The organism is Streptomyces sp. NPDC006711, assembly GCF_042869775.1.
Classification (GTDB): Bacteria; Actinomycetota; Actinomycetes; order Streptomycetales; family Streptomycetaceae; genus Streptomyces.
The window spans coordinates 150992-206090 of the sequence record NZ_JBIAGO010000013.1 but is presented as its reverse complement, the minus strand read 5'-3'; the positions used below and the strand labels follow the sequence as shown (position 1 = coordinate 206090).

The window sequence follows — 55099 nt, the reverse complement described above, 5'->3', positions numbered from 1 at the left end:
CCACGCTGACGACGCGGATCCGGATCAACATCCCCGGCTCGCGCCCCATCCCGCCGGTCGTGATGCGTACGCCGATGAGTGACGCGACCAGAGCGCCCGAGGCGGACGGCGCCTCCCGGCGCACCGGTTCGGTGGCGAAGCCCGAGGCGCCCGCGGCGGACGCGGCCGACGTGAGTGACGCGGCCGCCGGTGAGCCCGCCGGCGACGAGTCGCCCACCAGCGACTGGTTCGCGCCACGCAAGTCCCCGGCGTCGCCCGCCTCTTCGTCCACCCCGCCCTCCGGCACTCCGACGCCCGGACTGCCGTACTTCTCGGACGGCGCGGACGGCGCGGACCGCGCGGGCTCACCGGGTGGTGGCGCTCCCGCCGCGCCGTCCGGCCCGACCGCGGCCGTCACCGGCCAGGCCGCGCTGCCGGTCCGGCCCGTCGGCAACCGCACGGGCATGAACCAGGGCGCCGCACTCGGGCGCGACGGCCAGGGCTCGGGGGGTTCCCCGAACGCGCAGGGCCCCTGGCGCGCCGAAACGTCGGACTTCGGCGGGGCGCCGGGCCAACTCCCGGGCCGGGGGCCGGACTTGGGGCAGGGGCTGGACTTGGGCCAAGGCGCCGGACAAGCCCCGGGTCACGGGCCCGGCTTGGGTCAGGGGCAGGGCCTCGACCCGGGTCAGGGCCTCGACCCGGGTCAGGGCCTCGACCCGGGTCAGGGCCTCGGGCAAGCGCCCGGGCAGGGCGGCGGCCCCGGGCGTGACGGCTCGCGTCCCGGTGACGGTGTGCGCCCCGGTGACGGTGTGCGCCCCGGGCCGGACGCCGGTCCCGGCGGCGGTCACCCCTTCGCTCCCGGTGGGCAGGGCCCCGCGCCCGCGCTCTCCGACGACACCGCGATCCTCACCCCGCAGACGCCGGCGCCGAGCCCCTTCGGGCCGGAGTCGGTGGGCAATCCGCTCGCCAGCCCCTCGGTCAACCCCGCGGCGGCGCCCGGCGGCCACGTCTCCGGTGACACGCTGACCAGCGGGATCCCCGTCGTACCGCCGGAACACCGGGGCGCGTCATTCCCTTCGGCCCCGTCCGGCTCCACCGGCGGCCCGCGTCTGACCCCGCCGCCCGGCCCGGACGCCGATGAGGCCGGGGCTCCCGCGCCGCAGGCCCGCACCGCCGCGCCCGCCGCGCCGTCGAAGAAGAAGGGCCGCTCCAAGCTCGGGCTGCTCGGCGGTGGCCTGGTGGCCCTGGTCGCGGTGGCGTACGGCGCCGGACTCGTCCTGAACCACTCCGAGGTCCCCAAGGGCACCACGGTCCTCGGCGTCGACATCGGCGGCGGCACCAAGGAGGCGGCGGTCTCCAAGCTGGACCAGACGCTCGGCAAGCGCGCCAACCAGCCGCTCGACCTCACGGTCGACGGCAAGCAGGAGCAGCTGAAGCCGGAGATCGCCGGGCTCTCGCTCGACAGTCAGGCGACCGTGCGGGCGGCGGCCGGCACCGACTACAACCCGATGTCCGTCATCGGCTCGCTCTTCGGCGGCAAGCGCGTCGCCCAGCCGGTGATCCCGGTCGACGAGGAGAAGCTGGGCGTCGCCCTGACCGACCTCGCCGGCGCGTCGGGTTCGGCGACCGAGGGCACGATCAAGTTCCTGCCGGGCAACGCGGTGGCCGTGCCGGGCAAGGCGGGCAAGTCGCTCGACGTGAACCGTTCGATGATCGCGGTCAAGGACGCGTACCGGACGCTGGTGCAGACGGGTGCGGCGAAGGCCGTGCCGCTGCCGGTGTCGGTGCGGCAGCCGACCATCGGCCAGGCCGAGATCGACCGGGCGATGAACGACTTCGCCAAGCCGGCCATGTCCGGGAACGTCACGATCAAGGCGGGCGGGAAGTCGCTGCCCTTCGGGCCGAAGAAGTCGCTGCCCAAGATCTTGTCGATGAAGGCGGTCGACGGGAAGTTGGTCGAGGTCTACGACAAGGCGGCGATCACGGAGCTGATCGGCAACACGTTCAAGGGCGTGATGGTTGGTCAGGGCGGGCAGAAGCACGAGGTGTCCGCGGACGATGTGGCTGTCGCCATGAAGTCGGCGTTGCGGGGTAAGTCGGCGGCGGACCGGACGGTGACGATTCAGTAGCCTGCGCGGGCCTTGGCACCCGGTGGCGGCCCGCGTGGATGGCCTTCACCTCTGCCTGCGCAGTTCCCCGCGCCCCTGGGGCACCTGGTGCTGGCCGGATTGGCGTGCTGCGGGCCGGTTCGCGCAGTTCCCCGCGCCCCTGGGGGCACCCGGTGCCGGCCCGCATGGATGGCCTTCGCCCCTGCCTGCGCAGTTCCCCGCGCCCCTGGGGGCACCCGGTGGCGGCCCGTGTGGACGTGCTGTCCCCTGCCTGCGCAGTTCCCCGCGCCCCTGGGGGGGGGCACCCGGTGTTGGGTGGCATGACATTCGTCATGGGGGACTTACGACGGGGGGCACTGCCGGGGTGGGGCCGGGTTGGGTGAGGGTGGGGGCATGACGCAGACAGCATCCGCCGAGCGCACCACCCACCCCGTGGTGCGCTTCGAGAACGTGAACAAGAGCTACGCGGACGTGCGCGCCGTGGCCGACCTCTCGCTGACGCTCCACCCCGGCGAGACCGTCGCCCTGCTCGGCCCCAACGGCGCGGGCAAGTCCTCCACGCTCGATCTGCTGCTCGGGCTGCGCAACGCCGACTCCGGCACGGTCAGCCTCTTCGGGATGACGCCGGCGCAGGCCATCAACGCCGGCAAGGTCGGCGCGATGCTCCAGAGCGGTGGCCTCATGGAGGACGTCACCGTGCGCGAGCTCGTCAAGCTGGGGTGCGACCTGCACCCCGACCCGCACCCCGTGGCCGAGGTCATGGACCGCGCGGGCATCACCAGCATCGCGGACCGCAAGGTCAACAAGCTTTCCGGCGGCCAGGAGCAGCGCGTCCGCTTCGCCCTCGCGACCGCAGGCGCCAACGACCTGATCGTCCTGGACGAGCCGACCACCGGCATGGACGTCACCGCCCGCCAGGCGTTCTGGGCGACCATGCGCGAGCAGGCGGCCCAGGGCCGTACGGTCCTGTTCGCCACGCACTACCTCGAAGAGGCCGACGCGATCGCCGACCGGGTGCTCGTCCTGCACAAGGGCAAGCTCCTCGCCGACGGCACCGCCGCCGAGATCAAGGCCAAGGCGGGCGCCCGCCGGGTCAGCTTCGACCTGGAGGGGGCCATCGACCAGGAGGCCCTGCGCGCGCTGCCCTTCCTGTCCACGATCGACATCTCGGGCCGCACCGTCCGCATCCAGTCGCACGACGCCGACGCCACCATGCACGCCGTCTACGGGCTCGGCCTCTACCCGCGCAACCTCGAAGTCGCGGGTCTCGGCCTTGAGCAGGCCTTCGTCGCCATCACCTCGGCCGAGGAGGCCAACGCCGCATGAACACCTTGATCAAGCTCGAAATCACCCGCACCCTGCGGAACAAGAAGTTCATGTTCTTCTCGGTGATCTACCCCTCGGCCCTGTACCTGCTCTTCGCGGCCTCGCAGAGCAGCACCGACAAGGTCCCGGGCACCGACCTCACCTTCCCCGCCCTCTACATGGTCTCGATGGCCTCCTTCGGCGCGATCACCGCCGTTCTCATGGGCAACAGCGAGAAGATCGCCAAGGAGCGCGAGAAGGGCTGGGTGCGTCAGCTGCGCCTGACCACCCTGCCGGGCCGTGGCTACGTGCTCGCGAAGATCGCCAGCGCCGCCGTGGTGACCCTGCCGTGCATCGTGGTCGTCTTCCTGGTGGCCGCCGCCACCAAGGGCGTCCGGTTCGATGCCTGGCAGTGGGGCGCGCTGACCGTCGCCATCTGGGCCGGCTCGCTCTGCTTCGCCGCGCTCGGCGTGGCCATCGGCTACGTCGCCAGCGGTGACGCGGTCCGCCCGATCACGATGATCATCTACTTCGGCCTGTCGATCCTGGGCGGACTGTGGATGCCCAGCACCGTCTTCCCGCAGTGGCTCCAGAACATCGCGGAGTGGCTGCCCACCCACGCGTACGCTGCCCTGGGACAGGCCATCGAGCTGGGCGACGCCCCGCACGGCAAGGACCTCGCCATCCTCGTCGCCTATTTCCTGCTCTTCGCGGGCGGCGCGGCGTGGCTGTACCGGAAGGACACCCTGAAGGCGTGAGTGCCGTGAACCAGGGCCCCGAGGAGGCACCCGCGGTACGGATCGGGCTGCACCCCGAGACGTACCGCCAGATGTGGCAGAAGCTGATGTGGGTCGGCATCTGGCTCGCGTTCATGACCGCGCCGGTCAAAGACCTGCTCGACGGCCACCACACCACCGGGCCCACCGTGCTCGGCTGGTTCGGCCTCGGCGGCTTCGTCACCGTCTATCTGACCCTGGTGCTGCGGCACACCGCCCGTCCCCTGGCCACCACCGCCGGCCACATTCTCCTCGGCTTCCTGGCGGCCCTGGCCCTCACGCTCTCGCTGACCCTCGGCGGTCCGTGGCTCGTGCTCTTCGTGTACGTGTCCGTCTCGTGCGGGGCGACACTGCCGCTGGCCCTCGCGACCTGGGTCATCCTCGCGGCGACGGCCTCGCTGACCGTGATCGGGGTCCGGGTCGACCACGTCAGCGGTGTCGTGCCGAGCCTGGTCGTCCCGACGCTGCTCGGCGGCTTCGCGATGACGGGCGTACGCCATCTCATCCGTACCTCGGTCGAGCTGCGCGAGGCCCGCGCCACCGTCGCCCAACTCGCCGCGAACGAGGAGCGGTTGAGGATGGCGCGCGATCTGCACGACCTGCTCGGCCACTCCCTTTCGCTCATCACGCTCAAGAGCGAGCTTGCCGGGCGGATGCTGCCGGGGGATCCCGGGCAGGCCGCGCGGCAGGTGGCCGACATCGAGCAGGTGAGCCGCCAGGCCCTCACGGACGTACGGGCCGCCGTGGCCGGATACCGCAGGGTCACGCTCCCCGCCGAGCTGGCCGGCGCCCGCACCGTCCTGAACGCGGCGGGCATCCGGGCGGACGTGCCGACCGACGCTCCCCAGGGGCTGCCGGCCGCCGAGGAGGAGGTGCTTGCCTGGGTCCTGCGCGAGGCGGCCACCAACGTCGTACGCCACAGCGGCGCCCGGCACTGCGCGGTCACGCTCACCGAAGTGCAGAACCTGGACGGCCGGTTCCTGGAGCTGCGGGTCCGGGACGACGGCCCCGGCGGGTCCCCTTCCGGGCCGCCGGTCGCGGGCAACGGCCTGACCGGCCTCAAGGAGCGTCTGGAGAAGGTGTCCGGGGCCCTGGAGACCGAGGCGGGCCGCAAGGGCTTCACGCTCACCGCGCGGATCCCGCTGATTCCGGAGCCGTCCGCGCTCCCTCTAGGATCCGGTTCATGATCCGACTTCTCCTGGCGGAAGACCAGTCCATGGTCCGCGAGGCCCTTGCCGCGCTCCTCGGCCTTGAGCCCGACATGGAGGTGGTGGCGCAGGCCGCGCGGGGGGACGAGGTCCTGGCGGCGGCCCGCGCCCACGCGGTGGACGTCGCGCTGCTCGACATCGAGATGCCCGGCCTGACCGGCATCGAGGCGGCAGCCGTGCTGCGCCGCGAACTGCCCGCCGTGAAGATCGTGATCCTGACCACCTTCGGGCGCCCCGGGTATCTGCGCAGCGCCATGGAGTCGGGCGCGGACGCGTTCCTGGTCAAGGACGCGCCCGCGGCCCAACTGGCCGCCGCCGTCCGCACGGTGCTCGCGGGGGAGCGGGTCATCGACCCCACGCTCGCGGCGGCCGCGCTGGCCGAGGGCGCCAACCCGCTGACCGACCGCGAGCGCGATGTGCTGCGCGCCGCCCAGGACGGCGCGACCAACGCCGAACTGGCCGCGTCCCTGTGCCTCTCGCAGGGCACGGTCCGCAACTACCTCTCCATGGCCATCCAGAAGCTCGCGGCCCGCAACCGGGCGGAGGCCGTGCGCATCGCCCGCGAGAAGGGCTGGCTCTAGCGGGGAGGCGTCAGAGGCGTCGGATGCGGGTCGCCGGTGGACGCCAGGTGTCCGCAGTGGGACTCAGCAGCTCACCAGGAGCAGGGTGAAGGCCGAACAGACGTGGACCGCCGCGTTGTTGCCCGGGTCGGGGTCGGCGGGGGCGATGTCGACCAGGGCGGCCGTGACCGGCAGATTGCCGCTCATGGTCAGCAGACCGGCGCGCAGCGTCAGCTTCTTGCTGACGGTGGCGCCCGAGGGGATCGCGCCGAGCGCGCAGACCGCCGTGCGATTGGTCCGGTCGACCGCGCAGCCCGGCGCGGACGGCGCCGTGAACCCGGCCGGATAGCTGAACCACACATGCGCCGTCGTGACGTCGGCCGGACCGGCGTTGGTGACGTGCGCGGTGAACGTGACCGCGTTGATGGCGAGCCCCTGCGGCGAGACCGCGAGGGTCACGGCGAGGTCGGACCGCGCGGGGTCGGCGGCGGCGGGTGCGGCGAGGCCGACGGCGGCGAGGAGCGGCAGGAGCAGGGCGGGGGCCAGCCGGGCGGCTATGGGTCTGAGGCGTGACATGGGAACTCCCGAGGTCGCGGCGGAGTGAGCGGGACACAGCGGCGCCCGCCCCAACAGGCCGTGCGGCACGGGGGGTTGAGGCAGCGTCAACAGATTGTGACCGCTGCCCGCCGATCCGGCAGGGTTTTCCGGGCGCGGGCGGGGAATGGCCGGATGTGGTCGGGCGGGGCGGGGCGGCGCGCGCCGCTCAGCGCTCGGGACGCCCGGCCCCCGGGCCGAGGACGACACCCCGCCCGGCGTAGAACCGCTCCAGGTCGCTCCATCCGACGGAGACGAACTCCTGGGAGCGGCCCTTGAACCCGGAGGGGTTGTGGAAGACCAGGGCGTCCTCGTCCGCCCCCACCGCGAGGACCAGATGGCCGCCCCGGCGTTCGGGAGCGGGGGCGAGCTCGCGGATCGAGGGGTGGACGGAGAGCAGCGCCAGCTGACCGGCCTCGATCAGCCGGCGCAGCTCGGTGAGCGGCAGATGCGGGCGGGCCACCGCCTTCAGGCCCCAGCGCTCCTCGGCGTACGACGCGAACGGGGCGTAGATCAGGCCGTCGAGACCGTCCTCGCGGCGCACGTACGCCCCCGCCGCCAGGCACTCCCGGGCGAGCTCCATCGCGGTGGGCGCCGAGCCCCGCCAGTACTCCAGGGCCATCCGCAGACACGCCACCCCGCACAGCCGCCAGGACCACCACGCGTACTCCTCGGGGCTCTCGGCGCCGTAGGCCCGCCACAGCGGGTCCCCGGCCGCGTCCAGCGTGCCCTCGACGATCGCCTCCACCAGCTCGGGCGAGGCCCATTGGGCGTGGTAGGGGACGGGGTGGACGGTCGCGGGCGTGCCGTGGTGCGGGCTGCGGGCGGTCATGATCACGAGCCTAGGCGGCCCGGTGGCCGCTCTCCAGGGCGGATTCAGTTCAACATCGCCCGCGCCGCCCGCGCCCGGCGCCGTACCGTCTCCGCGGTGGCCGGTTCGACCGGTTCGAGCACGTCCGCGTAGTCGTCCAGCTCGGCGGCCCCGGACAGGAAGTCGCCGCGCTGGACCAGGATCTCGGCGCGCTCGTAGCGCAGGCGGGCCGGGTGCGCGGGCAGCAGCAGCGCGAGCTCCACGGCCCACAGGGCCACGTCGCTGCGTTCGGGGCGGGCCGAGGCCCAGGCGCGGATGTTGTTCAGGACGCGCGCGACGATGTCCAGCGGCTCGGCGGGACTCAGCATCGTCTCCTTCAGCGGCGCTCCCGTGGCGCCGGCCACCAGGAGCTCCGCGTCCGAGGGGGCGAGCAGCCGGCCCCCGTCGAACGGATCGGCCAGGACGCGGTGTTCCGGCACCCCGAAACCCACGACGAAGTGGCCGGGCAGCGCCACGCCGTACACCGGCGCGCCGGCCCTTCGCGCCACCTCGATCCACACCACCGACAGCAGGATCGGCAGGCCCCGGCGGCGCCGCAGCACCTCGTGCAGCAGGGACGACTCCAGGCGCTCGTAGTCGTGCGCGCGGCCCCGGAACCCGTGGTCGCCGCCCAGGAGCTGGGCCAGCGCCAGGGCCCAGGGGCGGGCGCCGGTGAGGCCGAAGGGGAGCAGGCCCGCGAGGCGGTCGAGCTCGATGTGGGCGGCGTCGATGCCGCGCTGCCCGAGCGTGGGATCGGCGACCGCGCCCAGCAGCAGGCACAGCGACGCCACGTCGGGGCGCTCCGCGCGGGCCTGGTCGGCGAACTCCCGCCGCCAGTCGGTGACTTCCGGTTCCATGTCGGCCTCGTACCCGCTCAGCGCGAACGGAAGTGGTGGTAGTGGTGGTGGGTGGCGAAACCCTGGCCCTCGTAGAGCGCGCGGGCACCCGCGTTGTCGTGCTCCACCTGGAGCCAGGCCGCCGACGCGCCCTCATCGAGGGCCCGGCGGGCCAGGGCGCTCATCACGGCGCTCGCCAGGCCCTGGCGGCGCCGCGCCGGGTCCACCTCGATCGCCATGAACCCCGCCCAGCGCCCGTCCACCACGCACCGCCCGATCGCGGCGGGCGTTCGGCCCTCGCCGGGGACCGAGGCGAACCACACCGAGGGCCCGGCGCCCAGGACCCTCAGGACGTGCTCGCCCGGCTCCGGCGACCGCTGGTAGCCGCTCAGCCACGCCTGGTCGGCGGTGCGGGCCAGGCGTACCCGGGAGACGTCCACGTCCAGGTCGCCGATGGGCGCGAGCGCCGCGATCCTCACCTCGGCGCTCACCTCGCGCTCCCAGCCCGCCCGTTCGAGCTCGGCGCCCAGCTCCTCCTGGGTGCCGGCGGCGCCCGTCGCGGTCTGGACGTAGGCGGGCAGCCCCCGGGCGGCGTACCAGGCGGTGACGCGCGCCAGGGCGTCCGGCAGGGGCAGGCCGGGATCGCCCAGGGGGAGCGCCGAGTTGGCCCGGCGGGTGAAACCACCGGCCGCGCGCAGCGTCCACTCGCCCAGGCGCTCGCTCTCCACCGGCTGCCACGCGCGCGCCAGGACCGGCGCGAGCTCCGCGAAGGAGGCGGCCGGGCCACGACGGCGGGCGGGGGCCGCGGGGACCACCTTGCCCGCGACGAGCGCGGACTCCTCGATCCGCACCGTCTCACCATTCTTTCGTGTGATCGACAACACACCTTCGTCCCATGCGGTGAGAACGCCGACGGTGTCGATGAACAAGGAGCCTGGAGTTCCGCTGGAGCCCAGACGCCGGACTGATACGCGTTTGCCCGTATCGGCCGCCGTAATCCGGACCTCAAGCCGTCCGCCGGTGGTGAATTCCACAGCTCTCTCCGCCCCTCCTGTTCGGATCGTGCCCCGAACCGGAGATACTAGGTGCGGGCATCGACGACGCCGCGCTCCCGCGCGCCACGTGGACGGAGCCGCAGATCGGCCCGCCGCGCCCTATCGAGGAGGAACGACAGCGTGACCTACGTCATCGCGCAGCCTTGTGTCGACGTCAAGGACAAGGCGTGTATCGAAGAGTGCCCGGTCGACTGCATCTACGAGGGCTCCCGGTCCTTGTACATCCACCCGGATGAGTGCGTCGACTGCGGCGCCTGCGAGCCGGTGTGCCCGGTCGAGGCGATCTTCTACGAGGACGACACCCCGGACGAGTGGAAGGACTACTACAAGGCGAACGTGGAGTTCTTCGACGAGCTCGGCTCGCCCGGTGGCGCCTCCAAGCTCGGCCTGATCGAGCGGGACCACCCCTTCATCGCGGCGCTGCCGGCGGACATCAACGCGGAGCACTGACCCAGGCGGTCCATCCAGCCCCGTACGGCCACCACGCCGTACGGGGCCGCGGTGTTTCCCGGCGGCTCGCACAGCACCGTACGTACGAGAAAGTGAGCACTTCCGTGAGCGCAGTCTCCTCACGCCTTCCCGTCTTCCCCTGGGACAAGCTGGAGCCGTACAAGGCGACGGCGGCGGCCCACCCGGACGGCATCGTGGACCTGTCCGTGGGCACGCCCGTGGACCCGGTCCCCGAGCTCGTGCGGCGGGCGCTGAGCGAGGCGGCGGACTCGCCGGGCTATCCCACGGTGTGGGGCACGCCCGCGATGCGTGAGGCGATCAAGGGGTGGCTGGAGAAGCGGCTGGGCGCGCGCTCGGTCGAGCACACCAACATCCTGCCGGTGGTCGGCTCCAAGGAGCTGGTGGCCTGGCTGCCGACGCAGCTCGGCCTCGGCGCCGGTGACCGGGTCGCCTACCCGCGCCTGGCCTACCCGACGTACGAGGTCGGCGCCCGGCTGTGCGGCGCGGAGCCGGTGGTCTACGACGACCCCACGGACCTGGACCCCACCGGCCTGAAGCTGCTCTGGCTCAACTCGCCGTCCAACCCGACCGGCCGGGTCCTGGCCAAGGACGAGCTGGTGCGCATCGTGGCCTGGGCGCGCGAGCACGGGGTGCTCGTCTTCTCCGACGAGTGCTACCTGGAGCTGGGCTGGGAGGCCGAGCCCGTCTCGGTGCTGCACCCGGACGTGTGCGGCGACGGCTTCGAGGGCGTCGTGGCCGTCCACTCGCTGTCCAAGCGCTCCAACCTGGCGGGCTACCGCGCGGCCTTCATCGCCGGCGACGCGGACGTGCTCGGCGAACTGCTCCAGATCCGCAAGCACGGCGGCATGATGACCGCCGCGCCCGTGCAGGCGGCCACCGTCGCGGCCCTGGGTGACGACACCCACGTACAGGAACAGCGCGCCCGGTACGCGGCGCGGCGTGCGGCGCTGCGCGAGGCGCTTGAGGGCCACGGCTTCCGCATCGAGCACAGCGAGGCGAGCCTGTACCTGTGGGCGACCCGCGACGAGGGCTGCTGGGAGACGGTCGAGCACCTGGCCGAGCTCGGCATCCTCGTGGCGCCCGGCGACTTCTACGGCCCGGCGGGCGAGCGGTTCGTGCGGGTCGCCTTCACCGCGACCGACGAGCGCGTCGAGGCGGCCGTGAAGCGTCTGGCGCGGTAGGCGGCCGGCCGCCGGAAGGCACGGCGGCCAGGCAGGGCGGGCACGCGCGAGGGGCCCGGGGAGTGTGAACTCCCCGGGCCCCTCGGCATCACCCGCGCCCCGGTCAGCCGAGCGGCAGGCTCTTCAGGGGGAGCTGGCCGGTGCTCGGCAGGCCCTGGGTGGGCAGAGCGCCGGTCGGCAGGCCGCCCTGGGTGGCGGTCTTGGCGGTCGAGCCGAGCAGGTCGCCCGCGCTGCTCGCCGCGTCACCGGCGGCCTTCTGCGCGGCCGGGGTCGCCACCTTGCCCGTCTGCCCGACCGTCTTGCCCGCCGCCGGTACGGCCTTCTTGACGGCGTCGGCTCCGGTGGTGCCTGCCATGCCGGTGGCCTTCTGGGTCACGCCGTCGACGGCGTTGCTGACCGAGCTGGGGTCCATCTGGGTCAGGCCGCTCAGGTTCGGCGCGGCCTGGGGGAGTTCCACGGCGCTTGCGGAGCCGGCCGCACCGACCACCGGCGCTGCGCCTGCCGCGATGAGCAGCGCGGCGCGGGCGATCCGACGGGTCAGGGGGAGGGACATGATGCTCCTTCAGACGGGTTGGAAATGTGTCGCTGTCCGGCGTTCGGACACAGTGACAACCGCCGTGGGGGCAGGGGAGGTTGCGGTGCGCCGGGGTAAAGAGTTCCTAATGCGTCGCATTATCTACTCCGGATAAAACGGGCAAATGATTCGGGGTCGAAATCCCTGATGGAGCGTCAGATGCCTTGATTCTCAAGGGGATTGACGATTCGGCGGGTCGGCGTCCGGACGCGGGTGCGAAACACCGGAGTCGACGACGCGCCGTCCCCCGGCCGGGTGGCCCGGGGAACAGGCGTCCGGGTCAGGTGGCGAGGGTGATGCGCACCTCTTGCGCGCCCGCGCCCGCGCCCGCGTCCGTGCCTGTGCCCGCGCCCGCGTCCGTGCCCGCCGCGCTCGCGCCCGGATCCGGCGCGGCGTCCCTGCGGGCGGCGGTCCAGCCCCTGTCCGAGCCGTCCGCGCTCCAGGTGCGGCCCGCGTAGGAGACCCGCGCGATGTGCAGCGCATCGGCCCGCGCCACCGCCCAGTGCGCCAGCTCCCAGCCGTGCCGCGCCCGACCGGCGCCGGACGCGGCCGCGCCGTCGGTGGCCCGCACGGGCACGACGACGTCCCCGGCCCTCTCCCCGGGCTGCCGCGCGGGCGGCGCGATGGCGTCGCCGAACGCCTTCGCCAGCTCCTCGCGCACCCGCGCGGGATCACCCGGCTCGGCGTTCTTGCCCACCGCGCAGGTCAGCGCGGCGGACTCGCGGCCGGTCAGCGCCGACATCAAAACCGTCGCGTCCGGCTCGTGCTTGGCGTACGCCTGCGGGAAGCCGCTGCGCTGGACGTCCTGGGCGGCCACCGTCAGCGGCAGCCGCGAGTAGCCCGGGATCTCGGCCAGGTGCTCGTAGAACTTCCCGGCCGCGTACACCGGGTCCATGATCTGCTCGGCGGTGCCCCAGCCCATCGAGGGCCGCTGCTGGAACAGGCCGAGCGAGTCGCGGTCGCCGTGGTCGAGGTTGCGAAGTCCCGACTCCTGGAGCGCGGTGGCCAGCGCGATCGTGACCGCCCGCTCCGGCATCCCGTGCGCGGTGCCGACCGCCGTGATCGTCGCCGCGTTGCCCGCCTGCTCGCGGCTCAGCCCGAACGTGCCCTGCCCCTGGCCCGTGCCCGCCACGCATTGGGGAGCGGAGCTTCCGCTCACGTACTGCACCACCACATAGCCCACGAGGGCGAGCAGCACGGCGAAAGCCGCTCCCAGGCGCAGGAGGCGGCCGCGTCGGGAGGGGCGCGGGAGGTCGATGGGCTCTGACACGGGGCCCACCGTACTGGAGCGCGAAGCCAGCCCCCGCGATCGAGTCGGGGGATCGAGTCCGGCTCCCGCGATCGCGTTAGGGTCGGGCGCATGGCCGACACCACGCTGGATCTCACCGCCGACGCCCCCACGCTCACCGCGCGCCTTGTCGACTTCGCCTCCGTGAGCGGCGAGGAGCGGCCGCTGGCGGACGCCATCGAGCACGAGCTGCGCAAGCTGGCGCACCTCACCGTGGACCGGTACGGCAACAACATCGTGGCGCGCACGCACCTGGGCCGGGCCGAACGGATCATCCTGGCCGGGCACATCGACACCGTGCCGATCGCCGACAACGTGCCCTCCCGGCTCGACGAGAACGGCGTCCTGTGGGGCTGCGGGACCAGCGACATGAAGTCGGGCGTGGCGGTGCAGCTGCGCATCGCGCAGACGGTGACCGCGCCCAACCGCGACCTGACCTTCGTGTTCTACGACAACGAGGAGGTCGCCGCCCACCTCAACGGCCTCGGCCGGATCGCCGAGGCCCACCCCGACTGGCTGGCCGGCGACTTCGCGGTGCTCCTCGAACCCTCCGACACCGAGGTCGAGGGCGGCTGCCAGGGCACGCTGCGGGTGCTGCTGAAGACCAGCGGCGAGCGGGCCCACTCGGCGCGCGGCTGGATGGGGTCCAACGCCATCCACACCGCCGCCCCCATCCTCGCGAAGCTGGCCGCCTACGAGCCGCGCCGGCCCGTGATCGACGGGCTCGAGTACCGCGAAGGCCTCAACGCCGTGGGCATCGAGGGCGGCGTCGCGGGCAATGTGATCCCGGACGCGTGCACGGTCGTCGTCAACTACCGGTACGCGCCCGACCTCACCGGCGAGCAGGCTCTGGCCCATGTCCGCGAGGTCTTCGCCGACTGCGACATCGCCGAATTCGTCGTCGACGACCACTCGGGCGCCGCGCTGCCCGGGCTCTCGCACCCGGCCGCGGCCGCGTTCATGGCGGCGGTGGGCGGCACCGCGCGGCCCAAGTTCGGCTGGACCGACGTCTCGCGCTTCGGTGAACTCGGTGTCCCCGCCGTCAACTACGGGCCCGGCGACGCGCTGTTGGCCCACAAGCGCGACGAGCACGTCGCCGTCGAGCGGATCACCCGGTGCGAGCAGCGGCTGCGGGCCTGGCTCACGGACTGAACCCGCCGGACGGAACCCGGCGTTCACGGCCCCGCCAGGGGCGTGGCCTGCCGGAATTCCGCCATTCGTCACGTCGGCCGACCTACCCTGGCTGGGCACGCGCAACATCGTCAGCGGAGGGAGCACGGCATGGCCAACCCCGAGGGAGCGTCGTTTCCGGCGGAGCAGCGGCTGGAGCAGCGGCTCGGACCGGTACTGCGCCGCCGCGACCAGGTGCAGGCCGGCACCACCGATCAGCGCCTTCTGGACACCGAGGGCGACTCGCAGTGGGTGCACACCGACCCCTGGCGGGTCATGCGCATCCAGTCGGAGTTCGTCGAGGGCTTCGGCGCGCTCGCCGAACTGCCCAGCGCCATCAGCGTGTTCGGCTCGGCCCGCACACCGGCCGGCTCACCGGAGTACGAGGCGGGCGTGCGGATCGGGCGCGCGCTGGTCGACGCGGGCTTCGCCGTGATCACCGGCGGCGGCCCCGGCGCGATGGAGGCCGCGAACAGGGGCGCGCGCGAGGGCAACGGCGTCTCGGTGGGCCTCGGCATCGAGCTCCCCTTCGAACAGGGGCTCAACCCGCACGTCGACATCGGGATCAACTTCCGCTACTTCTTCGTCCGCAAGACCATGTTCGTCAAGTACGCGCAGGGCTTCGTGGTGCTGCCGGGCGGACTCGGCACCCTGGACGAGCTGTTCGAGGCGCTGACCCTGGTCCAGACCCGCAAGGTCACCCGCTTCCCGATCGTGCTGTTCGGCACGGAGTACTGGGGCGGGCTCGTGGACTGGCTGCGCGACACGGTGATCGCCCAGGGCAAGGCGTCCGAGCGTGATCTGCTGCTCTTCCACGTCACCGACGACGTGGACGAGGCCGTCACCCTGGTGACCAAGGAGACGGGCCACTAGGGGGTGTCTGGTGGATCAGGGTCGGTCAGGGCGCGGCGTCTGGTGCGGTGCATCGCAAGGCGCCGGAGCGTCTCGATAGCGGAGCTATCGGGGCGATTCGGCAACGCCGCGAGGTGCCGTGCCAGACGCCGCGCCCCCGGCCATGGTCCACCAGACACCCCCTAGGGCCCGGATCCGGCCCCCGGGGGTCCGCTCACGCCAGCCCCCGGCGGGCCACCGCGGGCGCCCGGTGTCCCGCGATCGAGGCCACCATGTCCAGGACCTGGCGGGTCTCGGCCACCTCGTGGACGCGGTAGACCCGGGCGCCGAGCCACGCCGACACCGCCGTCGTCGCGAGCGTACCGATCACCCGTTCCTTCACCGGCCGGTCAAGGGTCTCGCCCACGAAGTCCTTGTTGGACAGCGAGACCAGGACCGGCCACCCGGTGTCGGCCATCTCCTGGAGGCGCCGCGTGGCCTCCAGGCTGTGCCGGGTGTTCTTGCCGAAGTCGTGCCCGGGGTCGATCATGATCCCGTCCGGGCGCACCCCCAGGTCCAGGGCGCGCTCAGCGAGGCCCACGGTGACCCGCAGGATGTCCGCCATCACGTCGTCGTAGGCGATCCGGTGCGGCCGGGTGCGCGGCTGCACGCCGCCCGCGTGGGTGCACACGAGCCCCGCGCCGTAGCGCGCCGCGACCTCGGCCAGCTTCGGATCGACGCCGCCCCAGGCGTCGTTGAGGACGTCGGCCCCCGCCTCGCAGACCGCCTCACCGACCTCGTGGCGCCAGGTGTCCACGCTGATGACGACGTCGGGGAACCGCTTGCGCACCTCGGCGACGAACCCGACCGTGCGCCGCGCCTCCTCCTCGGCGGTGACCTCGTCGCCGGGGCCCGCCTTCACGCCGCCGATGTCGATGATGGCCGCGCCCTCCGCGACCGCCTGCTCGACGCGGGCCAGCGCGGGCTCGTCCTGGAAGGTCGCGCCCTGGTCGTAGAAGGAGTCGGGGGTCCGGTTCACGATCGCCATGATCACCGGTTCGTACGCGGTGAATTCGCGCCGGCCAAGCCGCAGCGTGCCGCGGTCCGTTGCGCTGTGCATCCCCTATGTCCTTTGCTGTGGTCCGGGCCGTTGTCCGCCTGCGACCCTAACTGTCAGTGCCGCATGGCACGATCGGACCCGACAGTTTCCGGCGTCGGGAAGAGGCTCGCTCGTGTTCTGGTTCTTGCTGGTCGCGATGGTCGTCGTGGTCGCCGCGGTGACCCTCGCCGTGGTGGGCGGGGGTGAGGACGCCGAGGTGCTGCCGGACGCCGAGCCCGAGCACCTGGCCGACCCGCTGCCGGAGCACCGCCCCGTGACCCGGGCCGACGTGGAGGCGCTGCGCATCCCGGTGGCGGTGCGCGGCTACCGCATGGCGGACGTGGACGACGTGCTGAGCAGGCTGGGCGCCGAGCTCGCCGAGCGGGACGCGCGGATCACCGAGCTGCGCTCCGCCGCGCTCACCAAGCGGCCGGAGCCGGGCGCCGGGCGGGAACTGGCGGGCGGCGGCCCCGGCCCCGCCGCCGCGGGCCCGGCCGACGAGGAGACCCAGCGATGAGCGAGGCCGTCCCGGGTCCCGACGGCAGGTTGCGCTGCCCCTGGGGGCTCTCCGCCGAGGACTATCTGACCTACCACGACACCGAGTGGGGCCGCCCGGTGCGCGGCGACGACGCGCTGTACGAACGGCTCTGCCTGGAAGCCTTCCAGTCGGGCCTGTCCTGGATCACGATCCTGCGCCGCAGAGAGGGCTTCCGGAAGGCGTTCGCCGGGTTCGAGATCGCGGCGGTGGCAGAGTTCACCGAGGCCGACAAGGAACGCCTGATGGCGGACGCGGGCATCATCCGCAACCGCCTCAAGATCGAGGCCACCATCGCCAACGCGCGGACGCTCGCCACCTGGTCGCCCGGCGAACTCGACGGCCTCATCTGGTCCTACGCGCCCGACCCGGCGACCCGCCCGGCCCCGCGCACGCGCCTGGACGTGCCGGCCGTCACCGACGAGTCGACGGCCCTGTCCAAGGCCCTCAAGAAGCGCGGCGTGCGCTTCATCGGCCCGACCACGGCGTACGCCCTGATGCAGGCGTGCGGTCTGGTCGACGACCACCTCGTGGACTGCGTGGCGCGGGGCGGCGCCTGAGACACCGCCCCGCCGGGCCCGCGAACTCAGCGGCCCACGTAGCGCGGCTTCTCCTTGGCGAGGAAGGCGGCCACCGCGATGGCATGGTCCTCGGAGGCCCCCGCCCTCGTCTGGAGCTCGTCCTCCTTCTCCAGCGCCTCGGCGAGCGTGTGACCCGCGCCGTACGCGAGCGAGGCCTTCAGCGCGCCGTACGCCACCGTCGGGCCCTCGGCCAGCGTCCGCGCCACCGCGAGCGCGGCCCCGGCCAGCTCGTCGGCCGGTACGACCTTGTTGACCAGGCCGATCTCGTACGCCTCCTGGGCGGAGATCGAGCGCGGGAACAGCAGCAGGTCGGCCGCGCGGGACTGGCCGATCAGGCGCGGCAGCGTCCATGAGACGCCCGAGTCGGCGGTCAGGGCCACCCCCGCGAAGGAGGTGTTGAACGCGGCGGTGTCGGCGACCACCCGGTAGTCCGCCGCCAGCGCGAATCCGAGTCCCGCGCCCGCCGCCACCCCGTTGACGCCGGCCACCACGGGCTTGGGCATCTCGGTGAGCGCCTTCAGGATCGGGTTGTAGTGCTCGCGCACGGTGCTCATGGTCTGCCCGGTGCCCGCCTCGCGGTCCGCCGTCAGCGAAGCGACGTGCTCCTTGAGGTCCTGGCCGACGCAGAACGCCCGCCCGGCGGCGGTGAGCAGTACGGCGCGCACCGCCGCGTCGGCGGCCGCGGCCCGGACCGCCTCCCGCAGGGCGGTCTTCGCCTCCGTGTTCATGGCGTTCATGGCCTCGGGCCGGTTGATCGTGATGGTCGCGAGCCCGTCGCTCACCTCGTAGAGCACGGTGTCGGCCATGGTGGGGTCCCCTCCGTCGCGGATGTTTCTCGGTCGTCGTGTCCGCTCAGCATGGCGGAGATCACCTGCGGTGGGCATGTGACCTGCGTCTAACAATCCGGGCGCCCCGGGGATCGGACGGCGGCGAAGTATCGCAGGCGGATCGCCGAATTGAGTGGTTTTGATAGAGCGCGTTGCTCAAGCGATGCGGACCGATGTTGGTCATCGGGTCCTGGGATGCGGGATAATGACCTGGAAGCAATGTGTTCGATGCCGTGACGCGTGCCCAATCCCGGGGGCCGTCGGCTGACGATGAGCTGGTTTCAGGAAGGGGAACGAGCATGGCGGCCATGAAGCCGCGGACGGGCGACGGCCCGCTCGAGGTGACCAAGGAGGGGCGGGGCATTGTCATGCGCGTTCCGCTCGAAGGCGGCGGTCGGCTTGTCGTCGAGCTGACTCCGGACGAGGCCGATGCCCTCGGCGATGCCCTGAAGAAGGTCGTCGGCTGAGCTAGCGGGTCCGACGCAGATTCTCACCGCCCCGGCATGGCGTGCACGATCGTGTGCGCCGTGCCGGGGCGGTGTTGTGCGTGGTGCCGGGCCCGGTTTTCGGGTGCGGGTCGTGCTCGCTTCTCGCGCAGTTCCTCGCGCCCCTGAGTGCGTGGTGCCGGGCTCGGTTTCGGGCGCGGGCCGTGCTCGCTTCTCGCGCAGTTCCCCGCGCCCCTTAGTGTGTGGCCCCGGGGCCGTTTTTTGGGTGCGGGGTGTCCGCGGCTGGTCGCGCAGTTCCTCGCGCCCCCAGGTACGTGGTGCTGGCCCGCGTGGGTTTGGTTGGGCCGGGTGGTTCCTCGCGCGGTCAGCCGCGGCGGACCGCGCAGAGTAGGCCGTCGCCGACGGGCAGCAGCGAGGCGACGAGCTCCGGGCTCTCGCGCACCGCGCGCAGCAGCTCCCGCAGCCGCAGGACTTCGGCCGGCTGGGCCGCCGAGTCGACCGTGCGGCCGTCGGCGAAGACGCCCTCGAAGCAGACGATGCCGCCGGGCCGCAGCAGGCGCAACGATTCAGCGAGCACGTCGAGCGATTCCAGGCGGTCGCCGTCGCAGAACACCAGGTCGTACCCGCCGTCCGCGAGCCTCGGCAGCACATCGAGGGCGCGGCCCGGGATGAAGCGGGCCCGGTTGGTGGCGAAGCCGGCCGCGCGGAAGGCCTGCTTGGCGAACTGCTGGCGGTCCGGCTCCGGATCGACGGTGGTCAGCACGCCGTCGGGCCGCAGCCCCTGGAGCAGGTAGATGCCGGAGACGCCGGTGCCGGTGCCGATCTCCGCGACCGCCTTGGCGTCCGCGGTGGCAGCGAGCAGCCGCAACGCGGCACCCGTCCCCGGGGACACCGAACGCAGGCCTGCCTCACGGGCCCGGTCGCGGGCCCAGCGCAGCGCGTCGTCCTCGGCGACAAAGGCGTCGGCGAACGCCCAGCTCGTCTGCCGGTTGGCGGTAATGGCCCTCTCCTGTCCCCTTGGTTGGCGCAACGGTGACTGTATCCGCTGGAGTCGGGAACCCGCAGATGGGACCGCGCGTTATGCAGGACAGGGGAACCGCGGGGGGAGCACATGGTCGCGATCACGGAAGAGGGGCGGAAGCCGTCCCCAAATGCACGTAAAGATTCTTATCCGGAGCTAACGGGCGAGGTGGCTATGGTAGGGGCTCCGCTGGACACCACCAGAGCCGACAGGGGAGGTGCGGCTGCGCCTGTGGATCGGGGAGGAGTGCTGCGGCGCCTTCTCAGGTCGGCGGGTGAGCCGAAATCCGTGACCAACACCGCTGACCGTTCCCGCGCTACCAGCTCCGCAACTACCGCGACGTTCGCCGACGCGGACTCCCAGGCGTGGACTCCCCCTACGTGGGAGGAGATCGTCAGCACGCACAGCGGCCGCGTCTACCGCCTCGCCTACCGCCTGACGGGCAATCAGCACGACGCCGAAGACCTCACGCAGGAGGTCTTCGTCCGCGTCTTCCGCTCGTTGTCGACGTACACGCCGGGCACCTTCGAGGGCTGGCTGCACCGCATCACCACCAACCTCTTCCTCGACATGGTCCGCCGCCGCCAGCGCATCCGCTTCGACGCGCTCGGCGACGACGCGGCGGAGCGGCTGCCCAGCCGTGAGCCCAACCCCCAACAGGCCTTCAACGACGCCCACTTCGACGCCGACGTGCAGCAGGCGCTGGACACGCTGGCGCCCGAGTTCCGCGCGGCCGTCGTGCTCTGCGACATCGAAGGCCTCTCCTACGAGGAGATCGCGGCCACCCTCGGAGTGAAGCTCGGCACCGTCCGCAGCCGGATCCACCGCGGCCGCTCGCATCTGCGCAAGGCCCTCCAGCACCGTTCGCCCGAAGCCCGCGCCGAGCAGCAGCGTGCGCTGGCGGGGGTGGCGCCGGGAGCGCTCGGGGTGGCCGGAGAGGGGATGGCGTGAGTGGCACGAGTCCCACCCCGGCGGAACAGCATCTCGGGGACCGGCTCGCGGCTCTGGTCGACGGCGAGCTGAACCACGATGCCCGCGAACGTGTCCTGTCCCACCTGGCGACCTGCGCCAAGTGCAAGGCGGAGGCCGACGCCCAGCGCAACCTGAAGAACGTCTTCGCGCAGGCGGCCCCGCCACCCCCTTCGGAGACCTTTCTGGCCCGGCTCCAGGGCCTGTCCGGCGGCCCCGTGGGAAGAGCCGATGACGAGGACGGCACCGGCGGGCCGTTCGGCGGCGGCCGGCCGGCCGACGCGTTCTTCGGCGGGCTCGGCGCGCTGAGTCCCGCCACGGGCGGCCCGCCGGCTCCGCGCGGAGTCGGCGCGGGCGACTTCGGCTACGTACCGGCCCGCCCCCACGCCGGCGTCCTGCCCGACGCGTTGACGGGTGGCTTCCGCATCCACGAGGTGGGCGGATCCGAGCAGGACCGCTCGGGATCGCCGTGGCGCGGGCGCAGATTCGTGTTCGCCGCCGCGAGCGCGGTGTCCCTCGCGGCCATCGCCCTGGGCGGCACGCTCCCTCTCGGCTCGGCCACGGGCGCCCGCGCGGCGGGCGGCAGCAGCGTGGTGCCGTTGCGTTCGGGCAGCCCCGCCCCGAGCGGCGGATCCGCCGACGACCGGCGCCGAGGTGGCACCACGGACGGCCTGCTCTCCGCGATGTCCACGATGTCCGGGGGAACCTCGGCGCCCGTCACGCCGGGTTTCAGCGGCCTGAGCGGTATGCCCGCGCAGAAGGGGCCGGTCCAGCCACTGGGCGGCACGTTCCCCGTGGCCCGGCTGGGCGGCTCGTCCTTGCCGCCGTTGATACGTCCGGCCGTCGCGACCCTGCCGCTCACGACGACGGACCTCTCCGGCGGCGTGCTCGCGGTGGCCCCGTCGGCCGCCCCCGCCGAGCCGGTGCGCCGCGCCGCTTCGGGGGCTCCGGGGATGCCTCTCTCCGCACGGCGCTGACCTCGCCCTGCCCTCGCCCCCCGCGACCTGGTTGAATCCGGGGGAGGGGTGCTCATGGGAGCACGCAGGCCAGTTGCGGGGAGAGCATGAACCAGCAGAAGCCCACCGGGCCGAGGCCCAAGTGGTGGAGCCGTCCGCAGGCAGGCCGACCCGAGGGCAGTGAGCCCCCGGTGACGCCCAACCCGGCCGAACCCCCTGCGGACACCTACGACTTGGCCCCGCCGACCCCGGCCCCGCCAGCGGACTCGGCCCCGGCCCCGTCGTCCGAGCCGCACCACGCGTCATCCATGGACCCCGCGCCCGCCGCCGGACCCGAACCCACCGGGGTGGACGCGACCGACGGCACGGGCGCCGACGCCCGCACCACCGAGAGCGCACCCGCCACCACCGACATCGCGCCCGCCACCGGCAGCGCTCCCGCGACCACCGACAGCGCGCCCGCCACCACCGGCAGCGCACCCCCGGCCACCACTACCGCCCCCGCACCCGGCTCAAGCTCCGGCGCTCCCGCCGAGGCATCCCCCGCCGGCCAGACCCCCGGCGCCGAGCGGCAGGGCCCCTTGCACGCGCCCGACCCCTACGGCACCCCGCCCTACGGCGGACCCGGCCCCTGGGCGCCCGCGCCGCCCGTGCAGCGTCCGGTACCGACGCCGCCCGGCGGCACCGCACTGCCCCCGCAGCCCGCCTACGCCGCGCCGCAGCCGCCCGCGCCCCCGCCCGCGTACGGCGTGCCCCCGCAGGCGGCCCAGACCCCGCCCCAGCCGCCCGCCCCGCAGCTGCCGCCCCCGCACCAGCCACCCGCGACTCCCGCGCCCCTCCTCCCCGCAGAGCCCCAATGGGCCCAGTACGACCCCTGGAGCGGGCCCGGAGCCGCGTCGGGGGCCGCCGGGGGGCCGGGGCAGCCGGGGCCCAGGAAGCGGCGGCGAGGGGCGCTGCTGGTCGGGGCGCTGCTGCTCGCGCTGGTCGCCGGTGGCATCGGCGGCGGCGTGGGGGCGTACGTGGAGCGCAACGGCGGGATCACCAGCGTGCACCTGCCGCAGGCGGGCAAGGAGCCGGGCGGCCGCGCCCCCGACAGCGTCGCCGGGATCGCCGCGAGCGCGCTGCCGAGCGTGGTCACCATCCACGTCACCGGCGTCACCGAGTCCGGCACCGGCACCGGCTTCGTCCTGGACAACGTCGGGCACATCCTGACCAACAACCACGTCGTGCAGCCCGCCGGCACCTCGGGGAAGATCTCCGTGACGTTCAGCGGGGGCGAGAGCGCGGCCGGCACGGTGGTGGGCCGCGACACCGGGTACGACCTGGCGGTCGTCAAGGTGGACGGGGTGTCGGGGATGAAGCCCCTGCCGCTCGGCAACTCCGACAACGTGATGGTCGGCGACCCGGTCGTGGCCATCGGCGCACCCTTCGACCTCTCCAACACGGTGACCTCGGGGATCATCAGCGCCAAGGAGCGCCCGATCACCGCCGGGGGCGAGGCCGGCGACGGCAGCGACGTCAGCTATGTGGACGCGCTCCAGACCGACGCCCCGATAAACCCGGGCAATTCCGGCGGCCCGCTCGTGGACTCCAAGGCGCGCGTCATCGGCATCAACAGCGCGATCCGGTCCGTCGGGGGCGGCAGCAAGGAGGGCGGCGGCCAGGCCGGCTCCATAGGGCTCGGGTTCGCCATCCCGGTCAACCAGGCCAAGCGCGTCGCCGAGGAGCTGATCAACACGGGCCGGGCGACGCACCCGGTGATCGGCGTCACGCTCGACATGAAGTATACCGGCGACGGCGCCCGCGTCGGCGACAAGGCTAGCGACGGCAAGCCGGCCGTCGTCCCCGGCGGACCCGGCGACAAGGCGGGCGTCGCGTCGGGGGACGTCATCACCAAGGTGGACGGTCAGCGGGTGCACAGCGCCGAGGAGTTGATAGTGAAGATCCGCGCGCACCGCCCCGGCGACCGCCTCGGCCTGACCGTGCGGCGGGACGGCAAGGAGCGGGAGCTGACGCTGACGCTCGGCTCGGCGTCATGAGCCGGGGACGCCGCCGTACGGGCCCGTCCCGCCCGATCGGCGCCGTCCCGACGCCCAAAGGCCACCCCGGAGGTACCGCGCCGACAGTTCGGCCGGGTACCGTGGAGCGGTCCGTGATGGGACGCGGAGCCGAGACCGGGCGCCGATCGGGGCACCGGTCCTGAGCACCGGCCGCAAGCACCGGTCGCAAGCACCGGTCGCGAGCGCCGGTCGCGAGCGCCGGTCGCGCGCACTGATCACGGGCACCGAGATCACGCGCACCGAGATCACGAGCACTGAGAACACGAGCACTGAGAACACGAGGAGCAGCGGGTGTTCACTGACATAGGGCCCATGGAAGTGGTCACACTCGTGGTCCTCGCCGTGCTCATCTTCGGCCCGGACAAGCTGCCCAAGCTGATCCAGGACCTCTCGAACATGATCCGCAAGGTGCGCTCGTTCTCCGAGAGCGCGAAGCAGGACATCAGGGCCGAGCTGGGCCCCGAGTTCAAGGACTTCGAGTTCGAGGACCTGAACCCGAAGACGTTCGTCCGCAAGCAGCTGATGGAGAACGACGACCTGGGTCTGAAGGAGATCCGCAGCAGCTTCGACCTGCGCAAGGACATGGAAGAGGTCGCGGATGCCGTGCACGGCCGGGAGAGCGCCCCGGCGGCCGCGGGCGCGAACGGCTCGGTGAACGGGTCGGGCGGCGGCCCGGACCTGGTCAAGAAGCGCGAGAAGCTGGACCCGGGTGAGCGCCCTCCGTTTGACGCCGACGCCACCTGATACACGCCAATCCCACATGGGCTTTTCCGGCGAGCCGCGATCAGGTGGCTATCCTCCATCTGTCCGGAGGCAAGGACGCCCGAGGGGGGCGGGCCGCTCCGGACGCCACTGATCTAGGAGGCGGCCGGGCAGATGGAGACGACAAGCCGGGTAGCGGGGCAGTCCGCTCAAGGGGCGCCCGATGGCACCCAGTCCCCACCGGAAGGCGTGCCGGCTTCCCGGCGTACGGTCGACGGCTATCTGCGCGCGCCCTTCCCCTGGTACGGCCTGGATGAGGCGTTCACCGGGCCGCGCTGGCTGATGCAGGTGACCGCGGCCGCCGACGGCACGGTGCAGCACGGTTCGACCGGGCACGGGGACGAGCCGTCGATACGGCCCGAGGTGTCGGGCGCCGCCGACCGGGAGCGGTTCGCGGTGGTCGTGAGCATTCCGGCGAACCCCGTGCGCCGCAGTGGTGACGGCACGGGCATCCTGGAGGCCACCTCCGTCTCGTCGGCCGCCTGGCTCGCCGGGTCGGGGCTGCTGTCCTTCACCTGGCCCGCGCAGATGGACCACGTGCTGCGCGGCGACTGGCTCGACCAGCAGACCGAGACGGCCTGGGAGCTCGCCGACGACCTCGAAGGACCTGACTGGACGACGCTCTCGCTGCCCGTGGACGGCGTGCCGACGCCGTTCCACTACCGCGAGTCCGAGTTCGGCTGGGTCCTGGCGGGTTCGGCGGGCAGCGGGGTGCACCTGGGCGCGTACGGGCGCGGTCTGAGCGCGTACGGGCTCGGGTTCTCGGTGATCGAGGACATCGCCTCGTACGCCTGACCGCCGGTGCGCGAGCACGCGCCACGCGTGCGTGAGCACGTGTAAGGGGCGCCCGCGATGGGCGGGCGCCCCTTACACGTGCCGTACGCGTCCTAGAACTTGTTGCGCGGGGTGATCCCGAGCGACATGCCCGACAGGCCGCGGGCGCGGCCGCCCAGCTTGCCGGCGATGGCACGCAGCGCGGCGCCCGCCGGGGAGTCCGGGTTGGACAGGACCACGGGGCGGCCGTCATCGCCGCCCTCGCGCAGCCGGACGTCGATCGGGATGGAGCCCAGCACCGGCACGGTGGCGCCGGTCGTCCTGGTCAGGCCGTCGGCGACCTTCTGCCCGCCACCGGTGCCGAACACGTCCACCATCTCGTCGCAGTGCGGGCACGGCAGGCCGGCCATGTTCTCGACGACACCGACGATCTTCTGGTGCGTCTGCACGGCGATGGAGCCGGCCCGCTCGGCGACCTCGGCGGCGGCCTGCTGGGGGGTGGTCACGACCAGGATCTCGGCGTTCGGCACCAGTTGGGCCACCGAGATGGCGATGTCGCCGGTGCCCGGCGGCAGGTCGAGGAGCAGGACGTCGAGGTCGCCCCAGTACACATCGGCGAGGAACTGCTGAAGGGCGCGGTGCAGCATCGGGCCGCGCCACACGACCGGCGCGTTGCCCGGGGTGAACATGCCGATGGAGATGACCTTCACGCCGTTCGCGGACGGCGGCATGATCATGTTCTCGACCTGGGTGGGCTTGCCGTCGGCGCCCAGCATGCGGGGCACGGAGTGGCCGTAGATGTCGGCGTCCACGACGCCCACCTTCAGGCCGTCCGCCGCCATCGCGGCCGCCAGGTTGACCGTCACCGAGGACTTGCCGACGCCGCCCTTGCCGGAGGCGACCGCGTAGACGCGGGTCAGTGAGCCGGGCTGGGCGAAGGGCACCTCGCGCTCGGCGGTGCCGCCGCGCAGCGCGGAGGCCAGCTCCTTGCGCTGCTCGTCGCTCATCACGTCGAGCGTCACATCGACGCGGCTGACGCCCTCGACCCGCTCGACGGCCTCCGTCACGTTCTTCGTGATGGTCTCGCGCATCGGGCAGCCGGACACGGTCAGATACACCGTGACAGCGACCGCCCCATCCGTACCGATCTCTACCGATTTGACCATGCCGAGCTCAGTGATCGGTCGGTGGATCTCGGGGTCGTTCACCGTCGCCAGTGCCTCAAGCACCGCGTCTTCCGTAGCCATACGGTCGATGGTACGGCGCCTACCGCACCGTACGGAAAGCCCTGTCAGCGGTCGCCTTCGTCACGTCCGTGGGCGTGCTCGTGCGGGAATACGTTCCTGCGCTCGTCCATCTCCTTGACCAGGTCCTGGAGTTCGGAGCGAATCCAGTCGCGGGTGGCCACCTCGCCCAGACCCATCCGCAGCGCCGCGATCTCCCGGGTCAGATACTCGGTGTCGGCGATGGACCGCTCGTTCTGCTTGCGGTCCTGCTCGTGGGTGACCCGGTCGCGGTCGTCCTGCCTGTTCTGCGCCAGCAGGATCAGCGGGGCCGCGTAGGAGGCCTGGAGGGACAGCGCGAGGGTGAGGAAGATGAACGGGTAGTTGTCGAAGCGCAGATGGCTCGGCGCGAAGATGTTCCAGGCGACCCACAGGATGATGATCAGGGTCATCCAGACGATGAAACGCCCGGTGCCGAGGAAGCGCGCGATGCGCTCGCTGAACCGCCCGAACGCCTCGGGGTCCCACTCCGGCAGCAGCCGCACCCGTCCCGAGCGCGGCTGGTCGAGCCGGTTGCGGCCGCGCGGCAGAGCGCTCGCGCCGCTCGCGCGGGTGCGCTCATCGGACCGGTCAGTGCCGCCCATCGGGCACCCCCTCCGGTCCGTGGAACTCCGTCTCGCGCCAGTCGTCCGGCAGCAGGTGGTCCAGTACGTCGTCGACGGTCACCGCGCCGAGCAGCGAGCCGCTGTCGTCGACCACGGGCGCGGCCACCATGTTGTACGCGGCGAGGAAGCTGGTCACCGAGGGCAGCGAGGCGTCCGGCGGCAGCGGCTTGAGGTCGCTGTCCACCACCGAGCTGACCAGCGTGAACGGCGGCTCGCGCAGCAGCCGCTGGAAGTGCACCATGCCCAGGTACTTGCCGGTCGGCGTCTCGTCCGGCGGCCGGCACACGTACACCTGCGCGGCCAGCGCGGGGGAGAGGTCCTGCTGGCGGACCCGGGCCAGGGCGTCGGCGACCGTGGCGTCGGGGCGCAGCACGATGGGCTCGGTCGTCATCAGACCGCCCGCCGTGCGCTCCTCGTAGGAGAGCAGCCGGCGCACATCGGCCGCGTCGTCGGGCTGCATCAGGGTCAGGAGGCGTTCCTTGTCCTCCTCGGGCAGCTCCGAGAGCAGGTCGGCGGCGTCGTCCGGGTCCATCGCCTCCAGGACGTCGGCCGCGCGCTCGTCCTTCAGCTTGCCCAGGATCTCCACCTGGTCGTCGTCGGGCAGCTCCTCCAGGACGTCGGCGAGCCGGTCGTCGTCGAGGGCGGCGGCCACCTCGGCGCGCCGCTTGGGCGAGAGGTGGTGCATGACGTTGGCCAGGTCGGCCGGGCGCAGCTGCTCGAAGGTGGCGACCAGGTTCTCTGCGCCCTGGCCGTGCTCCTCCAGGGAGAACCCCGTGACGGCGGACCACTCCACGGTCAGGGTCTCGCCCTTGCGGCGCAGCGCGCCCACCTTGCCACGGCGTACGAAGACCTTGTCGATCTCCCAGTCGCGACGGGCCGGCAGCTGCTGGATCGCGACGTCGAGGACGGTCACCTGCTCGTCGGTCCCGACCAGGGTGACCCGGCGGTCCAGGAGCTCACCGAGGACCAGGCGTTCGGTCGGACGCTGCTCGAAGCGGCGCAGATTGACCACGCCGGTGGTGATGACCTGGCCCGACTCCACCCCGGTGACCCGCGTCATCGGCAGGAAGATGAGCCGGCGGCTCACCACTTCGACGACGATGCCGAGCAGCCGGGGAGGCCTGCGGCCCACGCGCAGCATCGCCACCAGGTCGCGCACCCGGCCGACCTGATCGCCGTTCGGATCGAAGACGGCGACGCCGGAGAGGTGGGAGACGAAGACCCGGGGGGCGGCTGCCGCCATGCGTGCGCCTCCTTCTGTGCCGGGTGTCCCAGGTGCCACGACGCGCTGCGGGACAAGGGCTTCAGGCTAGCGGGTGAGTGCGCGGGTCGCCCTCGCGGGTCGCCCGTCCGGCGCCCGGGACGGCGGCGGTGACCGTGCGGGTAGGGTGCGGTCTGCCGATCCCCCACGTCCATGCGAGAGGCAGTACGCAAGGTGACCTCATCCTCCTGGTCCCCGCGGGTACGGGCCCGCCGGGCCGCCCTGTCCTTCGTGCTGTGCGCGGGGCTCGCCGCGGCGCTCACCGCGTGCGGTGGGGACCCGGACGAGGGCACCAATGGCGTCGGCAAGCTGTCCGCCCCCGAGATCGAGAACAAGGCGCGGGCGGCGGCCGACGGCGCGGACGCGGTGCGCCTGTCGGGGACCCTGGTCAGCCAGGGCGGCTCGTACAAGATCGACATGCAGCTGAAGGGGGGCGGCGGCACGGGCACGGTCACGTCGCAGAAGAGCACGTTCGGGCTGCTGCGGGTCGGCGAGGACCTGTTCTTGAAGGCCGGCGCGGGGTTCTGGTCGCGCAGCGAGTCCGGCGGCGCGAGCGCGGCGGCGGGCAAACTCGACGACAAGTACGTCAAGGTGCCCTCCGGCGACCCTGCCTATCAGCAGCTGCGCGGGTTCACCGAGAAGTCGGCGCTGATCAAGGGGGTGCTCGGGTTGCAGGGCACGCTGTCCAAGAAGGAGCGCTCGGAGGTCGGCGCGCTTCCCACGGTACGGATCGAGGCGGGCCGCGACGGCGAGGGCGGCACCCTCGACGTCTCCCTCAAGGGCACGCCCTACCCCCTGCGCTTCGAGCGGGCCGGCGGGGCGGGCGTCCTCGAACTGGCCGACTGGGACAAGGACTTCACGCTGGCCGCGCCGGCGAAGGGGGACACGGTGGACTACGGCAAGCAGCTGCCGACCGCCTAGCGGGGCGTTTCCGGCGCCTGCCGCGCGCCGCGGGCCCGCCGGGGGCTCAGCGCCGCTTCCGCTTCAGGAGCAGCCGGGGCAGCGCGGCCGGCACCGGGTGGCGGGTGGTGGCGGGGGAGGCCACCGGGGCCGCCGCGAGGGAGGTGTCCGGGGCCGGTTCCAGGGGGCCCGCCGGGGTCAGGGCGACCAGACGGCACTGCGCCGCCCAGCGCGCGGGCATCGCCTCGCCGTCGGGGGCGTTGAGCCGCTTGCCCTTCAGCTCGGCCACCGCCGTCTCCCACGCGGGGGAGCCTGCGGGGATCTCGCGGACCTGTGCCGTCCAGGCCACCACGCGGCCGCCCTTGTCCTTGGAGCGGACCGTCACCGTCGCCGCGGCGCCGTCCACCAGGCCGTCGAGCGGCTGCTCACCGGGGCCGCCGCCGATCACGTACGCCGCTCCGTCGATCCACGCGTGCCACAGGGCCCGCTCCGGCGCGCCTGCGCCGCGCACCCAGATGAGCCCGGACTTCTTGGTGGCCTCCTCGACCAGCGCCCCATCGAGGAGGGCCCGGCCGGACAGCGTCTGCGTCATGGCACCACAGTAGAGGCCCAGGTGGGGGCCCGAGGAATAGTCAGTTCCGTAAACCCATGATGCCCCTTACGCTTCCGCTGTGACCACTGCAACCACCCCGGCCCCCGCGCTCGCGGCCGTCCCGCGCACCGACGTCGTCCTGCTCGGGGTCGCCATCGCCAGCGTCTCGCTGTCCGCGCCGCTGATCGCCGCGACCGCCGCGCCCGCGCTGGCCATCGCCTTCTGGCGCAACGCGCTCGCGGTCGGCGCGCTGAGCCCGGTGGCGTGGTTCAAGTACCGTGCCCGGCTGCGCGCCCTGACCCGGCGCGAGGTGGGCCTGACGGTCGGCGCGGGCGCGCTGCTCGCGCTGCACTTCGGGCTGTGGCTGCCCAGCCTGAGCATGACGTCCGTCGCCTCCTCGACCGCGCTGTGCACCACCACCCCGATCTGGACGACGATCGCGCTGCGCCTGCGCGGCCACCGTCCCCCGGCCCTGGTGTGGACGGGCACCCTGGCCGCCTGCGTCGGCGTCGTCCTGCTCACCGGAGTCGACCTGAGCCTTTCGCCGCGCGCCCTCGCGGGGGACGCGCTCGCCCTCGGCGGCGGCGTCGCGGCCGCCGGGTACGTCCTGCTCGGCGCCGAGGTGCGCAAGAGCGTGGACACCGTGCCGTACACCTACCTCTGCTACGGCACGGCGGCCGCCGGGCTGCTCACGGCCGCGTTCCTGAGCGGCGCGGAGCTCACCTCGTACGACGGCACGACCTGGCTCAAGCTCGGCGTGCTCACGCTCGCCGCCCAGCTCCTCGGCCACTCGTTGCTCAACCGGGTCGTGGCGAGCCTCGGCCCGTCCGTCACCTCTACGGCGATCCTGCTCGAAACCCCGGGCGCCGCCCTCATCGCGGCGCTCTGGCTCGGCCAGCAGCCCCCGGCCCTCGCCTACCCTGCGCTCCTGGTGATCCTGGCCGGGCTCGCCCTGGTCGTCCGGGCCAGCCGCGCCTCCTGAGCCGTACGGCGGCCCTGGCCCCGGCCCGGGCGGGGGCCGGACGGGCCGTCAGAGCCAGCCGTTGCGCTTCAGGGTGCGGTGGATGACGAAGCAGGCCACGGCCACGAGCCCCATCGAGACCGGGTAGCCGTACCTCCAGTGCAGCTCCGGCATGTGGTCGAAGTTCATCCCGTACACGCCGCACACCATCGTCGGTACGGCGATGATGGCCGCCCAGGACGTGATCTTGCGCATGTCCTCGTTCTGGGCGACGGAGGCCTGCGCGAGGTTGGCCTGGAGGATGGAGTTCAGGAGCTCGTCGAAGCCGACGACCTGCTCCTGTACGCGGGCGAGGTGGTCGGCCACGTCCCGGAAGTACTTCTGGATGTCCGGGTCGACCAGGCGCATCGGGCGCTCGCTCAGGAGCTGCATCGGGCGCAGCAGCGGTGACACCGCGCGCTTGAACTCCAGTACCTCGCGCTTGAGTTGGTAGATCCGGCCGGGGTCGACGCCGCGCGGGCTGCCCTTGGCCGGCGCCGAGAAGACCTCGATCTCGACCTCGTCGATGTCGTCCTGGACGGCGTCCACGACCGCCAGATAGCCGTCGACCACCTGGTCGGCGATGGCGTGCAGCACGGCGGAGGGGCCCTTGGCCAGCAGCTCCGGGTCGCCCTGGAGGCGGGTGCGCAGGGCGCGCAGCGAACCCTGGCCGCCGTGCCGGACGGTGATGACGAAGTCCCGTCCCGTGAAGCACATCACCTCGCCGGTCTCCACGACCTCGCTGGTCGCGGTGAGCTCGGCGTGCTCCACGTAGTGGATCGTCTTGAAGACGGTGAAGAGGGTGTCGTCGTAGCGCTCCAGTTTCGGGCGCTGGTGGGCGTGGACCGCGTCCTCGACGGCCAGCGGGTGCAGCCCGAACTCCGCCGCGATACCGGCGAATTCGGCCTCCGTCGGCTCGTGCAGACCGATCCAGGCGAAGCCCCCGTCCTCACGCACGCGGCGCATGGCCTCACGGGGCGTCAGGCACACCATCTCCTCGGCGGAGGCGGAGGCGGAGGCGGAGGCGGTGGCGGGGGAGGCGGCGGACGCGCCGGACGGTGCGGGGACGCACTGCGGGGACCGCACGCGCCGCCCGTCGCGGTAGACCGCGCAGTCCACGACGGCGCTGCTCGCCGACGGGTCGCGGGTGGTGTCGTAGCCGCCGCTGTAGGGCGCGCTGGTCTTGCGCAGCGCGGGGCGGACCACGGCGCGCAGGTCACGGATCATCGACATGGCAGGACTCCTTCACGGAGGGCCGTCGCAGGGCGTGACGCTCTGGAACTGCCCGGAATGAGGACGTGCTGCGGCGAAGGGAGACCACGGGGCCGAAGTGCCCCGGAAAAGGCGTCCATCGCACACGTTCGCATAGCGGGCGGCACCACAGGGGCACGCGCGGACGGCGTTCGCTACTGAAACGGACAAGGCGAGGCGATGTGCTCTTCCGTTGGGCGAAACGCCATGAGACTCAGGGTGTTTCCGGGGTGTTTCCGGGCGCTGGGGCCGGGGAAAGAAGATCTCGGATCCCACCGAGAACTCAGATCATCGGGAACAACGCGGCCGCGCGGAAGAGCGGTTGGTACTGCCAGGCCGACTTCGATCCATCGCAGCCCCACCTCCTCCAGCCGGTCCCCCGTGGGGAACTTCCTGCTGTCCCGAACAGCGGCCAAGACTATCAGCCCACCGTCACGTCAAGCCCCGTCTTTGCCGCTTGCATACGCCTTCTATGCTCGGCCCATGGTTGATGTTCTTGCTCTGGTGGAAGCCCGGCTGCGCTCCGCGCTCGGTGAGCCGGACGCGCGCGCCGCGGTCACCTTTCTCGGCACGGACCGGATCGAGGTGCTGCGGTTCACCGAGGGCGACATCGTCCGGTACGCGACCCTGGGCATGTCCGCGCAGCCGATGGCCGACCCGACGTCGGCGCTCGCCGACCCGGTGAAGGGGCCCCGGGCCGAGCTGATCCTGTCCGTACGGTCCGGGCTCGCCGACACCGACAAGGTGCTCCGCGCGCTGGCCGTGCTCGCGGCGTCCCCGCAGGTGGAGGGCCTGGTGGTGGCTCCGGGTGCCTCGCTCGACACCGGGGAGGCGCTGTGGCCGGGCGCGCCCTTCACCTCGGTGCTGGTCGCCGAGTCGGGGGGGCTGGTGGAGGATCTGGAGCTCGACGCGCCGATGGATCCGGTCCGGTTCCTGCCGTTGCTGCCGATGACCACGAATGAGGCGGCGTGGAAGCGGGTGCGGGGGGCGAAGGCGCTGGAGGAGCGCTGGCTGGCCCAGGGCACGGACCTGCGCGACCCGCTGCGCAAGTCCACCCGCCTGGACTGAGCACGCGACCGTCCTCCAATGCCGGACGGGCTGGGTATGTCCATGCGGGCCAGCACCGACCCCGCCGGGGGCGCGGGGAACTGCGCGAGAAGCGACCACGGCCCGCAGCCAAGCTCCCTGGGGCTCCGCCCCAGACCCCGTTCGGCCTGAACGGCCTCGTCCTCAATGGCCGGACGGGCTGAGGTATGCCGGGTGGGCCAGCACCAGCCCCGCCGGGGGCGCGGGGAACTGCGCGACCAGCCACGCACGGTCCGCAGCCAGGCTCCCTGGGGCTCCGCCCCAGATCCCGTTCGGCCTGAACGGCCTCGTCCTCAAACGCCGGACGGGCTGGGGATGCCATGCAGGCCCGCACCAGTCAGCGGCACGGGCTGAGGTATGCCAGGTGGGCCAGCACCAGCCCCGCCAGGGGCGCGGGGAACTGCGCGCTCAGCCACGCACGGTCCGCAGCCAGGGTCCCTGGGGCTCTGCCCCAGACCCCGTTCGCGCCTGAAGGGCGCTCGTCCTCAAACGCCGGACGGGCTGAGGATGCCCATGCAGGCCCGCACCAGTCAGCGGCACGGGCTGAGGTATGCCGGGTGGGCCAGCACCGACCCCGCCAGGGGCGCGGGGAACTGCGCCACCGGCCACCCACGCGGTCCGCGGCCGGGGTGCGAAGGGGCCGGCGTGGTCACACCCCGGATGGGCTGGCCGAGCGCACGCGGCCCGGCGCTCCATGGACGACCTCCCGCACCAGCACCCCCCGCCTCACCCAAACGATCACCGCTCCGGCCACCGCCGCAACCGCCGCCACCACGAACGGCACGTGCAGATCACTCCACTCCTCGATCTTCGGCGCCAGATAGGGCGCGGCCGCCGCGGCGAACCAGCGGACGAAGTTGTAGCCCGCGCTCGCCACCGGCCGGGGCGCGTCCGAGACGCCGAGCGCCAACTCGGTGTACACGGTGTTGTTGAGCCCGATGAACGCGCCGGAGGCGATCGTCGCCGCCACCGCCGTGGCGTGGTTGCCGTACCCCAGCACGACCAGGTCCGCCGCGAGCAGCACCAGCGATCCGCCGAGCACCTTCAGGGAGCCGAACCGCTCCTGGAGCCGGGGCGCGACGAGCACCGAGAACACCGCGAGCAGCACACCCCACGCGAAGAACACCCCGCCCGACTTGTACGGCGACATGTTCAGGACGAACGGGGTGAAGGCGAGCACCGTGAAGAACGCGTAGTTGTAGAAGAAGGCGGACGCCGCCGCCGAGGCCAGTCCGCCGTGGCCCAGCGCCTTGACCGGGTCGAGCAGCGACGTCTTGCGCGCGGGCCTGGGCTGGTCCTTCAGGAACACCGTGATCGCGAGGAAGCCGATCGCCATGAGGGCGGCCGTGCCGAAGAAGGGGTAGCGCCACTTCATGTCGCCGAGGACCGCCCCGACCAGCGGCCCGCACGCCATGCCGAGCCCGAGCGCGGACTCGTAGAGCAGGATCGCCGCCGCGCTGCCCCCGGCCGCCGCGCCCACGATGACGGCGAGCGCGGTGGACACGAAGAGCGCGTTGCCGAGTCCCCAGCCGGCCCGGAAGCCGACGAGTTCGCCGACCGAGTTCGACGTACCGGCGAGCGCGGCGAAGACGACGACCAGGGCGAGACCCACGAGTAGCGTCTTCTTGCCGCCGATCCGGCTGGACACGAACCCCGTGACCAGCATCGCCACGGCGGTGATCAGGAAGTACGAGGTGAAGAGCAGGGAGACCTGGCTGGGCGTGGCGTCCAGGCCCTTGGCGATGGAGGGCAGGATCGGGTCGACCAGGCCGATGCCCATGAAGGCGACGACAGACGCGCCCGCCGTCGCCCAGACCGCCTTGGGCTGACGCAGCAGGCCGCCGGTTCCCGCGCCCTGGTCGAGAGGGTCCGTCCCTTGCCGCATGGCTGCTCCCGCTTCCGGTTGGAGGGTGGCCGCATCGAGGACGGCCACAAGGTCGTTGCGTAGTGCACACGATAACTTAGCCAACCTAATGACTGCAATATGAAACTACTTTTTCCGGTCCGGTCCGGTCGCTCCCGTCGGTCCGGTCCTTCGCGACAGGCCCCGGCCCACCGGACGGGTGATCGTCCTTGACGGGGCGACGGCCGGGGAGGAGCGTGGAACCTTATGAGGGGCGAACCCAGTTGCCCGAAGTGCGGAGGCCGGGTCAGGGCGCCCGGTCTCTTCGCCGATACCTGGCAGTGCGATGCCCACGGCCCGGTCCACCCGCTGCAACCGGTGCTTCCGCCCAGCGTCGAAGGCCTGGAAGTCGTCGTGCGCCGGTCCCAGGTGCCGGTGTGGATGCCCTGGCCGCTCCCGGTCGGCTGGCTGTTCACCGGCGTCGGTTACGCGGGGGACGACCGCAGCGGCGGCCGCGCGACCGCCGTCGCCTGCTCGGGCCCGGGGCCCCTGGGCGGCCTGGGGGAGCTGATCCTGGTCGCGGAGGAGCTGGGCGTGGGGCTCGGCGCGCGGTTCGCCGGCATCGACGGCCCCGACCCCGGCCCCTATATGAGCGTCGACAAGCCCCCGCATGCCAAGGTGCTCGCCGCCGGCCGCCCCACCCCGCTCTGGCACGTCAGCCGCACCCCGGACGACCGCGCGGTCTTCGCCGGCGAGGCGCGCGGCCTGTGGCTGTGGGCGATCGCGTGGCCCGAGCAGTCCGGGCTGCTCATGTACGACGAACTCGTCCTGACCGATCTGCGCGACGCGGGCGCGGAGGTCGAACTGCTGCCGTGCGGCGCCCTCACCCCGCGCATCCTGTCCTGACGCCGGCCTCCGCACCGACCTCCGCACCGACCCCCGCACCGGCCCGCGCGCGGGCGGACGAGGGGGCGCGTTCGAGCGGACGGCGGGGCGCGGGCGGGCGGTTATCCTTGACTGTCCCCTGATCCGCCCCTTATGCCCTGGAGTACGCGTCGTGCGCATCGATCTGCACACCCACTCCACGGCGTCCGACGGTACGGACACCCCGGCCGAGCTCGTCCGCAACGCGGCCGCCGCCGGGCTCGACGTGATCGCCCTGACCGACCACGACACCACCCGGGGCCACGCGCAGGCCATCGCCGCGCTGTCCGGCCTCGACCTCACGCTCGTCACCGGCGCCGAACTGTCCTGCCGCGTCGACGGCGTAGGCCTGCACATGCTGGCCTACCTCTTCGACCCCGAGGAGCCCGAGCTCTCCCGCGAGCGCGAGCTCGTGCGCGACGACCGGATCCCGCGCGCCCAGGGCATGGTCGCCAAACTGCGCGACCTCGGCGTTCCGATCACCTGGGAGCAGGTCGCGCGCATCGCGGGCGACGGCTCGGTGGGCCGCCCCCACGTCGCCGAAACCCTCGTCGAACTCGGCGTCGTCAGCTCCGTCTCCGACGCCTTCGTGCCCGACTGGCTCGCCGACGGCGGCCGCGCCTACGTGGGCAAGCACGAACTCGACCCGTTCGACGCGATCCGGCTGGTCAAGGCCGCAGGCGGCGTCACCGTCTTCGCGCACCCGCTCGCCGTCAAGCGCGGCCGGGTCGTACCCGAATCGGTGATAGCCGAGCTCGCGGCAGCCGGACTCGACGGCGTCGAAGTCGACCACACCGACCACGACGCGCCCACCCGCGCCCGGCTGCGCGCCCTCGCGGACGACCTCGGGCTCCTCGTCACCGGCTCCAGCGACTACCACGGCAGCCGCAAGAGCGTACGGCTCGGCGCGTGCGTCACCGACCCCGAGATCTACGGCGAGATCACCCGCCGCGCCACGGGGGCCTTCCCCGTGCCGGGTGCGGGCGGAGACCTGCGCCCGTAGGGAGAGCCCGCCTCTCCCCGCACCCCCGGGGCGCCACCCCCGTACTCACTTCCCGGTACCCCCGGCCGACTCGTGTGCGGCTCCGGGGGCCGGTCCGGTCGGCCCGCGCGCCGGCCCCCTCATGTACATCCCTCACTTGCAAGGCTCACCGTGTTCGACGCTGCCGTCTTCGGCTCCCTCTTCCTCACCCTGTTCGTCATCATGGATCCCCCGGGGATCACGCCGATCTTCCTCGCGCTGACCGCGGGCCGAGCCGGCAAGGTCCAGCGCAGGATGGCCTGGCAGGCCGCCGCCGTCGCGCTCGGAGTGATCACGCTCTTCGGTCTCGTCGGCCACCAGATCCTGACGTATCTGCACATCGACATCCCCGCGCTGATGATCGCGGGCGGCCTGCTGCTGCTCCTGATCGCTCTCGACCTGCTCACCGGCAAGACCGACGAGCCCCAGCAGACCAAGGACGTCAACGTCGCGCTCGTACCGCTGGGCATGCCGCTGCTCGCCGGGCCCGGCGCGATCGTCCAGGTGATCCTGGCCGTCCAGAACCACGACTCGGTGTCCGGCCAGGTCTCGGTCTGGGCCGCGATCATCGCCATCCACCTCGTCCTGTACGTGACGATGCGGTACTCGCTGCTGATCATCCGCGTCATCAAGGACGGCGGCGTCGTCCTCGTGACCCGGCTCGCCGGCATGATGCTCTCCGCGCTCGCGGTGCAGCAGATCATCAATGGCGTCACGCAGGTCATCCACGCCTACTGAGCCCGCGCGCCTGGCTCACCGCCGTCGCGGACGGCCCCGGACACGCGAAGCGCCCCCGTACATCCGTGTACGGGGGCGCTCTCCTCTTCCGGCGCCCGCAGCCGTTCTTCTGGCTCGCGGGGGCGCCGGCTCCTACGCGTTACGAGGCCGAGGCTTCGGCCGGGCGGATATAGATGCGCTGGCCCATGGCGGCGGCCTGCTGCACGATCCGGTTGACGGAGGCGGCGTCCACGACGGTGCTGTCGACGGCGATTCCGTCGACATCGTCCAGGCGCATGATTTCGAAGCGCAAGGCTTCTCCCTTCGTCTGATCCTCCTGCTAGGAGAACTACTGGTGCGGGAACTGCTGTTCAGGATGCCCGCGAGCGGCGTCGGGGCGGTTGCCCGCCCGTTAAGAGTGGATTGCGTGGCTGCTGTGCGACGCGTTCCATAGGTGACAACGAGTTGCCTCCAGCAAACATTCCCTACGCTAAAGAAATTTTTCGCATCGCTAAGGAACGGGGTCGAGGCGGGACGGCACGTGCCCGGTTGTGCCCGGTGCGTCACGGCGCCGACAATGGACAACGTATGGACGACTCCCAGGTACCCCAGGTGCCCCTCGGTATTGCCGCCGACCTCGACCGCAAGCTCGACCGCGCCAACGAGCTGTTGCAGCGCATGCTCGCCGAGGTCGCCAAAACACCCTCCACGCACGCGATCTTCGTCGACGCCGGGTACGTCTACGCGGCCGCCGGGCTCCTCGTCACCGGCACCGAGGACCGGCGCTCCTTCGATCTGGACGCGGAGGGGCTGATCGAGGCGTTCATCGACAAGGCGCGCACGATCTTCGCCGACAGCCGGCTGCTGCGGGTGTACTGGTACGACGGCGCGCGCCGGCGCATCCACACGCCCGAGCAGCAGTCGATCGCCGAGCTTCCCGACGTCAAGGTCAGGCTCGGCAACCTCAACGCCAACAACCAGCAGAAGGGCGTCGACTCCCTGATCCGCTCCGACCTGGAGTCCCTGGCCAGGCACCGCGCCATCAGCGACGCGGCGCTGATCGGCGGGGACGAGGATCTGGTCTCGGCCGTCGAGGCGGCGCAGGGGTACGGGGCGCGCGTCCATCTGTGGGGCATCGAGGCCGCGGACGGGCGCAACCAGGCGGAGCCGCTGTTGTGGGAGGTCGACAGTCAGCGGACCTTCGACCTCGACTTCTGCAAGCCGTACGTCACGCGGCGGCCGGTCACGCTGTACGAGCAGGAGGGGCCCGCGCCGGGCCGCGAGGACGTGCGGTTCGTCGGGGCGCGGATCGCGGCGACGTGGCTCTCCGAGCGGGGGCGGGCGGCGCTGGCCGACCTGCTGCCCGGGCATCCCTATCTGCCCGGGTCGGTCGACCAGGACCTGCTCATCGAGGCGGAGCGGTTGCTTCAGTACTCGTTGCGTGGGCACGCGGATTTGCGGCGGGCGCTGCGGGACGGGTTCTGGCAGCACCTCCAGTCCCAGTACTGACCCCCGCCGGTTGCCTGGCGGGCGCGCCCCCCGTTTCGCGCAGTTCCCCGCGCCCCTGGGGGTGGCGGCCGCCGGTTGCCTGCGGGCGGGTGACGGCTTCCCGCGCAGTTCCCCGCGCCCCTTGGAGGGTGATGGTTGCCGGTTGCCTGAGGGTGGGTGGTGGCTGGTCGCGCAGTTCCCCGCGCCCCTTGGGGGAGGGTGATGGTTGCCGGTTGCCTGAGGGTGGGTGGTGGCTTGTCGCGCCGTTCCTCGCGCCCCTGGCGGGGCTGGTGCTGCTCGGTGCTGGGTCGGGGAGCCCCTTGGGGGCGCGGGGAACTGCGCGATCGGCCACGCACGGTCCGCGCGTGAACGTATCGGGCGGAGTCGGGCAACGCATCGCGCGGGCGGCTGGTGGTTGGTTGGGGGCGCGGGGAACTGCGCGACAAGCCACGCACGGTCCGCGCGTGGGCCTGTTAGGGGCGCGGGGAACTGCGCGGGGCCCGGGTTTGGTGGGGGGGCGGGGTCAGGCGGGTTGCGTGGTGGACCAGAAGTGGGTCAGGGCTGAGGTGAGTTGACCGGGGTGGGACACGTTGGGGGAGTGGCCGGCGCCCCGGATGACCGTATGCCGCGCCCCCACACTCCGCGCCAGATGCGCCAACTCCCCCACCGACCACACCATTTCCCCATCCCCGTACGCCACGTGCAACGGCAACGGCAACCCCGCAAGCCCAACCGTACGGTCCGGCTCCATCCTCAACTGCCGCCCAGCGGCGATGAGTTGAGCGGGCTGCGTACGGAACCAGCGCCGTTCGAGGAACGCCACGATCTCCGGCGGGTCGGCGACGTACGCCGGATCGCGGCCGTCGAGCCACTGCGTCACCGCCCACACCCACGAGGGCGGCAGCACGGGCAGCGCCGCCCGCAGCATCCTGATCTTGGTGCGCTGATCGGGACCGACCCGTCCCGGCCCGGAGGACAGCAGGGTCAGCGAACGGACCGCGGAGGGATCGAGCCGCGCCGCCGACCGGGCCACGAAACCCCCGAAGGAGTGCCCGACCAGGTGCACGGGTCCGTCGCCGAGCGCCGCGACCTGCGCCAGCACATCACCGGCGAGAGCACGCGGGGTGTACGCGGACGTCCGGCGGGGCCCCGGGCTCTCGAACTGGCCGCGCCCGTCGACCGCCACCGCCCGGTACCCCGCGTCCGCGATCGGACCGAGGAGTTCGAGGAAGTCCTCCTTGCTCCCGGTGTACCCGGGCACGAGCAGCACGGTGGCGAGCGCCCGCCCCTCGGGCCGGGAATCGAGTACGGCGAACTCCTGGCGCGGGGTGGAGAGCCGGTACGCACGCGTACGCGCCGGGAGGTCGAGGGAGCGCGGCTTACTCATGAGTAGAGCGTATCCGCCCAGCCCAGAGACCCAGGGGCCCAGACGTCCGTCAGCGCGGCCACCGGCCCCGCGCCCCCCCCGCCGGGGCAGGCGCGCCCGCCCCCAACGCGAACGGCCCGGGTCCCCCTCGGGGGAAACCGGGCCGTTCGCGTGGTGCGGGTGATTACGCCTCGGGGGCGGCCACCGTCTTCTTGGCGCGGGTGCGGCGGGGCTTGGCCGGGGCTTCCGTCTCGGTCACCGGGGTGGCCTCGACGGTGTCGACCGCGGCTTCGGCCTTCTTGCGCGTGCGGCGGGGCTTGGCGGGGGCCTCGGCCTCGGCCTCGGTGGCGGTCTCGACGATCGCCTCGGGGGCGGTGACTGCCTTCTTGGCGCGGGTGCGGCGGGGCTTGGCCGGGGTCTCCGTGTCGGCTGCGGGGGTGGCCTCGACCGTTTCGGTCACGGCTTCGGCAGCCTTCTTGGCGCGGGTGCGGCGGGGCTTCGCCGGGGCTTCCGTCTCGGTCACCGGGGCGGCTTCGACGGTGTCGACCGCGGCTTCGGCCTTCTTGCGCGTGCGGCGGGGCTTGGCGGGGGCCTCGGCCTCGGTGGCGGTCTCGGCGATCGCCTCCGGGGCGGTGACTGCCTTCTTGGCGCGGGTGCGGCGCGGCTTGGCCGGGGTCTCCGCCTCGGTCACCGGGGTGGCCTCGACGGTGTCGACCGCAGCTTCGGCAACCTTCTTGGCGCGGGTGCGGCGCGGCTTCGCCGGGGCTTCGGGCTCGGCCACCGGAGCGGCCTCCACCGTCTCGACCACGGCTTCCGCGGCCTTCTTCGTCCGCGTACGCCGCTGCTTCGCCGGGGCTTCCTCCACCGCGACCGCGGCGGCCGGCGCCTCGGCGACGGCGGACATCGCGGCGTTGGCCGCGGCCTTCGCCGCCCGGGCCAGCTCGATGGCCGCGGACTCCGGCGTCAGGAAACCGATCTCGGAGTCCGGGTCGGCCTTGCGCACCCGACGGCGGCGCGCCTTGGGCTCCACCGACGCGGCGACGGCCTCGACGACCGGCGCCGTACGACGACGCGACTGCGCCTTGACCTGCGACGTGACCTGCGCGGGTGCGGGCTCGGCCCGCACCGGCTCGGCGACGGGCTCGGTGACCGCGACGGCGGCCGGTGCGGACTCGACGACCTGAGCGGCGGCCACCGGCGCGGCCGACGGCGCGCCCACGCGGGCACGGCGACGACGGCGCGGCGTACGCGGCTCGGTCACGGCCGGCTCGTCCGGGGCCGCGACGGGCGCCGGCGCGCTCGCGACGGTCTCGGTCCCCGAGGTACCGCCCCGGGTGCGGCGGCGCTGACGCGGCGTACGCGTACGCTCCGGGCGCTCCTCGGTGACGACGGGAGCGGCGGCGGCCTTGCGGCCACGGCCGCCGGTCTCGCCCAGGTCCTCGACCTCTTCGGCGGCGAGCCCGGCGCGGGTGCGGGCGCCCCGGGGCAGCACGCCCTTGGTGCCCGCCGGGATGCGCAGCTCCTCGAACAGGTGCGGCGACGTGGAGTACGTCTCCGGCGGGTCGGGGAACTTCAGGTCGAGCGCCTTGTTGATCAGCTGCCAGCGAGGGATGTCGTCCCAGTCCACCAGCGTGATCGCGATGCCCTTCTTGCCCGCGCGGCCGGTGCGGCCGATGCGATGGAGGTAGGTCTTCTCCTCCTCGGGCGACTGGTAGTTGATGACGTGCGTGACGCCCTCGACGTCGATGCCGCGCGCGGCCACGTCGGTGCAGACCAGCACGTCGACCTTGCCGTTGCGGAAGGCGCGCAGCGCCTGCTCGCGGGCGCCCTGGCCGAGGTCGCCGTGGACCGCGCCGGAGGCGAAGCCGCGCTTGGCCAGCTGCTCGGCGATGTCGGCGGCGGTGCGCTTGGTGCGGCAGAAGATCATCGCGAGTCCGCGGCCCTCGGCCTGGAGGATGCGCGCGACCATCTCCGGCTTGTCCATGGAGTGGGCGCGGTAGACGAACTGCTCGGTGTTGGCGACCGTCGTGCCCTCGTCGTCCGGCGACGTGGCGCGGATGTGCGTGGGCTGCGACATGTAGCGGCGGGCGAGGCCGATGACGGCGCCCGGCATGGTCGCGGAGAACAGCATCGTCTGACGCTTCGGCGGCAGGTGCTGGATGATCTTCTCGACGTCCGGCAGGAAGCCGAGGTCGAGCATTTCGTCGGCCTCGTCCAGGACGAGCGCCTTGACGTGGGAGAGGTCGAGCTTCTTCTGGCCTGCGAGGTCGAGCAGACGGCCCGGGGTGCCGACGATCACGTCGACGCCCTTCTTCAGGGCCTCGACCTGGGGCTCGTACGCCCGGCCGCCGTAGATCGCCAGCACGCGCACATTGCGCACCTTGCCGGCGGTCAGGAGGTCGTTGGTCACCTGCTGGCACAGCTCGCGCGTCGGCACGACGACGAGGGCCTGCGGCGCGTTGGTGAGCTTGTCGGCCGTGGCCCGGCCCGCCTCCACGTCGGCGGGGACGATGACCCGTTCCAGGAGCGGGAGGCCGAAGCCCAGCGTCTTGCCGGTGCCGGTCTTGGCCTGGCCGATGATGTCGGCGCCGGAGAGCGCGACGGGGAGCGTGAGCTCCTGGATGGGGAACGGGGACACGATGCCCACGGCTTCAAGGGCTTCGGCGGTCTCGGGAAGGATCCCGAGCTCTCGGAACGTAGTCAGGGTGCTGCCTCTTCTGTGAGACGCGGTACGGAGGCGAACGCGGCGGGTCGTACCGTGCCCATGTCGTCCGGCGGGAAGAATTCGACCGGGTTCGGTCGGGGTGCCGGGTGGCGCGGGACCACTGCCGTCGCTCAAGCGCTCGTGCCGCTGAGGGATCCCTCTTGGGTGGCACGTGGGGGAACGTGCCCCGCGGAGGGCTGTCGGGTCGGAGCCGACCGGAGCAACCGACCGGGCATCCTCATTCGTGCGGCCCGTCGAATACTCGGCAGGCGCATTACCACTGTACCCCGGATTCGCGCATGTGTGTCGGGAGAATTCGCGGGACGGGTGCGACCGGTGTGATCGAGTAGGCCCTTACAGGGTGCCCCGGGCGGGCTATTGTGCGGCTTATGGAGACGTCTGACAACGCCACTACGGCCGAAGAAATCACCCCGGAGCCCGAGCGCACCGGTATCGCCGCCCAGGACTGGGCGACGGCCTCCGCGGTGCCCCAGTACCGCGCGGCGGTGGTGGACCTCCTCGGCGCCCTCGCCTACGGCGAGCTCGCGGCCTTCGAGCGGCTCGCCGACGACGCGAAGCTCGCGCCGTCCCTGGCGGACAAGGCGGAGCTGGCGAAGATGGCGTCCGCGGAGTTCCTGCACTTCGAGCGTCTGCGCAACCGGCTCGCGGAGATCGACACCGAGCCGACGGCCGCGATGGAGCCCTTCGCCAAGGCGCTGGACGACTTCCACCACCAGACCGCGCCGTCGGACTGGCTGGAGGGCCTGGTCAAGGCGTACGTGGGCGACTCGATCGCGAGCGACTTCTACCGCGAGGTCGCCAGCCACCTGGACTCCGACACCCGCTCCCTGGTGCTCGCGGTGCTCGACGACACCGGGCACGGCAACTTCGCGGTGGAGAAGGTGCGGGCGGCCATCGAGGCGGACCCGCGCGTCGGCGGACGACTCGCGCTGTGGGCGCGTCGCCTGATGGGCGAGGCGCTTTCGCAGGCCCAGCGGGTGGTCGCCGAGCGCGACGCGCTCTCCACGATGCTGGTCGGCGGCGTGGACGGGGTGGCCGCGGGCTTCGACCTCGCTGCGGTGGGCGAGATGTTCACCCGGATCACCAAGGCCCACACCAAGCGGATGGCCGCGCTGGGGCTCGCCGCGTAGGTTTGCTGGTGCCGCCTACGCCGCCGAGCGGCGCAGGCGGCGCGTGGGGCGCAGCAGTAGCGAGAGCAGGACGGCCGCGACGAAGACGGCGCCGAGTACCGTCGTGATCCCATGGCCGGGGCCGACCGCCGAGTGGGTCAGGAAGGCGCCGAAGAGACCCGCGAGCGGGCCCGCGCCCAGCACGACGCGGCGGTCGGGAAGCCGGTGGGACAGCCGGGCCGCGGCCGCCCACGCGAGCGCGAATCCCAGCAGGACGGAGCCGAGGGCTTCCAGAAGCATGTGCGTCGCCTCCCAGGGTGTGCAGGGCGGAACAGGTCACAGCCGTCCTACCCGAGCCTCGCGGAACGCAACCCTCCCCTCACCGGGAGGAAGCAAGCCGCGCGATCCCGGGCGCCCTGGCGTGCCTCGGCTTCCCGGACCTGCTGGACGCGGCGGACCGGGCGGTCCACCCGGCAGAGACGCCGGACACGACGAAGGGGCGCCGCCAGATCTCCCTGGCGGCGCCCCTTCGACGATGACGCCTGCTACAGCGCGCCGAAGCCCACGCGGCGGACCGAAGGCTCGCCGATCTCCACGTATGCGATCTTGTCGGCCGGCACCAGGACCCTGCGGCCCTTGTCGTCCGTGAGGCTGAGCAACTGCGCCTTGCCGGCGAGGGCGTCGGCTACCGCGCTCTCGACCTCCGCGGCGGTCTGCCCGCTCTCCAGAACGATCTCCCGGGGCGCGTGCTGCACACCGATCTTGACCTCCACGGCTATGTCCCTCCGACCTCGTGCGGTGCGCGGTCAGCCGCGCCGTACGCTGCACACATTAGCCCGGAGAGGCGACCGGAAATGGCCGGTCGCTGAACGCCAGGAGCGAACAGAATCCAGGAATGACCGCGCGACGGCCGCTCAGTGGCCCTCGGTGCCGTGCAGCGGGAAGCCGGCGATACCGCGCCAGGCCAGCGAGGTGAGCAGCGTGACGGCCTTGTCGCGCGGGATGGTCGACTCGCTGGAGAGCCAGTAACGGGCGACCACTTGCGAGACCCCGCCGAGACCCACGGCGAGCAGCATCGACTCGTCCTTGGACAGGCCGGTGTCCTCGGCGATGACGTCCGAGATCGCTTCCGCGCACTGGAGGCTGACCCGGTCCACGCGCTCGCGCACGGCGGGCTCGTTGGTCAGGTCCGACTCGAAGACGAGGCGGAACGCGCCGCCCTCGTCCTCGACGTACGCGAAGTAGGCGTCCATCGTCGCGGCGACGCGGAGCTTGTTGTCCGAGGTCGACGCGAGCGCGGTGCGGACCGCGTGGAGCAGGGACTCGCAGTGCTGGTCGAGCAGGGCCAGGTACAGCTCCAGTTTGCCGGGGAAGTGCTGGTAGAGCACCGGCTTGGAGACGCCGGCGCGCTCCGCGATGTCGTCCATGGCGGCCGCGTGGTAGCCCTGCGCGACGAAAACCTCCTGGGCCGCGCCCAGGAGCTGATTGCGGCGGGCCCGGCGCGGCAGGCGCGTGCCTCGCGGGCGCGCCGCCTCGGTCTGCTCGATGGCTGTCACGCCGCCTCCCAAAGTTGTTCTGGTGCGCGATGCACGCGCGCCGCCATCGTACTTTTGGGTAACCCGGCTGTGCGCGGTGCGAACGCAGAATTTCACGGACCGGACGCGCTGGGTAGCCGGAGGTACGGGGAGGAACCGGCACACATCACCGGTAGTCGTCCTCGTCGAGGGCGACCACCCGGGCCTGTTCGACGGCGTCCGCCTCGTTGGCGGCGGCCGGGTCGACGCCGGTCAGCGGGTCGTCGTGGCTGGGTCGTACGTCCGTGCGCTGTTCGGCCGCGTCCGCCTCGGGGGTCTCCTCGGACAGCTCGGCGGTGGCGGTGTCGACGGACTCTTCCTGGAAAGTTTCCGGATCGCTGGGATCGACCGGCATGACTGCTCCCTTTTCGTCCACTTCGAGTGATTCGGGGGCTTCCTTACGAGCCTAGGAGTTCCCCGCGCGAGCCGCTACATCCCCCCGCATCCCGCCCGCCCCTTCCGCGGCGCCGAGCCGTTTCCCGCCGGACGGCGTGAACGCCCTGCGGCCAACGATCCGTATACGCCCACGCGCCCCCTGTCGGGCCCGACGCCGGTGTGATACTCCGGCCCTACTCCTGCGAGAGGAACGGATCGTGACTTGTACGAAGTGCGGCCAGGCGATGACCAAGACGCAAGACGGCTGGTGGATCTGCTATCCCTGCGGGACGTCCCAACCGGGATGACCCGCTGCCCACGCTGCGCCGCCCAGCTCGCGCACGGGGCGGGGGACTGGTGGCAGTGCGTCCAGTGCGAATTCGAGATCGAGCACGGCGCCCTTCAGTACCACGAGGTGCTGTCAGCGGCGTTCGAGGAGCACCCGGCCGCGTTCTTCGCGTACGTCCTTCAGCGCCGCGACGAACTGCGTGAGGACGAACCGGCCTGGCAGCGCCGCCCCGCCGCCTGAGGGGGCGCCCGGCGTCCCCGCGGCGCCCCGCCCCGGACCGTCAACCGCCCTCCAGGTCAACGGGGTCGGATAGTAGGATCATCACGAACGCATAACCGTACGTCCCTGACCTGCGCCGATTCATCAGAGAGAAGCATTTGCCGCATGTCTTCGACCGAGTTGCCGCAAACCCCCACCGCTGCCGCCCTGGCGCCACGGGTGAGCCCGGTCGGGGCCGCCGAGGGCGAAGAGCTGCGCTCGGTGAGCCTGCCGGGGCTCACCCTGGCGATCAGGTCCCGGCCCGCGAGCGGCACCGGTCCCGAACCGGCGCTGTACGTCCACGGGCTCGGCGGTTCGTCGCGGAACTGGTCGGCGCTGATGCCGCTGCTCGCCGACCGGCTCGACGGCGAGGCGGTCGACCTGCCCGGCTTCGGCGACTCCCCGCCGCCCGACGACGGCAACTACTCGCTCACCGGGCACGCCCGCGCCGTGATCCGCCTGCTCGACTCCTCGGACCGGGGCCCGGTGCACCTCATCGGCAACTCGCTCGGCGGCGCCGTCGCGACCCGCGTCGCGGCCGCGCGCCCCGACCTGGTGCGCACCCTGACGCTCATCTCGCCCGCGCTGCCGGAGATCCGCGTCCAGCGCGGCGCCTGGCCGACCGCGCTTGTCGCGCTGCCCGGCGTGGCCTCCCTGTTCGCCCGGCTCACCCGGGGCTGGAGCGCCGAGGAGCGCACCCGCGGAATGATGGCGCTCTGCTACGGCGACCCGGCGCGGGTGAGCCCCGAGGGGTTCGAGGTGGCCGTGCGTGAAATGGAGCGGCGTCTTCAACTACCGTATTTCTGGGACGCGATGGCCCGCTCGGCCCGTGGCATCGTGGACGCCTACACGTTGGGCGGCCAGCACGGGCTGTGGCGGCAGGCGGAGCGGGTGCTGGCGCCGACGCTGCTCGTGTACGGGGCGCGCGACCAGCTGGTCTCGTACCGGATGGCCCGGCGCGCGGCGGCCGCCTACCGTGACGCGCGTCTGCTCACGCTGCCCGACGCCGGGCACGTGGCGATGATGGAGTACCCCGAGACGGTCGCAAGGGCCGTACGGGAACTGATCGACGAGAGCGGCGGCGACGCCGGCCGCCGTGACGACCGAGACAACAGGAGCTGATCCGGGGCGTGGGACGACACAGCCGACCCAAGGGCTCCAGCGGCGCGGACCCGATACCCGAGGCGCGCGTGACGCCGCCGGCGGAGCGGCCGGGCCCCCCGCCCGGCGGCCGGCGCAGACGCGACACCCAGGACGGCGGCCCCGGTGACGGCGGCGGGACCTGGCCCAGGGACGCGGCCCTCCACCCGGAGCAGGCCCGGCCGCAGGACCCAACCCGGCGCACCGAGTCGGCGTGGCCGCACGACCCGGCCCGGCCGCAGGACGCGGTGCCGCGCCAGGAGCCGGCCCCTCGCCACGGTCCGGACCGGCAGCACGCCACCGGCACGCCCGCCTTCGGCACCCCGCAGGTGCGCGGCGGACACCCCCAGCACCACGAGGGCGGAGAGCCCGAGCGGCACGCGAGGCCGTACCCGCTCCAGCAGGGCGCCGCGGGCCGCATACCGGGACCGCGCCGCGCCTACACCGAGGCATTCGACGGTCCCGGCGCGACCGGCGCCCCTCGCACCGCGGGCATCCCCGCGCCCGCCAAGGGTGAGCCCGGGACGCCCGCGCCCGACGCCACGGACAACACCTCCCGGGCGACCGGGACTTCCCGGACGGACAAGGACGCCAAGGGATCCGAGGGGTCCAAGGACGTCAGGGCAGCCGGGGCAGCCAAGGACGTCAGGGACGTCAGGGACGTCAGGGACGTCAGGGACGCCAGGGACCCGGCGGGCTCCAAGGTCTCCAAGGGGCGGACGTTCACCGGGATCGCGGCCGCCGCGGTGACCACCGTGCTCGCGGTCGTCGTCGCCGGGCAGGTCACGTCCGACGGCGGCAAGCACGAGGTCGCGAGCCAGTCGGCGAGTGACAAGGGCCGGGCGGACGACGGCTCGGCCTCCCGTGGCAGCGGCCGGTCCACGCCCCAGGTGGCGCCGGCGGCGCAGACGTACGACCAGAAGATGGCCGAACAGTTCCCCCTCGACGCGAACCTCAAGGGCTTCGGCGAGTTCGAGCCGGTGCCGGGGGCCGACCCCGCGCCGGGCAAGGGGATCAAGTACCGCTACCGGGTCGACATCGAGAAGGGACTCGGCCTGGACGGCGCTCTGTTCGCCGAGGCCGTGCAGAAGACCCTGAACGACGACCGCAGTTGGGCGCACGCCGGGAAGATGACCTTCGAACGGGTCTCCTCGGGCAAGCCGGACTTCGTGATCACGCTGGCCAGCCCCGGTACCACCGGGGTCTGGTGTGCCAAGTCGAGTCTGGACACCACCGAGGACAACGTCTCCTGCGACTCGGCCGCCACCGACCGCGTGATGATCAACGCGTTCCGCTGGGCTCAGGGCTCGGAGACGTACGGGTGGGGGAAGGCGATGCTGACGTACCGGCAGATGCTCATCAACCACGAGGTCGGTCACCGGCTCGGCCACGACCACACGAGCTGCCGCAAGGCCGGCACACTCGCGCCCGTGATGCAGCAGCAGACCAAGACCCTCGACCTCAATGGGATCCAGTGCCTGCCCAACCCGTGGGTGTATCCCACGAGTTGACGCCGACGCGGCGCGACATGTCCAGTATGTGGGACGGCTGTCTCGTTCTCGATTGACAGGAGAACAGCCGTTCGTCCATATTTCTGGACATGTCGCACCGTCACGCCACCACCGAACGCGCCGCCATCGAGCTGGCGCTCATCGGCGTGACCGGGCACAGCGTGGCTGACATCCTCTGTAGCTGACGCGGTCCCGAGCGCGTCGACTCATCCTTTCCCCTTTTGCGCCCGGGCATCGCCGTGCCTTCGCACGGCCTTGGCACGCGGGCGCAGCCACCCCCTCCCCACCTCCGGTACGGGTTCAGTGCTGCGGTCTCCCGCGTCCGCCGCCTGCCCGGCAGTCACCGAGAGGTCTCCTTTCTCCATGCGTTACACGTCCATTTCGTCGGGAAATGTCGTAAGAGCGGCCGCAACGGCCGTGGTTCTCGCCATGGGCGCCGTCGCCTGCGGCCCCGAGGGCGGCGACGCCGCGAACACCGGGTCGGCGGCGTCCGGTACGCCCCACAAGGGCGGGACGCTCAGCGTGCTCAACAACAAGGCACAGACCGATTTCGACCCCGCCAGGCTCTACACCTCCGGCGGCGGCAACATCCCCTCACTCGTCTTTCGCACCCTGACCACCCGCAACCGCGAGAACGGCGCCGAGGGCACGAAGGTCGTTCCCGACCTCGCGACCGACACCGGCCGGCCCAACGCGGACGCCACCGTGTGGACGTACACGCTCAAGGACGGCCTCACGTACGAGGACGGCAGTCCGATCACCACCGCTGACATCAAGTACGGCATCGAGCGCTCCTTCGCCGCCGAACTCTCGGGCGGAGCACCGTACTTGAGGGACTGGCTCGTCGGCGGCGCCGCGTACGAAGGTCCCTACAAGGACGGCGGCAAGGGCCTCGGCTCCATCGAGACGCCCGACGCCAAGACCATCGTGTTCCACTTGAACAAGCCCGAGGGCGAGTTCCCCTTCCTCGCCACCCAGACGCAGTTCGCGCCCGTCCCCAGGGCCAAGGACGACGGCACCAAGTACGAGGAGCACCCCGTCTCCTCGGGCCCCTACAGGGTGGCCAGGAACGAGAACGACGGCGAGCGCCTGGTCCTGGAGCGCAACCCCCACTGGTCCGAGGCCACCGACACCGAGCGCAAGGCCTACCCCGACACCATCGACGTACGCTCCGGTCTCGACCGGGCCGTCATCAACCAGCGGCTCTCCGCCTCACAGGGCGCGGACGCCGCCGCCGTCACCGCCGACGCCGACCTGGGTCCGGCCGAACTCGCCAAGGTCGCCGGCGACGAACGGCTCGCCGGGCGGGTCGGCACGGGGCACTTCGGCTACACCGTCTACATCGCGTTCAACCCGAAGGTGAAGCCGTTCGACGACCCCAAGGTCCGCCAGGCCATCGCGTACGCCGTCGACCGCGGCTCCGCCGTCAACGCGGTGGGCGGATCCTCGCTCGCCGAGCCCGCCACCACCTTCCTGCCCAACCAGAAAGCGTTCGGGTACACCCCCTACGACCCGTTCCCGGCCGGCCCCTCGGGCAACGCGGCCAAGGCGAGGGAGCTGCTGAAGGAGGCGGGCCACCCCGACGGGCTCACCGTCACGCTCACCCACGCCAACGCCAAGGGCAGGGCCGATGGGCCCGACGTCGCCACCGCCCTCCAGGACGCCCTGAAGAAGGCCGGCATCACCGTCAAGCTCCAGGGGCTCGAAAACAACGACTACGACGACACCGTCGCCAGCGTGGCCAAGGAGCCCGGCTTCTTCCTGCGCGGCTGGGGTGCCGACTGGCCCTCCGGCGGGCCGTTCCTCGCGCCGGTCTTCGACGGCCGCCAGATCGTCAAGGACGGGGCCAACTTCAACACCGGTCTTCTGGACGACCCCGCCGTCAACAACGAGATCGACGAGATCAACAAGCTGACCGACCCGGCCGCCGCCGCACCGCGCTGGGGAGCGCTCGACAAGAAGATCGGCGAACAGGCCCTGGTCGTACCGCTGTTCCACCCGGTCTACAAGCGGATCGTCGGCAAGGACGTCAAGAACGTCGTCATCAGCGACTGGACCGGCGTGCTCGACATCTCACAGGTGGCGGTCAAGTAGCCATGTCCCAAGCTCTGTTGGCCCCCCGGGCGGGCGCCGGCGCGCCCGCACCCGGCGGCCGTCTCCTGTGGCGGCGGCTGCGCGCCCAGCGCGCGGTCACCGTCGCCGCCGCCGTCTTCGCCCTGCTCGTCGTGGTCGCGATCGCCGCGCCCCTGCTCACCTGGTGCGAAGGTCAGGACCCCAACACCTACCACCCCGCCCTCGTCGACTCGGCGAGCGGCGGCGTGCCCATCGGCCCGTTCGGCGGGGTGAGCGGCGAGCACTGGCTCGGTGTCGAACCGGGGACCGGCCGCGACCTGTTCGCCCGGATCGTCTACGGCGCCCGCGTCTCACTCGGCGTCGCCTTCGTCGCCACCCTCGTCCAGGTCGCGCTCGGCGTCGGGCTCGGCCTGTTCGCCGCGCTCGGCGGAGGCTGGGCCGACCGGATCGTCAGCCGCGTCAGCGACGTGGGAGCCGCCCTGCCCGGGCTCGTCATCACCCTCGGCCTGCTCGCCGTGGCCCCCGCCTCGATCCCGCGTCCCGTGCTGATCACCCTGTTCATCGCCGGGCTCGGCTGGATCGGCATCTCGAAGATCGTCCGGGCGGGCGCCCTCGCCCTCAAGGGCCTCGACCACGTCTCGGCGGCCCGGCTCAGCGGCTGGGGCACCTGGGCGATCGCCCGCCGCGAACTGCTCCCCGCGCTGGCCGCGCCCGTCATCACGTACGCCGTGCTGCTCGTCCCCGGCAATATCGTGGCCGAGGCGGCGCTGTCCTTCCTCGGCGTCGGCATCAAGCCGCCCACGCCGTCCTGGGGCCAGATGCTCACCGACGCCAACACCTGGTACCAGGCGGCCCCGACCTATCTGCTCCTGCCGGCCGGACTGCTCTTCGCCACCGTCCTCTGCCTGACGGTGCTCGGCGAGGGAGTGCGCACGGCCCTCGACCCGAGGGCGGCCCAGCGCCTGCGCGCCGGCACGGACACGTCCCGCGAGGAGGAGGCACGGTGACGTACTCCACCGGACTCACCGGATTCGCGCTGCGACGGATCGCCGGAGCCGTCCTCGTGCTCGTCGCCCTCTCGGTCATCGTGTACGCGGTCTTCTACGTGGCCCCCGGCAACGTCGCCCAGATCGTCTGCGGCGCACGCTGCTCTCCGACACAAGTGGCCCTGGTCCACGACAAGCTGGGCCTGAGCGACCCGCTGTACCTGCAATACGCCCACTTCGTCCAGGGCATCTTCGCCGGCCGTGACTTCCCCACGGGTACGGGAGCGCTGCACTGCTCCGCGCCCTGCCTCGGCCAGTCCTACCGCACCGACCAGCAGGTCACCGGCCTCATCATCGCCAAGCTCCCGGTGACCGGCTCGCTGGTGGCCGGCGCGTTCGCGCTGTGGCTGCTCATCGGGGTCGGCGCCGGGGCGCTGTCCGCGTGGAAGCGCGGGGGAGCCCTGGAGCGGCTGCTCACCTGGCTGACCCTGGCCGGCACGTCCACCCCGGTGTTCGTCATCGGCCTGCTGCTGATCATCGTCTTCTGCTCCACCTTGCAGTGGTTGCCGTTCCCGCAGTACGTGCCGTTCACGGACAACCCCGAGCAGTGGTTCTGGGGCCTGCTCCTTCCGTGGTTCTCGCTGGCGCTGATCGAATCGGCCAAGTACGCGCGGCTGACCCGGAGTTCCATGCTGGAAACGCTCGCCGAGGACCACGTGCGGACGTTCCGGGCGTACGGGCTCACCGAACGGGCGATCGTCGGGCGCCACGCGCTGCGCGGTGCCCTCGCCCCGGTCATCGCGCTCAGCGCGCTCGACGTCGGCACGATGTTCGGCGGCGCGGTGCTCACCGAGTCACTGTTCGGCATCCCCGGCATCGGGCGCCAACTCGTGGAGTCGGTGCGCACGGTCGACCTGCCCGTGGTGGTCGGCGTGACTCTGACCACCGGATTCTTCGTGGTGCTTGCCAACGCGGTCGCGGACGTCCTGTACGCGATGGCGGATCGAAGGGTGGTGCTGTCATGACCGAGCCGCTGGTGGAGGTGGCCGGTCTCGGCATCTCGTTCGGCGAGGTACGGGCCGTGGACGGCCTCTCCTTCACGCTCGGGCCGGGCGCGGCGCTGGGGGTCGTCGGTGAATCCGGTTCGGGCAAGAGCGCGTCGGCGTACGCCCTGCTCGGCCTCCACCGGGGCACGGGGGCGCGGGTCACCGGCTCGGTCCGGGTGGCCGGGGTGGACGTGATGTCGGCCACCGACGCCGAACTCCGGGCTCTGCGCGGGGGCTTGGCGGCCATGGTGTTCCAGGACCCGCTGTCCTCGCTCGACCCGTACTACGCGATCGGGGATCAGATCGCCGAGGTGTACCGGGTGCACAAGGGCGGCTCGCGGCGGGCTGCCCGGGCCCGGGCCGTCTCCGTCCTGGACCGGGTCGGCATCCCGGACGCGGCACGCAGGTCACGCTCGCGGCCGCACGAGTTCAGCGGCGGGATGCGGCAGCGGGCGCTCATCGCGATGGCGCTCGCGTGCGAGCCGCGTCTGCTGATCGCGGACGAGCCGACGACGGCGCTCGATGTGACCGTCCAGGCGCAGATCCTGGATCTTCTGCACGACCTGCGCCGCGAGACGGGCCTCGGGCTGCTGCTGGTCACCCATGACGTGGGGGTTGCGGCCGAGAGCGTGGAGGAGGTCCTGGTGATGCGGCGGGGCAGGGAGGTGGAGCGGGGCCAGGTGGGCGCGGTCCTCGCCGCTCCGAAAGAGCCCTACACCAAGGCGCTGCTGTCGGCGGTCCCGAGGCTGCGTCCCGCCGGGGCCCCGCCCCGGGCTCCGTCCGTACCCGAAGGGCGCTCGTCCTCCGACGCCCCACGCGCTGAAAGCCCCTCCACGGCCGGCGCCGCCGGGGGCCGGGTGCGGCCCTTCGCCGCCGGTGGCAGGCCCGTTATCGAGGCCGTCGGGGTCAGCCGGACCTTCGGCCGGGGACGCGCCGCGTTCACGGCCGTCGACGACGTCAGCCTGCGGGTCCACCGGGGCGAGACGCTCGGCATCGTCGGGGAGAGCGGAAGCGGCAAGACCACGCTGGGCCGCATGCTCGTGGGCCTGCTCGAACCCGGCGCCGGGCACATCACCCGTACCGGCTCCGCGCAGATGGTCTTCCAGGACCCCCTCTCCTCCCTCAATCCCCGGCGCTCCGTCGGCGAATCCGTGGCCGACCCGCTCCGCGCCGCCGGTGAACGCGACCATTCCCGGATCCGCGCGCGCGTCGCCGAGCTCCTGACCCGCGTCGGACTCGACCCGGACCGCTATGACGCCTATCCGCACGAGTTCAGTGGCGGACAGCGTCAACGCGTCGGTATCGCACGGGCCCTGGCCGCCGAGCCGGAACTGATCGTCTGCGACGAGCCCGTGTCGGCCCTCGACGTCACCACTCAGGCCCAAGTCGTCGCTCTGCTCGCCGAGTTGCAGCGCGAACTCGGTCTCGCGCTGGTCTTCGTCGCCCACGACCTCGCCGTCGTGCGGCAGGTCAGCGACCGGGTGGCGGTGATGCGCCGGGGCCGGATCATGGAGGAGGGCGCGGTGGACGCGGTGTACCGGGCGCCGAAGGACCCGTACACCCGGGAGCTGCTTGCGGCCGTCCCCTCCTTGGACCCCGCGGCGGCCGCCGCCCGCCGTGCCGCCCGTCACCCGTCGCCGCCCAAGGACGCCCGTGGCGTAGCCGAGAGTGAGCGACGCGTCCCTTAGCGCGACCGAACGCCGCCGGGTTGAGAAAGTTACGTGCATTCACCCCTTCCGGTGGCGGGGCGGGCCACCCCCCCGCGCCCCCCCCCCCCCCCCCCCCCGTGTTTTCCCCCCCCCCCCCCCCAGGCCCACCCCGGCCCCCCCCCACCGCGGTACCGGGGGGGGCCCCACCGGT

General features: G+C 72.6%; 55 protein-coding genes. 33 read left to right on the top strand and 22 right to left on the bottom strand.

Annotated features, from left to right (window positions below; all coding sequences use genetic code 11):
• Window positions 1-74: 74 nt before the first annotated feature.
• From ACFYM2_RS24665 to ACFYM2_RS24645, 5 genes are all read left to right on the top strand, one after another.
• On the top strand, window positions 75-2108 hold the full coding sequence (locus ACFYM2_RS24665) for a hypothetical protein (protein WP_388839078.1): 2034 nt from the start codon (window positions 75-77) through the stop codon (window positions 2106-2108).
• A gap of 372 nt (window positions 2109-2480) precedes the next feature.
• Window positions 2481-3413 (top strand): ABC transporter ATP-binding protein, encoded by a 933-nt coding sequence (locus tag ACFYM2_RS24660; RefSeq protein WP_388839075.1) that lies wholly within the window; start codon window positions 2481-2483, stop codon window positions 3411-3413.
• Window positions 3410-4150 carry an ABC transporter permease gene (locus ACFYM2_RS24655; protein WP_358998726.1) on the top strand — a complete coding sequence of 247 codons (741 nt, stop codon included), beginning with the start codon at window positions 3410-3412 and terminating at the stop codon, window positions 4148-4150. The genes ACFYM2_RS24660 and ACFYM2_RS24655 overlap by 4 nt, the downstream gene beginning before the upstream one ends.
• A 71-nt stretch (window positions 4151-4221) precedes the next feature.
• The gene (locus tag ACFYM2_RS24650) at window positions 4222-5355 is read left to right on the top strand and encodes a sensor histidine kinase (protein WP_358998840.1); all 1134 of its coding nucleotides are present in this window, start codon (window positions 4222-4224) and stop codon (window positions 5353-5355) included.
• Window positions 5352-5957 carry a DNA-binding response regulator gene (locus ACFYM2_RS24645; RefSeq protein ID WP_388456529.1) on the top strand — a complete coding sequence of 202 codons (606 nt, stop codon included), beginning with the start codon at window positions 5352-5354 and terminating at the stop codon, window positions 5955-5957. The genes ACFYM2_RS24650 and ACFYM2_RS24645 overlap by 4 nt, the downstream gene beginning before the upstream one ends.
• Before the next feature lie 63 nt (window positions 5958-6020).
• On the opposite strand, the gene ACFYM2_RS24640 is transcribed toward ACFYM2_RS24645, so the two are convergent.
• The 4 genes from ACFYM2_RS24640 to ACFYM2_RS24625 all read right to left on the bottom strand — a co-directional run bounded on the left by ACFYM2_RS24640 (window position 6021) and on the right by ACFYM2_RS24625 (window position 9250).
• Window positions 6021-6512: a hypothetical protein gene (locus ACFYM2_RS24640; protein WP_358998723.1), complete on the bottom strand. Its 492-nt coding sequence runs from the start codon at window positions 6510-6512 to the stop codon at window positions 6021-6023.
• A 187-nt stretch (window positions 6513-6699) separates the two neighbouring features.
• Window positions 6700-7362 (bottom strand): C39 family peptidase, encoded by a 663-nt coding sequence (locus tag ACFYM2_RS24635; RefSeq protein ID WP_388456527.1) that lies wholly within the window; start codon window positions 7360-7362, stop codon window positions 6700-6702.
• Between the two features lie 44 nt (window positions 7363-7406).
• Complete coding sequence (locus ACFYM2_RS24630; RefSeq protein WP_388839072.1) at window positions 7407-8237, bottom strand: tetratricopeptide repeat protein; 831 nt, start codon at window positions 8235-8237, stop codon at window positions 7407-7409.
• A 17-nt stretch (window positions 8238-8254) separates the two neighbouring features.
• A complete protein-coding gene (locus ACFYM2_RS24625; protein ID WP_358998714.1) occupies window positions 8255-9250 on the bottom strand; it encodes a GNAT family N-acetyltransferase in 996 nt (331 codons plus the stop codon).
• Window positions 9251-9391: 141 nt separating this feature from the next.
• Between ACFYM2_RS24625 and fdxA the strand changes: the two genes are divergently transcribed.
• Complete coding sequence (gene fdxA, locus ACFYM2_RS24620; RefSeq protein WP_350232487.1) at window positions 9392-9721, top strand: ferredoxin; 330 nt, start codon at window positions 9392-9394, stop codon at window positions 9719-9721.
• A gap of 104 nt (window positions 9722-9825) precedes the next feature.
• Window positions 9826-10923 (top strand): succinyldiaminopimelate transaminase, encoded by a 1098-nt coding sequence (dapC, locus tag ACFYM2_RS24615; protein ID WP_358998711.1) that lies wholly within the window; start codon window positions 9826-9828, stop codon window positions 10921-10923.
• A 103-nt stretch (window positions 10924-11026) separates the two neighbouring features.
• Here dapC and ACFYM2_RS24610 read toward each other — a convergent pair whose 3' ends face one another.
• Both ACFYM2_RS24610 and ACFYM2_RS24605 read right to left on the bottom strand, forming a co-directional pair.
• Window positions 11027-11476, bottom strand: a complete 450-nt coding sequence (locus ACFYM2_RS24610; RefSeq protein ID WP_358998709.1) for an ATP-binding protein — start codon at window positions 11474-11476, stop codon at window positions 11027-11029.
• 301 nt (window positions 11477-11777) lie between these two features.
• Window positions 11778-12767, bottom strand: a complete 990-nt coding sequence (locus ACFYM2_RS24605) for a hypothetical protein (protein ID WP_388839070.1) — start codon at window positions 12765-12767, stop codon at window positions 11778-11780.
• A gap of 90 nt (window positions 12768-12857) precedes the next feature.
• Here ACFYM2_RS24605 and dapE point away from each other — a divergent pair, with 90 nt between their 5' ends.
• Together dapE and ACFYM2_RS24595 are read left to right on the top strand one after the other, a co-directional pair.
• A complete protein-coding gene (dapE, locus tag ACFYM2_RS24600; protein ID WP_388839067.1) occupies window positions 12858-13937 on the top strand; it encodes a succinyl-diaminopimelate desuccinylase in 1080 nt (359 codons plus the stop codon).
• A gap of 129 nt (window positions 13938-14066) precedes the next feature.
• The gene (locus ACFYM2_RS24595) at window positions 14067-14828 is read left to right on the top strand and encodes a TIGR00730 family Rossman fold protein (RefSeq protein WP_358998701.1); all 762 of its coding nucleotides are present in this window, start codon (window positions 14067-14069) and stop codon (window positions 14826-14828) included.
• A 193-nt stretch (window positions 14829-15021) separates the two neighbouring features.
• Here ACFYM2_RS24595 and folP read toward each other — a convergent pair whose 3' ends face one another.
• Window positions 15022-15906, bottom strand: a complete 885-nt coding sequence (gene folP / locus ACFYM2_RS24590; RefSeq protein ID WP_358998698.1) for a dihydropteroate synthase — start codon at window positions 15904-15906, stop codon at window positions 15022-15024.
• A 112-nt stretch (window positions 15907-16018) separates the two neighbouring features.
• On the opposite strand from folP, the gene ACFYM2_RS24585 reads away from it, so the two are divergent.
• A complete protein-coding gene (locus tag ACFYM2_RS24585; RefSeq protein ID WP_358998695.1) occupies window positions 16019-16402 on the top strand; it encodes a hypothetical protein in 384 nt (127 codons plus the stop codon).
• Window positions 16399-16980 (top strand): DNA-3-methyladenine glycosylase I, encoded by a 582-nt coding sequence (locus ACFYM2_RS24580; protein ID WP_358998692.1) that lies wholly within the window; start codon window positions 16399-16401, stop codon window positions 16978-16980. Before ACFYM2_RS24585 ends, ACFYM2_RS24580 begins: the two co-directional genes overlap by 4 nt.
• A 26-nt stretch (window positions 16981-17006) precedes the next feature.
• Here the strand turns inward: ACFYM2_RS24580 and ACFYM2_RS24575 are convergent, their stop codons facing one another.
• Window positions 17007-17807, bottom strand: a complete 801-nt coding sequence (locus ACFYM2_RS24575; RefSeq protein WP_358998689.1) for an enoyl-CoA hydratase-related protein — start codon at window positions 17805-17807, stop codon at window positions 17007-17009.
• A gap of 320 nt (window positions 17808-18127) precedes the next feature.
• Here ACFYM2_RS24575 and ACFYM2_RS24570 point away from each other — a divergent pair, with 320 nt between their 5' ends.
• Window positions 18128-18295 (top strand): DUF3117 domain-containing protein, encoded by a 168-nt coding sequence (locus tag ACFYM2_RS24570; protein ID WP_003966491.1) that lies wholly within the window; start codon window positions 18128-18130, stop codon window positions 18293-18295.
• Between the two features lie 343 nt (window positions 18296-18638).
• On the opposite strand, the gene ACFYM2_RS24565 is transcribed toward ACFYM2_RS24570, so the two are convergent.
• Window positions 18639-19304, bottom strand: a complete 666-nt coding sequence (locus ACFYM2_RS24565; RefSeq protein WP_358998686.1) for an O-methyltransferase — start codon at window positions 19302-19304, stop codon at window positions 18639-18641.
• 165 nt (window positions 19305-19469) lie between these two features.
• Between ACFYM2_RS24565 and sigE the strand changes: the two genes are divergently transcribed.
• The 5 genes from sigE to ACFYM2_RS24540 all read left to right on the top strand — a co-directional run bounded on the left by sigE (window position 19470) and on the right by ACFYM2_RS24540 (window position 24837).
• On the top strand, window positions 19470-20246 hold the full coding sequence (gene sigE, locus ACFYM2_RS24560; protein WP_358998683.1) for an RNA polymerase sigma factor SigE: 777 nt from the start codon (window positions 19470-19472) through the stop codon (window positions 20244-20246).
• Window positions 20243-21241 carry an anti-sigma factor family protein gene (locus ACFYM2_RS24555; RefSeq protein WP_388839063.1) on the top strand — a complete coding sequence of 333 codons (999 nt, stop codon included), beginning with the start codon at window positions 20243-20245 and terminating at the stop codon, window positions 21239-21241. Before sigE ends, ACFYM2_RS24555 begins: the two co-directional genes overlap by 4 nt.
• An 86-nt stretch (window positions 21242-21327) precedes the next feature.
• Window positions 21328-23259: a trypsin-like peptidase domain-containing protein gene (locus ACFYM2_RS24550; RefSeq protein ID WP_388839060.1), complete on the top strand. Its 1932-nt coding sequence runs from the start codon at window positions 21328-21330 to the stop codon at window positions 23257-23259.
• 312 nt (window positions 23260-23571) lie between these two features.
• Entirely contained in the window at window positions 23572-24024 is a 453-nt protein-coding gene (locus ACFYM2_RS24545; protein ID WP_388839057.1) for a sec-independent translocase, read from the top strand.
• A 132-nt stretch (window positions 24025-24156) separates the two neighbouring features.
• Window positions 24157-24837, top strand: coding sequence for a hypothetical protein (locus ACFYM2_RS24540; protein ID WP_358998672.1), 681 nt, complete (start codon window positions 24157-24159; stop codon window positions 24835-24837).
• A gap of 92 nt (window positions 24838-24929) precedes the next feature.
• Here ACFYM2_RS24540 and ACFYM2_RS24535 read toward each other — a convergent pair whose 3' ends face one another.
• The 3 genes from ACFYM2_RS24535 to ACFYM2_RS24525 are packed head-to-tail and all read right to left on the bottom strand — an operon-like array spanning window position 24930 to window position 27947.
• A complete protein-coding gene (locus tag ACFYM2_RS24535) occupies window positions 24930-26063 on the bottom strand; it encodes an Mrp/NBP35 family ATP-binding protein (RefSeq protein WP_388839052.1) in 1134 nt (377 codons plus the stop codon).
• Between the two features lie 44 nt (window positions 26064-26107).
• The gene (locus ACFYM2_RS24530) at window positions 26108-26683 is read right to left on the bottom strand and encodes a DUF1003 domain-containing protein (RefSeq protein WP_358998666.1); all 576 of its coding nucleotides are present in this window, start codon (window positions 26681-26683) and stop codon (window positions 26108-26110) included.
• A complete protein-coding gene (locus ACFYM2_RS24525) occupies window positions 26670-27947 on the bottom strand; it encodes a magnesium transporter MgtE N-terminal domain-containing protein (protein ID WP_358998663.1) in 1278 nt (425 codons plus the stop codon). Before ACFYM2_RS24525 ends, ACFYM2_RS24530 begins: the two co-directional genes overlap by 14 nt.
• A 171-nt stretch (window positions 27948-28118) precedes the next feature.
• Here ACFYM2_RS24525 and ACFYM2_RS24520 point away from each other — a divergent pair, with 171 nt between their 5' ends.
• On the top strand, window positions 28119-28886 hold the full coding sequence (locus ACFYM2_RS24520) for a hypothetical protein (protein WP_358998660.1): 768 nt from the start codon (window positions 28119-28121) through the stop codon (window positions 28884-28886).
• A gap of 46 nt (window positions 28887-28932) precedes the next feature.
• On the opposite strand, the gene ACFYM2_RS24515 is transcribed toward ACFYM2_RS24520, so the two are convergent.
• A complete protein-coding gene (locus ACFYM2_RS24515; protein ID WP_358998657.1) occupies window positions 28933-29457 on the bottom strand; it encodes a hypothetical protein in 525 nt (174 codons plus the stop codon).
• Between the two features lie 79 nt (window positions 29458-29536).
• On the opposite strand from ACFYM2_RS24515, the gene ACFYM2_RS24510 reads away from it, so the two are divergent.
• Window positions 29537-30439 carry a DMT family transporter gene (locus ACFYM2_RS24510; RefSeq protein ID WP_388456509.1) on the top strand — a complete coding sequence of 301 codons (903 nt, stop codon included), beginning with the start codon at window positions 29537-29539 and terminating at the stop codon, window positions 30437-30439.
• A 48-nt stretch (window positions 30440-30487) separates the two neighbouring features.
• Here the strand turns inward: ACFYM2_RS24510 and ACFYM2_RS24505 are convergent, their stop codons facing one another.
• Window positions 30488-31690 carry a magnesium and cobalt transport protein CorA gene (locus ACFYM2_RS24505; RefSeq protein ID WP_388456507.1) on the bottom strand — a complete coding sequence of 401 codons (1203 nt, stop codon included), beginning with the start codon at window positions 31688-31690 and terminating at the stop codon, window positions 30488-30490.
• Between the two features lie 501 nt (window positions 31691-32191).
• On the opposite strand from ACFYM2_RS24505, the gene ACFYM2_RS24500 reads away from it, so the two are divergent.
• Window positions 32192-32776, top strand: a complete 585-nt coding sequence (locus tag ACFYM2_RS24500) for a suppressor of fused domain protein (RefSeq protein WP_358998650.1) — start codon at window positions 32192-32194, stop codon at window positions 32774-32776.
• A gap of 667 nt (window positions 32777-33443) precedes the next feature.
• Here ACFYM2_RS24500 and ACFYM2_RS24495 read toward each other — a convergent pair.
• Window positions 33444-34679 (bottom strand): MFS transporter, encoded by a 1236-nt coding sequence (locus tag ACFYM2_RS24495; protein WP_388839047.1) that lies wholly within the window; start codon window positions 34677-34679, stop codon window positions 33444-33446.
• Between the two features lie 225 nt (window positions 34680-34904).
• On the opposite strand from ACFYM2_RS24495, the gene ACFYM2_RS24490 reads away from it, so the two are divergent.
• The 3 genes from ACFYM2_RS24490 (at window position 34905) to ACFYM2_RS24480 (ending at window position 37320) form a co-directional block, all read left to right on the top strand.
• Window positions 34905-35543: a DUF6758 family protein gene (locus ACFYM2_RS24490; RefSeq protein WP_350232512.1), complete on the top strand. Its 639-nt coding sequence runs from the start codon at window positions 34905-34907 to the stop codon at window positions 35541-35543.
• Window positions 35544-35694: 151 nt separating this feature from the next.
• Window positions 35695-36564 (top strand): PHP domain-containing protein, encoded by an 870-nt coding sequence (locus tag ACFYM2_RS24485; RefSeq protein ID WP_388839044.1) that lies wholly within the window; start codon window positions 35695-35697, stop codon window positions 36562-36564.
• Window positions 36565-36714: 150 nt separating this feature from the next.
• Window positions 36715-37320, top strand: a complete 606-nt coding sequence (locus ACFYM2_RS24480; RefSeq protein WP_350232514.1) for a MarC family protein — start codon at window positions 36715-36717, stop codon at window positions 37318-37320.
• A 139-nt stretch (window positions 37321-37459) separates the two neighbouring features.
• Here the strand turns inward: ACFYM2_RS24480 and ACFYM2_RS24475 are convergent, their stop codons facing one another.
• Window positions 37460-37612 carry a hypothetical protein gene (locus tag ACFYM2_RS24475; RefSeq protein ID WP_350232515.1) on the bottom strand — a complete coding sequence of 51 codons (153 nt, stop codon included), beginning with the start codon at window positions 37610-37612 and terminating at the stop codon, window positions 37460-37462.
• Between the two features lie 275 nt (window positions 37613-37887).
• Between ACFYM2_RS24475 and ACFYM2_RS24470 the strand changes: the two genes are divergently transcribed.
• Window positions 37888-38808, top strand: coding sequence for an NYN domain-containing protein (locus tag ACFYM2_RS24470; RefSeq protein ID WP_388456500.1), 921 nt, complete (start codon window positions 37888-37890; stop codon window positions 38806-38808).
• 502 nt (window positions 38809-39310) lie between these two features.
• Here ACFYM2_RS24470 and ACFYM2_RS24465 read toward each other — a convergent pair.
• Both ACFYM2_RS24465 and ACFYM2_RS24460 read right to left on the bottom strand, forming a co-directional pair.
• The gene (locus ACFYM2_RS24465; RefSeq protein ID WP_388839041.1) at window positions 39311-40174 is read right to left on the bottom strand and encodes an alpha/beta fold hydrolase; all 864 of its coding nucleotides are present in this window, start codon (window positions 40172-40174) and stop codon (window positions 39311-39313) included.
• A 163-nt stretch (window positions 40175-40337) separates the two neighbouring features.
• Window positions 40338-42938: a DEAD/DEAH box helicase gene (locus tag ACFYM2_RS24460; protein WP_388839099.1), complete on the bottom strand. Its 2601-nt coding sequence runs from the start codon at window positions 42936-42938 to the stop codon at window positions 40338-40340.
• A gap of 308 nt (window positions 42939-43246) precedes the next feature.
• Between ACFYM2_RS24460 and ACFYM2_RS24455 the strand changes: the two genes are divergently transcribed.
• On the top strand, window positions 43247-44008 hold the full coding sequence (locus tag ACFYM2_RS24455; protein WP_350232518.1) for a ferritin-like fold-containing protein: 762 nt from the start codon (window positions 43247-43249) through the stop codon (window positions 44006-44008).
• A 15-nt stretch (window positions 44009-44023) separates the two neighbouring features.
• Here ACFYM2_RS24455 and ACFYM2_RS24450 read toward each other — a convergent pair whose 3' ends face one another.
• The 4 genes from ACFYM2_RS24450 to ACFYM2_RS24435 all read right to left on the bottom strand — a co-directional run bounded on the left by ACFYM2_RS24450 (window position 44024) and on the right by ACFYM2_RS24435 (window position 45916).
• Window positions 44024-44287, bottom strand: a complete 264-nt coding sequence (locus ACFYM2_RS24450; protein ID WP_358998635.1) for a hypothetical protein — start codon at window positions 44285-44287, stop codon at window positions 44024-44026.
• Window positions 44288-44532: 245 nt separating this feature from the next.
• Window positions 44533-44760 carry a DUF3107 domain-containing protein gene (locus ACFYM2_RS24445; RefSeq protein ID WP_358998632.1) on the bottom strand — a complete coding sequence of 76 codons (228 nt, stop codon included), beginning with the start codon at window positions 44758-44760 and terminating at the stop codon, window positions 44533-44535.
• Window positions 44761-44901: 141 nt separating this feature from the next.
• Entirely contained in the window at window positions 44902-45543 is a 642-nt protein-coding gene (locus tag ACFYM2_RS24440) for a TetR/AcrR family transcriptional regulator (protein ID WP_328309922.1), read from the bottom strand.
• A gap of 145 nt (window positions 45544-45688) precedes the next feature.
• Window positions 45689-45916, bottom strand: a complete 228-nt coding sequence (locus ACFYM2_RS24435) for a hypothetical protein (protein ID WP_350232522.1) — start codon at window positions 45914-45916, stop codon at window positions 45689-45691.
• A 324-nt stretch (window positions 45917-46240) separates the two neighbouring features.
• On the opposite strand from ACFYM2_RS24435, the gene ACFYM2_RS24430 reads away from it, so the two are divergent.
• From ACFYM2_RS24430 to ACFYM2_RS24395, 8 genes are all read left to right on the top strand, one after another.
• Complete coding sequence (locus ACFYM2_RS24430; protein ID WP_358998628.1) at window positions 46241-46465, top strand: hypothetical protein; 225 nt, start codon at window positions 46241-46243, stop codon at window positions 46463-46465.
• Window positions 46466-46609: 144 nt separating this feature from the next.
• Window positions 46610-47605: an alpha/beta fold hydrolase gene (locus tag ACFYM2_RS24425; protein WP_388839038.1), complete on the top strand. Its 996-nt coding sequence runs from the start codon at window positions 46610-46612 to the stop codon at window positions 47603-47605.
• An 8-nt stretch (window positions 47606-47613) separates the two neighbouring features.
• The gene (locus ACFYM2_RS24420) at window positions 47614-49134 is read left to right on the top strand and encodes a DUF3152 domain-containing protein (protein WP_388839035.1); all 1521 of its coding nucleotides are present in this window, start codon (window positions 47614-47616) and stop codon (window positions 49132-49134) included.
• A gap of 89 nt (window positions 49135-49223) precedes the next feature.
• Window positions 49224-49319, top strand: a complete 96-nt coding sequence (locus tag ACFYM2_RS24415; RefSeq protein ID WP_358998619.1) for an Ms4533A family Cys-rich leader peptide — start codon at window positions 49224-49226, stop codon at window positions 49317-49319.
• A gap of 178 nt (window positions 49320-49497) precedes the next feature.
• On the top strand, window positions 49498-51228 hold the full coding sequence (locus ACFYM2_RS24410; protein WP_388839033.1) for an ABC transporter substrate-binding protein: 1731 nt from the start codon (window positions 49498-49500) through the stop codon (window positions 51226-51228).
• A 2-nt stretch (window positions 51229-51230) separates the two neighbouring features.
• Window positions 51231-52214 carry an ABC transporter permease gene (locus ACFYM2_RS24405; RefSeq protein ID WP_388839030.1) on the top strand — a complete coding sequence of 328 codons (984 nt, stop codon included), beginning with the start codon at window positions 51231-51233 and terminating at the stop codon, window positions 52212-52214.
• Window positions 52211-53218, top strand: coding sequence for an ABC transporter permease (locus tag ACFYM2_RS24400; protein WP_388839027.1), 1008 nt, complete (start codon window positions 52211-52213; stop codon window positions 53216-53218). Before ACFYM2_RS24405 ends, ACFYM2_RS24400 begins: the two co-directional genes overlap by 4 nt.
• Window positions 53215-54927, top strand: coding sequence for a dipeptide ABC transporter ATP-binding protein (locus tag ACFYM2_RS24395; RefSeq protein WP_388839024.1), 1713 nt, complete (start codon window positions 53215-53217; stop codon window positions 54925-54927). The genes ACFYM2_RS24400 and ACFYM2_RS24395 overlap by 4 nt, the downstream gene beginning before the upstream one ends.
• Window positions 54928-55099 lie beyond the last annotated feature (172 nt).

Bases quoted from the DNA above. Each gene is read 5' to 3' on its own strand.
- ACFYM2_RS24665 (WP_388839078.1), top strand. From the start codon at position 75: ATGAGTGACGCGACCAGAGCGCCCGAGGCGGACGGCGCCTCCCGGCGC.
- ACFYM2_RS24660 (WP_388839075.1), top strand. From the start codon at position 2,481: ATGACGCAGACAGCATCCGCCGAGCGCACCACCCACCCCGTGGTGCGC.
- ACFYM2_RS24655 (WP_358998726.1), top strand. From the start codon at position 3,410: ATGAACACCTTGATCAAGCTCGAAATCACCCGCACCCTGCGGAACAAG.
- ACFYM2_RS24650 (WP_358998840.1), top strand. From the start codon at position 4,222: ATGTGGCAGAAGCTGATGTGGGTCGGCATCTGGCTCGCGTTCATGACC.
- ACFYM2_RS24645 (WP_388456529.1), top strand. From the start codon at position 5,352: ATGATCCGACTTCTCCTGGCGGAAGACCAGTCCATGGTCCGCGAGGCC.
- ACFYM2_RS24640 (WP_358998723.1), bottom strand. From the start codon at position 6,512: ATGTCACGCCTCAGACCCATAGCCGCCCGGCTGGCCCCCGCCCTGCTC.
- ACFYM2_RS24635 (WP_388456527.1), bottom strand. From the start codon at position 7,362: ATGACCGCCCGCAGCCCGCACCACGGCACGCCCGCGACCGTCCACCCC.
- ACFYM2_RS24630 (WP_388839072.1), bottom strand. From the start codon at position 8,237: ATGGAACCGGAAGTCACCGACTGGCGGCGGGAGTTCGCCGACCAGGCC.
- ACFYM2_RS24610 (WP_358998709.1), bottom strand. From the start codon at position 11,476: ATGTCCCTCCCCCTGACCCGTCGGATCGCCCGCGCCGCGCTGCTCATC.
- dapE (WP_388839067.1), top strand. From the start codon at position 12,858: ATGGCCGACACCACGCTGGATCTCACCGCCGACGCCCCCACGCTCACC.
- ACFYM2_RS24595 (WP_358998701.1), top strand. From the start codon at position 14,067: ATGGCCAACCCCGAGGGAGCGTCGTTTCCGGCGGAGCAGCGGCTGGAG.
- folP (WP_358998698.1), bottom strand. From the start codon at position 15,906: ATGCACAGCGCAACGGACCGCGGCACGCTGCGGCTTGGCCGGCGCGAA.
- ACFYM2_RS24580 (WP_358998692.1), top strand. From the start codon at position 16,399: ATGAGCGAGGCCGTCCCGGGTCCCGACGGCAGGTTGCGCTGCCCCTGG.
- ACFYM2_RS24575 (WP_358998689.1), bottom strand. From the start codon at position 17,807: ATGGCCGACACCGTGCTCTACGAGGTGAGCGACGGGCTCGCGACCATC.
- ACFYM2_RS24570 (WP_003966491.1), top strand. From the start codon at position 18,128: ATGGCGGCCATGAAGCCGCGGACGGGCGACGGCCCGCTCGAGGTGACC.
- sigE (WP_358998683.1), top strand. From the start codon at position 19,470: ATGGTAGGGGCTCCGCTGGACACCACCAGAGCCGACAGGGGAGGTGCG.
- ACFYM2_RS24550 (WP_388839060.1), top strand. From the start codon at position 21,328: ATGAACCAGCAGAAGCCCACCGGGCCGAGGCCCAAGTGGTGGAGCCGT.
- ACFYM2_RS24540 (WP_358998672.1), top strand. From the start codon at position 24,157: ATGGAGACGACAAGCCGGGTAGCGGGGCAGTCCGCTCAAGGGGCGCCC.
- ACFYM2_RS24535 (WP_388839052.1), bottom strand. From the start codon at position 26,063: ATGGCTACGGAAGACGCGGTGCTTGAGGCACTGGCGACGGTGAACGAC.
- ACFYM2_RS24530 (WP_358998666.1), bottom strand. From the start codon at position 26,683: ATGGGCGGCACTGACCGGTCCGATGAGCGCACCCGCGCGAGCGGCGCG.
- ACFYM2_RS24525 (WP_358998663.1), bottom strand. From the start codon at position 27,947: ATGGCGGCAGCCGCCCCCCGGGTCTTCGTCTCCCACCTCTCCGGCGTC.
- ACFYM2_RS24520 (WP_358998660.1), top strand. From the start codon at position 28,119: ATGCGAGAGGCAGTACGCAAGGTGACCTCATCCTCCTGGTCCCCGCGG.
- ACFYM2_RS24515 (WP_358998657.1), bottom strand. From the start codon at position 29,457: ATGACGCAGACGCTGTCCGGCCGGGCCCTCCTCGATGGGGCGCTGGTC.
- ACFYM2_RS24505 (WP_388456507.1), bottom strand. From the start codon at position 31,690: ATGTCGATGATCCGTGACCTGCGCGCCGTGGTCCGCCCCGCGCTGCGC.
- ACFYM2_RS24500 (WP_358998650.1), top strand. From the start codon at position 32,192: ATGGTTGATGTTCTTGCTCTGGTGGAAGCCCGGCTGCGCTCCGCGCTC.
- ACFYM2_RS24495 (WP_388839047.1), bottom strand. From the start codon at position 34,679: ATGCGGCAAGGGACGGACCCTCTCGACCAGGGCGCGGGAACCGGCGGC.
- ACFYM2_RS24490 (WP_350232512.1), top strand. From the start codon at position 34,905: ATGAGGGGCGAACCCAGTTGCCCGAAGTGCGGAGGCCGGGTCAGGGCG.
- ACFYM2_RS24470 (WP_388456500.1), top strand. From the start codon at position 37,888: ATGGACGACTCCCAGGTACCCCAGGTGCCCCTCGGTATTGCCGCCGAC.
- ACFYM2_RS24465 (WP_388839041.1), bottom strand. From the start codon at position 40,174: ATGAGTAAGCCGCGCTCCCTCGACCTCCCGGCGCGTACGCGTGCGTAC.
- ACFYM2_RS24455 (WP_350232518.1), top strand. From the start codon at position 43,247: ATGGAGACGTCTGACAACGCCACTACGGCCGAAGAAATCACCCCGGAG.
- ACFYM2_RS24450 (WP_358998635.1), bottom strand. From the start codon at position 44,287: ATGCTTCTGGAAGCCCTCGGCTCCGTCCTGCTGGGATTCGCGCTCGCG.
- ACFYM2_RS24435 (WP_350232522.1), bottom strand. From the start codon at position 45,916: ATGCCGGTCGATCCCAGCGATCCGGAAACTTTCCAGGAAGAGTCCGTC.
- ACFYM2_RS24430 (WP_358998628.1), top strand. From the start codon at position 46,241: ATGACCCGCTGCCCACGCTGCGCCGCCCAGCTCGCGCACGGGGCGGGG.
- ACFYM2_RS24425 (WP_388839038.1), top strand. From the start codon at position 46,610: ATGTCTTCGACCGAGTTGCCGCAAACCCCCACCGCTGCCGCCCTGGCG.
- ACFYM2_RS24415 (WP_358998619.1), top strand. From the start codon at position 49,224: ATGTCGCACCGTCACGCCACCACCGAACGCGCCGCCATCGAGCTGGCG.
- ACFYM2_RS24410 (WP_388839033.1), top strand. From the start codon at position 49,498: ATGCGTTACACGTCCATTTCGTCGGGAAATGTCGTAAGAGCGGCCGCA.
- ACFYM2_RS24405 (WP_388839030.1), top strand. From the start codon at position 51,231: ATGTCCCAAGCTCTGTTGGCCCCCCGGGCGGGCGCCGGCGCGCCCGCA.
- ACFYM2_RS24395 (WP_388839024.1), top strand. From the start codon at position 53,215: ATGACCGAGCCGCTGGTGGAGGTGGCCGGTCTCGGCATCTCGTTCGGC.